The following is a 55615-nucleotide window of genomic DNA, read 5'->3' as shown; positions in this document are numbered from 1 at the left end:
GCGACCACCGCGAGGCCGACGAGGAGCATCGCCAGCGCGGCCAGCGACCGCGGCCACCCCCGCTTCACCAGGCCGGCCGCCCCGGGCTGCAACAGGGCGGCCAGCAGCAGCGCCACGATCACCGGGACGACGACCACGGCGATCGTCGCCATGGCGTAGAGCAGCGCGTACAGGCCGGCGAGGACGACGATCAGCCGCCACGACCAGGCAGCCGCCGTCCGGAGGCCGATGGGGACGACGGCGTCGGGGGAGCCGGCCGTGCGGTCGCGCAGCAGCCGGGTGGTGCGCTCGCCGGGCCGGTGCGGCCGGCCGCCGTTGGGCGGCCCGCTGACGCCGCCCGGGCCTATCGGGCCGTCCAGGTCCGGCGCCCCGGGCTCGGGACTGCCCAGCGGGGGACGGTCGGACCCGTCCGTGTCGGGCGCGGTGCCCGAGGGGCGCTCGGGGGCGTCGACCTCGTCGTCGTGCAGCAGGATCGCGCGGTCGTCGTCCCGCTCGGGCCAGGCGTGCGGATCGTGCTCGGCGGCCGCGCGGATGCGCTCCCGGGCCCGCGCCACCACGGAGTTCGCCCGTCGCAGCATGGCGCACCTCCGCCCGGGTTCTAGGGGCCGTCGATGATCACGGTATCCCTACGGGGAGGATGGTCCCGTGGTGCGACGAGCTGACCGGACCGAGGCGGTACCCGCATGATCGAGCGGTACACGCTCCCCGACATGGGTCGGGTCTGGAGCGACCAGCACAAATACGAGCTGTGGTGCCGGGTGGAGACCCTGGTGCTGGAGGCGCACGCGGCGGCCGGCCGGGTGCCCGCCGACGTGGTCGAGCCGGTGCGCAACGCCCCGCCGCCGACGCCCGAGCGGGTCGCGGAGATCGAGGAGACGACGCAGCACGACGTCATCGCCTTCCTCACCGCGTGGGCCGACAACACCTCGCCGCGCTCGGCCGCCGCCTACGTGCACCACGGCATGACGTCGTCCGACCTGCTGGACACCGCGCTGGCGGTGCAGCTGACCGACGCCACCGACGTCCTGCTGGCCAAGGCCGACCGGCTGGTCGCCGCGCTGCGCGACCACGCGCTGGCCCACCGGTCCACGATCAAGGTGGGCCGCACGCACGGCGTGCACGCCGAGCCGGACGTGTGGGGCCACCGGGTCGCCGACATCGCCTTCGCCATGGCCCGGTCCCGGGACCGGCTGCGGGCGGCGCGGGAGCGGGTGGGCGTCGTCGCGATCTCCGGCGCCGTCGGCACGTACTCGCTGATCGACCCGTCGGTCGAGGTGGCCGTCGCCGAGGCCCTGGGGCTGCGGCCGGCCGAGGCCTCCACGCAGGTGGTGCTCCGCGACTCGATCAGCGAGTGGGTCTCGGCGCTGGCGATCATCGCCACGGTCTGCGAGACGGTCGCCCTGGAGGTGCGGCACGGGCAGCGGACCGAGGTGCGGGAACTGTCCGAGGCGTTCGGCTCGGGCCAGAAGGGCTCGAGCGCGATGCCGCACAAGAAGAACCCGATCCGCTCCGAGCGCATCGCCGGGCTGGCGCGGGTCGTGCGGGCCGCGATCGTGCCGGTCATGGAGGGCATCCCGCTCTGGCACGAGCGGGACATCTCGCACTCCTCGACCGAGCGGGTGTTCCTGCCCGACGCGGCGATCACCACCGACTACCTCCTGCACCTGACCACCGGGCTGGTCGAGAACCTGGTGGTCGACGCCGACCGGATGCGGGCCAACCTGGAGTCCACCGGCGGGCTGATCTACACCTCGTCGGTGCTGCTGGAGCTGGTCGAGGGCGGGCTGTCCCGCGAGGACGCCTACGCGCTGGTGCAGTCCGCGGCGATGGAGACGTGGAACACCGGGACGCCGTTCCGGTCGACGCTGCGTGCCCGTGCCGAGGCGGACGGCGTGAAGCTGGACGAGGCGCGGCTGGACGAGATCTGCCGGCCGGAGCAGTACGTGCAGAACCTCGGCCCGCTGTTCGAGCGGGTCGCGGCGCTCACGTGACGATCGACCTGCCCCTCGTCGCGCGGGGAAAGGTGCGCGAGATCTACGACGCAGGCTCCGATCGCCTGCTGCTCGTCGCGTCGGACCGGATCTCCGCCTACGACTGGATCCTGCCGACGCCGATCCCCGACAAGGGGCGGGTGCTCACCCAGCTGTCGGTGTGGTGGTTCGAGCAGTTGGGGCAGGTGCTCGAGCGCTTCGGGGCGTCGCACCACCTGGTGTCGGCCACCGACGTCCCGCCGTCCGTCGCCGGTCGGGCGATGCTGGTGCGGCGGCTGGAGATGCTGCCGGTCGAGTGCGTGGCGCGCGGCTACCTGTCCGGCTCGGGGACGAAGGAGTACGAGCGCACGGGCTCGATCCGGGACGTCTCCCTGCCGCCGGGGCTGGTCGAGGGCTCGCGGCTGCCGGCGCCGGTGTTCACGCCGTCCACGAAGGCCGAGATCGGGGAGCACGACGAGGCGATCGACTTCTCGCGCGTCTCCGAGCTGGTGGGCGCCGGGCGGGCGGACGAGCTGAAGGCGCTGACGCTCGCCCTGTACTCCCGGGCCGCCGAGATCGCCGAGACGGCCGGCATCGTCCTGGCTGACACCAAGTTCGAGTTCGGGCTGGACGGCGGCGAGTTGGTGCTCGCCGACGAGGTGCTCACCCCCGACTCGTCGCGCTTCTGGCCGGCGTCCTCGTGGGCCCCCGGCGCGGCGCAGCCGTCGTACGACAAGCAGTACGTCCGCGACTGGCTCACGCACGAGTCGGGCTGGGACCGCGTCTCCCCGCCGCCGGAGCTCCCGGACGACGTCGTCGCCGCCACCCGCGAGCGCTACGTGACCGCCTACGAGCAGCTCACCGGCCGCGCGTTCACCTGACCGCCCCCCCCCGCGAGATCTGCACACTCGCGGCCATCAGCTGCCTGATGGCCGCGACGACGCAGAACTCACCCGGGGCTGTGGACGGCGGGAGCGGGACGCGGCCTCGCTCGGCGACAGTTCCGCGGTGCCTGCGCGACGAGTCCGCTCCCGTCTCACCGCTCCGACGACGGCGGCTGCCGCGCGCGAAGCAGGCCTGAGCTCCTGGCACCTGCGCCACCCCGACGTCCTGCGTCTCTCGCGGGACACCTATCTGCCGCGCTCCTTGGGCAACGATCCGGCGGCGCGCATGGCGGCGGTCCTGCTGAGCGCGCCCGAACGAGCCGTCGTCAGTCACGTCAGTGCTGCTGCCCTGTGGGAGCTGGCCGTTCCGCTGCAGCGCGACGACGAGCGGGTCCACGTGACCGTGCTGCCCGGTTCCGCCGTCCGGAACCGGAGCGACCGCTGCATCCACCGCACGCCGTACGTCGCTGACGACGTCACCCGGCGCCACGGCTTCCCGGTGACGACGCCGACACGCACGTGGCGTGATCTCGCTGCGGTGCTGCCACCGGCCGGACTGCTCGCCGTCACCGATCAGCTGCTGGCGCGCTGGTGCACCCGGGAAGACCTGGAACGGCAGTTGGCTCGCCGGCCCGGTGGTCGTGGGTCGGCCCGTGCGCGGGCGGTCCTGCCGGTCATGGACCCGTCCGCCGAGTCGCCGATGGAATCGGTGATGCGGTGGTTGCTGCACGAGGCCGGGCTGCCTGCGCCGGTGCTCCAGCACGTGATCCACGACGAGGCGGGCCGCTTCGCCGGTCGGGCGGACCTGGCGTGGCCGGACCGTCGTGTGCTGGTCGAGTTCGACGGCGACCTGCACCGTGACCGCGCGGTGTTCGTGAACGACCTGAGACGGCAGAACCGGCTGATCGCCGCCGGCTGGACCGTGCTGCGGTTCTCCTCGGCCGATCTGCTCGGCCGGCCCGACGCGGTGATCGCGGAGATCCGTGCCGCTCTCGCCGGATGAGTTCTGCGATCCTGCGGTCATCGAGGGCGTGAAGGCCGCGAGTGTGCAGATCTCGCGGGGGAAACGGGGGCGGAAAGGCCGCCAGGTACCCTCGTGCACGTGCCGCGGGTGGTCGTCGACGTCGTCCTCAAGCCGGAGATCTCCGACCCCCAGGGTCAGGCGGTGCTCGGCGCACTCGGCCGGCTCGGCCACGAGGGCGTGCGCAGCGTGCGCCAGGGCAAGCACTTCGTCCTCGACGTCGAGGGCACGCCCGACGAGGCGGAGCTGAAGCAGATCGCCGAGACCCTGCTGGCCAACCCCGTCATCGAGGACGTCGAACTGCACCTCCCGACCGACTGAACGGATCTGCTCGTGCGCATCGGGATCATCACCTTCCCGGGCTCCCTGGACGACGTCGACGCCGCGCGCGCGGTGCGCCTGGCCGGCGGTGAGCCGGTCGCGCTCTGGCACGCCGACCACGACCTCAAGGACGTCGACGCCGTCGTCCTCCCCGGCGGCTTCTCCTACGGCGACTACCTGCGGGCCGGCGCGATCGCCGCCCGGTCGCCGCTCATGGCCGACGTCGTCGCCGCGGCCAAGGGCGGCCTCCCGGTGCTCGGCATCTGCAACGGCTTCCAGGTGCTCTGCGAGTCCGGCCTGCTGCCCGGCGCGCTGACCCGCAACAGCCACCTGCACTTCCGCAACCGCGACCAGGTGCTGCGCGTCGAGCGCGCCGACACCGCGTGGACCGCCGATTACGAGCCGGGCCAGCGGATCGTCATCCCGGTCAAGAACGGCGAGGGCCGCTACGTGGCGGCCGACAAGGACCTCGACCGGCTCGAGGCGGAGAACCGGGTCGTCTTCCGCTACGTCGACGGCAACCCGAACGGCAGCTCCCGCGACATCGCCGGCGTGGCCAGCGAGAACGGCCGCGTCGTGGGGCTCATGCCGCACCCCGAGCACGCGGTCGAGGACCTCACCGGCCCGTCGGTCGACGGGCTCGGCTTCTTCACCTCGGTCCTCAAGGCGGTCGTGAACGCGTGAGCATCGACACCGTCGAGTACGCCGGGAAGACGCCGGACGACGAGCAGCCCTGGGCCGAGCTCGGTCTCAAGGACGACGAGTACCGGCGCATCCGCGACATCCTCGGCCGCCGGCCGACCACCGCCGAGCTGGCCATGTACAGCGTGATGTGGAGCGAGCACTGCTCCTACAAGTCGTCGAAGGTGCACCTGCGCCGCTTCGGTGACCTGCCGGCGAGCGAGTCGCTGCTGGTCGGCATCGGCGAGAACGCCGGCGTGGTCGACGTCGGCGACGGCTACGCGGTCACCTTCAAGGTCGAGTCGCACAACCACCCGAGCTACGTGGAGCCCTACCAGGGCGCGGCCACCGGGGTCGGCGGCATCGTCCGCGACATCCTCACCATGGGCGCCCGACCGATCGCGGTCATGGACTCGCTGCGCTTCGGCCGGGCCGACGCGCCCGACACCGCCCGCGTGCTGCCCGGTGTCGTGGCCGGCGTCGGCGGCTACGGCAACTGCCTCGGCCTGCCCAACATCGGCGGGGAGCTGCTCTTCGACGACTGCTACGCCGGCAACCCGCTGGTCAACGCGCTGTGCGTCGGCGTGATGAAGCACGAGGACGTCCGGCTGGCCAAGGCCGAGGGCATCGGCAACAAGGTGATCCTGTTCGGCGCGCGCACCGGCGGTGACGGCATCGGCGGCGTCAGCGTGCTCGCGTCGGAGACGTTCGACGCCGAGGGCCCGGCCAAGCGCCCGAGCGTGCAGGTCGGCGACCCGTTCACCGAGAAGCTGCTCATCGAGGCGTGCCTGGAGATCTTCGCGGCCGACCTGGTCACGGGGATCCAGGACCTCGGCGGCGCCGGGCTGTCCTGCGCGACGTCGGAGCTGGCCAGCGCCGGCACCGGCGGCATGCACATCGACCTCGACACGGTCCCGCTGCGCGACTCCACGCTCACGCCGGCCGAGATCCTGATGAGCGAGTCGCAGGAGCGCATGTGCGCGATCGTCGAGCCGGGCAAGGTCGAGCAGTTCCTCGCCGTCTGCCGCAAGTGGGACGTGCTGGCCACCGTCATCGGTGAGGTCACCGACGGCGACCGGCTCGTCGTCGACTGGCACGGCGAGCGGATCGTCGACGTCCCGCCGCGGACGGTGGCGCACGAGGGCCCGGTCTACGACCGGCCGATGGCCCGACCGGCCGACCTCGACGCCCTCCGGGCCGACGACCCGGCGAAGCTGTCCCGGCCGACGACGCCGGAGGAGCTGCAGGCGCACTGGCTGGCCGTCGTGGCCAGCCCGGACGGCGCGGACAAGACCTGGGTCACCGAGCAGTACGACCGCTACGTCCGCGGCAACACCGTGCTCGCCCAGCCCGAGGACGCCGGGGTCGTGCGCATCGACGAGGAGACCCACCGCGGCATCGCGCTGGCGCTCGACGGCAACGCCCGCTTCGCCCGGCTCGACCCCTACGCCGGCGCGCAGCTGAACCTGGCCGAGGCCTACCGCAACGTGGCCGTGAGCGGCGCCCGCCCGCTCGCCGTCACCAACTGCCTGAACTTCGGCTCCCCCGAGGAGCCGGAGGTGATGTGGCAGTTCGCCGAGGCCGTCCGCGGGCTCGCCGACGCCTGCCGCGAGCTCGGCCTGCCGGTCACCGGCGGCAACGTCAGCCTCTACAACCAGACCGGGGACGTCGCGATCAACCCGACGCCGGTGATCGGTGTGCTGGGCGTGCACGACGACGTCCGGACGCGCATCCCGAGCGGCTGGCGGACCGAGGGCGAGACCGTGCTGCTGCTCGGCGAGACGAGGCCCGAGTTCGGTGGGTCGGCCTGGGCGTCGGTCGTCCACGGCCACCTCGGCGGCCGCACGCCGGCGCTGGACCTCGAGGCGGAGCGGAAGCTGGCCGAGCTGCTCGGCGCGCTGGCCCGCGAGGGGCAGATCGGCTCGGCCCACGACCTCGCCGACGGCGGGCTGGCGCAGGCGCTGGCCGAGTCGGCGCTGCGCTACGGCGTGGGCGCCCGGCTGAGCCTGGGCAGCGACGCGTTCACCGCGCTGTTCAGCGAGTCCACCGGCCGCGTCGTCGTCACCACGACCGACCCGGGCGGCGTCAAGACGACGGCGGACTGGGCCGGCGTGCGCGTGACCGAGCTGGGGACCACCGGCGGGGACGCCCTCGTCGTCGACGGCGTCGCCGAGTTGCCGCTCGCCGAGCTCCGGGCGGCGTGGACGGCGACCCTCCCGGCGCTGTTCGGCACGCCCGAGGCCACAGTGGGCAGCGTCCCGGCGGGGACCGTCCCGACGAGCTGATGCCGGCGTCGGCACCGATCCCCGCCGAGGAGCTGGCCGCCGCCGTCGAGCCGGTCCGCGCCTGGCTGGCCGGGGACGGCGAGCAGCCGCCGCGCGCCGTCGTCGGTGCCGCGGTGAAGACCAGCGCCCGCTGGCTGGCCCAGCAGGTGCCCGGCCGCTCGGTGGAACTGCGGGTGCCGCCGCACGTCGCCGTCCAGCTGGTGCCCGGGCCCCGGCACACCCGCGGGACGCCGCCCAACGTGGTCGAGACCGACGCCGCCACCTGGCTGCGGCTGGCCACCGGGACGACGACCTGGGCCGACGCGGTCGCCGACGGCGCGATCAGCGCCAGCGGCAACCGCGCCGACCTCTCCGCGCACCTCCCGCTGCGCCCTTTGTCGCGATGAAGCACCCGCGCTTCATCGCGACAAAGCGCGCAGGCTCAGCCGGTGAAGAGCGCGGACGCTGCCTGGATGGTGCGGATGAGGCCGTAGAGCAGCGGGATGCCCACCAGAACCCACGCGAACACGACGAACGCGATCGGGGGATATGTGGCCGGACGGCTGTCGGCGGCCGGTGTCGTGGTCATCGGGCAGCGCTCCGTTCCTGGATGTGCTGGGCGTGGGTGAACTGCTCGACCGCTTCCTTGGGCTCGTGCCACTTGTCGGCCACCGGCCGGATCAGCAGGTTGGCGACGAACCCGACCGCGAGCAGGCCGATCATGATGAACAGCGCCGGCCGGTAGTCCGCGGCGACCAGCTCACCCGGGGTGCCCCGGGTGTCGAGGATGCCGTTGACGATCAGCGGTCCGGCCACACCGGCCGCCGACCACGCGGTGAGCAGCCGGCCGTGGATGGCCCCGACCTGGTAGGTGCCGAACAGGTCGCGCAGGTACGCCGGGACCGTGGAGAACCCGCCGCCGTAGAAGCTGATGATCAGCGCGGCGGTGAGCACGAAGATCCAGGTCGCCGACGACCCGACGGTGGCCAGGATCAGGTACAGGATCATGCCGACGCCGAGGTACACCATGTAGATGTTCTTGCGGCCGATGTAGTCCGACGTCGTCGACCACACGAACCGCCCGCCCATGTTGAACAGGGAGAGGACGCCGACGAAGCCCGCGGCCGCGCTGGCGGCCACCAGCGAGGTGTCCCCGCGGCGGAAGAAGTCCTGGATCATCGGCGCGGCCTGCTCGAGGATGCCGATGCCCGCGGTCACGTTGCAGAAGAGCACCGTCCACAGCAGCCAGAACTGCAGTGTCTTCGTGGAGTTGCGCGCCGACACGTTCTCCGTCGTCACCAGGGCCTTCTGCTTGACCCTCGAGGGGTCGAAGCCGGCCGGCCGCCAGTCGTCGGCCGGGACCCGCACGATCAGGGCCCCGAACAGCATGAAGACCAGGTAGACCAGGCCCAGGGTGAGGAACAGCAGCGAGACGGACGTGCCGTTGGGCACCGACGTCGGGTCCGCGGCGTCGTAGGTCGGGTCGTACAGGGCCATGAGCTGGCGGGACAGCGGCGAGGCGATCAGCGCGCCGCCGCCGAAGCCCATGATCGCCATGCCGGTGGCCAGGCCGGGGCGGTCCGGGAACCACTTGATCAGCGTGGAGACCGGCGAGATGTAACCGATGCCCAGGCCGATGCCGCCGATGACGCCGTAGCCGAGGTACAGCAGCCACAGCTGCTCGGTGGCGATGCCGAGGGAGCCGACCAGGAAGCCGACCGACCAGCACACGGCCGCGACGAACATGGCCGCCCGGGGGCCGTTGCGGTCGACCCAGGTGCCGAAGACCGCCGCGGACAGGCCCAGCATGACGATCGCGATCGAGAAGATGATGCCGATCGCGGTGAGGCTCGAGTCGAAGTGGTTGACCAGGGCGGTCTTGTACACGCTGGTCGCGTACGCCTGCCCGATGCACAGGTGGACGGCGAGGGCGGCGGGTGGGATCAGCCAGCGGTTGAAACCGGGCCTGGCGACGATCCGCTCACGGGCGAGGAAACCGGGTACTGCCATGGGGCGACCTCCGATGGGTCGGGACCGGGCACCGGCGCCCGGCCTGGGGTTTCCTTGAAAAACGAACAAACGGTACGTCCGGCTGCACACGATTGCCTGTCGAGCGAGACGCCCCCGTGACCTCACGCCGCCGGGTCGTTCCTAGGCTCTGGGCATGCCGCACGAGGTGAGGGGCGTCGTCGCCCGCGCGAAGGGTCAGCCGGTCAGCATCGAGACGATCGTGGTGCCCGACCCCGGGCCGGGGGAGGCGGTCGTCGACGTCCAGGCGTGCGGGGTGTGCCACACCGACCTGCACTACCGCGAGGGCGGGATCAACGACGACTTCCCGTTCCTGCTCGGCCACGAGGCCGCCGGCGTCGTCTCCGCCGTCGGCGAGGGCGTCACGAACGTGGCCGTCGGCGACTACGTGATCCTCAACTGGCGGGCCGTGTGCGGGCAGTGCCGCGCCTGCCTCAAGGGCGACCTGCACTACTGCTTCAACACCCACAACGCCGCCCAGAAGATGACCCTGCTCGACGGCACGGAGCTGTCCCCGGCGCTGGGCATCGGCGCGTTCGCCGAGAAGACCCTGGTGCACTCGGGCCAGTGCACGAAGGTCGACCCGAAGGCCCCGCCCACGGCCGCGGGCCTGCTCGGCTGCGGCGTGATGGCCGGCGTCGGCGCGGCCATGAACACCGGCGCGGTCCAGCGCGGGGAGAGCGTGGCGGTCTTCGGCTGCGGCGGCGTCGGTGACGCGGCGATCGCCGGCGCACGGCTCGCCGGGGCGACGACGATCGTCGCCGTCGACATCGACGACCGGAAGCTGGAGTGGGCCAGGAAGCTGGGCGCCACGCACACGGTGAACTCGAAGGACACCGACGCGGTCGAGGCGGTCAAGGCGGCGACCGGCGGGTTCGGCGTCGATGTCGCCATCGACGCGGTCGGCCACCCCAAGGTCTTCGAGCAGGCCTTCTACGCCCGCGACCTGGCCGGCCGGGTGGTGATGGTCGGCGTGCCCACCCCGGACATGACGATCGAGCTGCCGGCGATCGAGATCTTCGGCCGGGGCGGCGCGATCAAGTCCTCCTGGTACGGCGACTGCCTGCCCAGCCGCGATTTCCCGATGCTGATCGACCTGTACCTGCAGGGCCGCTTCCCGCTCGACGAGTTCGTCTCCGAGACGATCGCGCTCAAGGACGTCGAATCCGCCTTCGAGAAGATGCACCGCGGCGAGGTGCTGCGCTCGGTGGTCGTCTTCTGATGGCCCGGATCGAGAAGGCCGTCGTCAGCGGGGTCTTCAGCCTCGACGGGCAGGACTTCGACGTCGACAACAACGTGTGGCTGGTCGGGGACGACGACGAGGTCCTCGTGATCGACGCCCCGCACGACGCGGCGCCGATCGTCGAGGCGATCGGCGGCCGCCGGGTGACCGCGATCGTGCTGACCCACGGGCACAACGACCACATCACCGCGGCGCCGGCGCTGCGCGAGGCCACCGGCGCGCCGATCTGGTTCCATCCCGCCGACCGCATGCTGTGGGAGATGACCCACGAGGGCGTCGAGCCGGACGAGGCGCTCGGCGAGGGGACGGCGTTCCGCATCGCCGGGACGACGCTGAGCGCGCTGCACACCCCCGGTCACTCGCCGGGCAGCACCTGCCTGCACGCACCCGACCTCGGCACGGTCTTCACCGGCGACACGCTCTTCTGCGGCGGGCCGGGCGCGACCGGGCGCAGCTTCAGCGACGAGCCGACGATCCTGGCCTCGATCCGCTCGAAGCTGCTGACGCTGCCCGGCGACACCGTCGTCCACACCGGGCACGGCGACGACACGACGATCGCCGCCGAACTGCGCACCGTCGGCTGAGGGAGCCGCCGTCCGGGCTCAGGTCTCCGTCGCGCCCGATCCGTCGGGACGGCGCTGCTCGCTCTCGGGCCGCGGCGCCGTCCCCGTGCGCTCGAGGCGCTGGCGGATCGCGGCGACGTTGAGCGCGAGGTCCTCGAGCGCCTCGACGGCGCGCGTCGCGAGCGCGAACGTGAGGTTCTCGCGCTGCTCCTCGGGACTGGGCTGCCGGTAGCGCTCCCGCTCGGAGGACTCGAGCGGCCGGCGCGTCGCCGCCGCCCACGGCTCCGAGTCGCTGCGCTGCTCGGAGAACAGCTCGCGCAGCATCCGCTGCGCCAGCTCGAGGAAGTCACCCGGGTCGGGCCGGTTGGTCGCCATGCGAACTCCTCTCGGCTCGTGTCCAGCAACGAGCCGGGGGACGGCCCGCGTTCCCCAGTGTGCCGCGCGAACCCCCGCGGCACAGTGGGCACGGTCACCTCAGGGGGCGCAAGAACCGTCGGTGCCGCCGGTACCGTAGAGACGTGCCACGCGGTGACGGACGGCTGACGCACGACCTCGACCCCTCGTCCCCCGGACCTCAGGACGCCTGTGGCGTCTTCGGTGTCTGGGCGCCGGGGGAGGAGGTCGCCAAGCTGACCTACTTCGGCCTGTACGCCCTCCAGCACCGCGGTCAGGAGGCGGCGGGCATCGCGGTCTCCGACGGCTCCTCGGTCGTCGTCTACAAGGACCTCGGGCTGGTCAGCCAGGTCTTCGACGAGCCGACGCTCGGCAGCCTGCGCGGGCACCTGGCCGTCGGCCACACGCGGTACTCCACGACCGGCGCCTCCACCTGGGAGAACGCCCAGCCGACCTTCCGGACGACGGAGGCCGGCACCGGCCTCGCGCTGTGCCACAACGGCAACCTGGTCAACACCGCCGAGCTGGCGAGCAAGGCCGCCGACGCCGGCGTGCCTGGCGCGTTCACCGCGAGCACCGACTCCGACCTGGTGACCTCGCTGATCGCCGCGCACCCCGACCTCTCGGTCGAGGAGGCGGCGATGCAGGTGCTGCCCACCCTGCGCGGCGCCTTCAGCCTGACCTTCATGGACGAGGACACCCTCTACGCCGCCCGCGACCCGCAGGGCGTGCGGCCGCTGGTGCTCGGCCGGCTCGAGCGCGGCTGGGTGGTGGCCAGCGAGACCGCGGCGCTGGACATCGTCGGCGCCTCGTTCGTCCGCGAGGTCGAGCCCGGCGAGCTGCTCGCGATCGACGAGAACGGGCTGCGCAGCCAGCACTTCGCCGTCGCCGAGCCCAAGGGCTGCATCTTCGAGTACGTCTACCTGGCGCGGCCGGACACCACCATCGGCGGCCGGGGCGTGCACGCCGCCCGCGTCGAGATCGGCCGCCGGCTGGCCAAGGAGCACCCCGCCGACGCCGACCTGGTCATCCCGGTGCCGGAGTCCGGGACGCCGGCCGCGGTCGGCTACGCCGAGGCGAGCGGCATCCCCTACGGGCTGGGCCTGGTCAAGAACTCCTACGTCGGGCGCACCTTCATCCAGCCGAGCCAGACCATCCGGCAGCTGGGCATCCGGCTCAAGCTCAACCCGCTGCGCGACGTCATCCGCGGCAAGCGGCTGGTCGTCGTCGACGACTCGATCGTCCGCGGCAACACCCAGCGGGCGCTGATCCGGATGCTGCGCGAAGCCGGCGCGGTCGAGGTGCACGTGCGCATCTCCTCGCCGCCGGTGAAGTGGCCGTGCTTCTACGGCATCGACTTCGCCAGCCGCGCCGAGCTGATCGCCAACGGGCTGGACGTCGAGGGCGTGCGCGCCTCGATCAACGCCGACTCGCTCGGCTACGTCTCCGAGCAGGGCCTGATCGCGGCCACCGAGCAGCCGGTCAACCGGCTGTGCACCGCCTGCTTCACCGGCTCGTACCCGATCCCGCTGGGCGAGTCCGACGTGCTCGGCAAGCACGTGCTCGAGGGCATCGAGAAGCGGGCCGCCGTCACCGGCTGGACCGGCCGGCAGGCCGGCAGCCCGGTCGTCCCCGGTGGCGCCGAGGACGCGCTGACGCGCCCGTGAGCGAGCAGTTCACCTACGCCGCGTCCGGCGTCGACATCGACGCCGGCGAGCGCGCGGTGACGCTGATGCGCGCCGCGGTCGAGAAGACCAACCGGCCCGAGGTCGTCGGCGGGCTCGGGGGCTTCGCCGGCCTGTTCGCGCTGGACACGGAGAAGTACCGCCGTCCGCTGCTGGCGTCGTCCACCGACGGGGTGGGCACGAAGATCGCGCTGGCCCGGCAGCTGGACCGGCACGACACCGTCGGGATCGACCTGGTCGCGATGGTCGTCGACGACCTCGTCGCCTGCGGCGCCGAGCCGCTGTTCCTGCAGGACTACGTCGCCTGCGGGCGGGTGGTGCCCGAGAAGATCGCGGCGATCGTCACCGGCATCGCCGAGGGCTGCACGCAGGCCGGCGCCGCGCTGGTCGGCGGGGAGACCGCCGAGCACGGCGATCTGATGGAGGCCGACGAGTACGACCTGGCGGCGACGGCGGTGGGCGTCGTCGAGGCGGACGGCGTCCTCGGCCCCGAGCGGGTGCGCGAGGGGGACGCCGTCGTGGCCATGGCCTCGTCGGGCTTCCACTCCAACGGCTACTCGCTGGTGCGCCGGGTGGTCGCCACCGCGGGCCTGGACCTCTCCTCGACCCACGGCCTGGACCGCCCGCTGGGGGAGGTGCTGCTCGAGCCGACCCGGATCTACGCCCGCGACTGCCTGGCGCTGGTCGAGGAGCTCGGCGTCGAGGGCGTGCACGCGTACGCGCACATCACCGGCGGCGGGCTGGCCGGCAACACCGCCCGCGTCGTCCCGGAGGGGCTGGCCGCGGTGCTCGACCGCGGAACCTGGGCGCTGCCGGGGGCCGTGCGGCTGCTCGAGGAGCACGGCGTGCCGCGTGCGGAGTCCGAGCGGGCCTTCAACTGCGGCATCGGCATGGTCGCCGTCGTGTCAGCGGACGCGGCCGATCGCGCCGTCGCGCTGCTGACGGGCCGGGGCGTTCCCGCGTGGGTGGCGGGCAGCGTCGAGCGCCGTCCCGAGGGCACCCACCTGGTCGGCGCCTACCGCTGAGGCGCGCGCACGACGACACCGCACACCCCGGAGGGCGCGCGGTGTCGTGGTGAGGAAAGGACCCCCTGCCCCCACCGCTCGCACGCTCGCGGCGGGACCCTGCAGGGGGCCGACGGGCCGTCGCCGCGGTCAGCGGCTGGCGGCCCAGTCGTCGTCCGCGTCGTCCTCGGAGGCCCAGCGGTCGCTGTACTCGTCCTCGTCGTCGTCATCGGTCGACGCCCGGTGGGCCGGGTACGTCGACGGCTGACCAGCGAGCTCTCGCTGCAGAGCGGAGAGATCGGTGTTCGGTGAGCTGTACTTGAGCTCACGGGCCACGCGTGTCTGCTTGGCCTTCGCTCGGCCGCGCCCCATCGGCTCGACCCCCTCGTTACGGAGTACGGGAGCCCAGCCAGCGGCTGGAACGGCCCGCGTGGCGACCCCGACTGAGTGACTGTGTCTGGACCGAGCTTACGACACGTATCGAGCGTGAGCACGGGTCCTCCCCCTCCCGGGGCGGAAGAGGCGACGGAGGTCACGCGGACGGCGCAAGCACGGGGCTCCGCTCCCGGACGCGACGGCACGCGGGCAGGCGGGCGGCGGCCGCGGTGCACCAGAACGAGCTGCCGCCGGCGATGGCCCTGACCACCGAGGGCAGCTCCCCGGGATCCCCTCCCTTGACCACGTAGCCGGAGGCGCCGACCTCGCGGGCGCCGCACACGCTCGCGACCGTGACCGTCGCCGTGTGCATCACCACCCGGGTCGCCGGCCGCACGGCCAGCAGCGTCCGCGTCGCCTCCAGCCCGGTCATCCCGGGCATGGCCGCGTCCATGAGGACGACGTCCGGATCGGTGCGCAGGAGCGTGGGCAGGGCCTCGCTGCCGTCCGCGCACTCGCCGACCACGCGGATGTCCGGCGTCTGCGCGAACAGGTCGCCCAGGGCGTCGCGGACGAAGTCGTGGTCGTCCACGAGCAGGATCCTGATCACAGCGTGCCCTCCCCCAGTCACCCGCCGTCGCGCACGGGCGGCGGATGGTTACCGGAGCAAGCCTGCGCCATGACAGCCCGTGAGAGCAGCCCTAGCTGTGGGACCAAGGTCCCCCCAACTCGGGGGTTCTGGAACGGTGCAGTCGGCCGAGCGGGGTGCCCTCAGGCGCGGGGCAGGCGGATGGTCGCCAGACGGCCGACGGAGCGCATCCGCTCCTCGGCGAGGCGGTCCGCGGCGACGGCGGGGGAGACGCCCTGCTCGTCGGCGGCCCGGAACACGCGCAGCGCGACGTCGAAGATGCCGCTCGCCTTGGACTGGGCGCGGGCGAAGGAGAACCCATGCCGCTCGTCCTCGACCTGGATCACCCCGCCGGCGTTGACCAGGTAGTCGGGGCCGTAGAGGATGCCGCGCTCGACCAGCCGGTCGGCGATCTCCGGCGTCGCCAGCTGGTTGTTGGCTCCGCCGCAGACGATGCGGGCGGGCAGCACGTCGACGGTCTCGGCGTCCAGCGCCCAGCCGAGCGCGCAGGGGGCGTAGACGTCGTGCGCGGTGCGCACCAGCGTCGCGGTGTCGGGCACCGACTTGACCTGCGGGAAGCGCGCCTGCACCCGCTCCACGGCGGTCGGGTCGACGTCGGTGACCAGCACGTCGGCGCCGTCCTCGATCAGGTGGCCGGTCAGGTGCGCGCCGACCTTGCCGACACCGGCGACCGCGACGGTCCGGCCGGCCAGCGACGGCGCCCCCCACACGTGCTGGGCCGCCGCCCGCATGCCCTGGAAGACGCCGTAGGCGGTGAGCACCGAGGAGTCCCCGCAGCCGCCGTAGGCCTCCGAGCGGCCGTGCGCGTACCGCGTCTCGCGGGCGACGACGTCGAGGTCGGCGTTGTAGGTGCCGACGTCGCAGGCGGTGAGGTAGCGGCCGCCGAGCGACTCGACGAACCGGCCGTAGGCCCGCAGCAGCGCCTCGGTCTTGTCGGTGCGCGGGTCACCGAGGATGACGGCCTTGCCGCCGCCGAGGTCCAGCCCGGCCAGGCTGTTCTTGTAGGCCATGGCCTTCGACAGCGCGAGGACGTCGGCCACCGCCGCCTCCTCGCTGGGGTACGGGTAGAACCGCGTGCCCCCGAGGGCAGGGCCGAGCGCCGTCGAGTAGATCGCGATCACCGCGCGCAGCCCGGACTCCGGATCGGCGCAGAAGACGACCTGCTCATGGCCGGAGCCGAGAACGTCCACGACCCGAGCGTAGAGCGCGCGGAGAGCCGGGACCGGGCGACCGGGTGGGTGGCACGAATTGCCGTCGCGCGGTGTGGAGACTCACAGCCGGACGGCGAACAATGCCACCGATGGGGGTGCTCTACCGGTGGAGGCGATCTGCTTCCCGCTGACGTACACAGACCGGAGTTGTCATGTTCCACCGCCCGCTGTTCGCGCACGCATCGCCCCTCCGCCGCCTCGAGGCGGACTCCCGTCGCTTCCTCGTCCAGCAGCTGGCCGACTACGCCTCCGACGCCGATCGCAACGACCTGCAGCTGATCGCCGAGGCGGCCCAGCCGGGTGGCGGTGAGGTCTCGGCCATCCTCGGCCGGCAGGCCGCCGCGCGCCTCGTCCGCGCCTCCTGACCCCGGCTCAGTCGAAGGGGTTCTCGCCGGCCGCGATCTGCTCGGCGAACTCCTCGAGCGCGGCCCGGTCCGGCGTCCCGCCGCGGGCGCGGACGGCCCCCTCCAGCGCGGCGACGATCTCCGCCGGCGGGCGGCCCGCGTGGCTCCGCGCGATCTCGGCCAGGTCCGGCCGGACCTGTTCGCTCAGCTGCTGACCCAGCCGGGGGTTGTGCGGCCGCAGCAGCCGCAGCAGCTCCTCCTGCAGGCGGGAACCCGGTCTGCGTGCCATGAACCCTCCTCGTCCGGCCTGATCCCTCGCTACTCTCGCCGCCGGCCGAGGGGATGGCGAGCATGACCCGAGCAGCGCGGCGATGAACCGGCGGCCGATCGGCGTGGCCGTCGTCGGCTTCGGCTGGATGGGCCGGGTGCACACCCAGGCGTTCCTCCGGGTGCGCCACCACTTCCCGGAGCTGCCGCTGGTCCCGGAGCTGGTCGCGGTCGCCGACGAGGTGCCGGGCCGGGCCGAGGAGGCGGCCGGGCTGTTCGGCTTCGCCGTCCCGACCCGCGACTGGCGTGCGGTCGCCGACGACCCCCGGGTGGCCGCGGTCAGCGTCGCGGCGCCCAACTTCGTGCATCGCGAGATCGGCGTCGCGATGGCGGCGGCCGGCAAGCACCTCTGGATCGAGAAGCCGGTCGGTCTCACCGCGGACGACGCCCGGGCCGTCGCCGACGCCGTCACGGCCGCCGGCGTGCGCAGCGCGGTGGGGTTCAACTACCGGCACGCCCCGGCGGTCGCCCTCGCCCGGACGCTCGTCGCCGACGGCGCGATCGGCCGGGTCACCCACGCCCGCTTCCGGCTCTTCAGCGACTACGCCGCCCATCCGGACGGCGCCCTGACCTGGCGCTACGACCGCGCGCACGGTGGCAGCGGCGTGCTGGGCGACCTGGCCTCCCACGGCGTCGACCTGGTGCGCCACCTGCTCGGCGAGATCACCTCGGTGGTCGCGGACGCCGCCGTCTTCATCCCCGACCGGCCCCGTCCCACCGGGCCGACCGCCGGCCACGCCCGGGCCGCGGGCGGGCCGCGCGGGCCGGTGGAGAACGACGACTACGTCGCCGGCCTGCTCCGCCTGGCCTCCGGCGCCCGCGTCGTCCTGGAGGCCAGCCGGGTCGCGGTCGGCGAGCAGAACGGCTACGGGTTCGAGGTGCACGGGACCACCGGCGCGCTGTTCTGGGACTTCCGCCGCATGGGCGAACTCGGAGTCAGCCGGGGCGACCTGGTCCAGGATCAGCCGATCAGCACCGTGCAGGTGGGTCCCGGGGCGGGCGAGTTCGGCGCCTTCCAACCCGGCGCCGGCCTGGCGATGAGCTACGACGACCTCAAGGTGATCGAGGCGTACTCGTTCCTCCGCTCGATCGCCGAGGACGTGCCCTACGGCGCCGACGTCCACGACGCCCTCCGCTGCGCGCTGGTGCTGGACGCGATGACCACCTCCCGGGCCACGGGCTCGTGGGCGGGCGTCACCGTGCCGTGACCCGGAGACCCTTGACGCCTCCTGTGCCACGTGTCACATTCCATGTCAGTTTGTCCATACAAACTAGGCAGGGTCGCTCCGGTGGCCCTGCCCGCCCACCGGAACCACCGGGAGGACGACGATGGAGCGGCACGGAGATGCCCGCCCCGCAGAGGGGTGCCACCCGCTCGTCGCCGTCGCCCGGCGGGTGCGGGGATGACGCTTCGAGGCGCTGCCGTCGTCGTCGGTGACGACCGGCGGACGGCGCCGGTCCACCGCTACGGCCCGATCACGGCCGCGCGGGGGCGGACCGCTTCCCATCGCGGAGCCTCGGCTGGACCATTCCGGGAGCCGCTCGCGCGTCGCGGCTCGGGTCGTCGCCCGTCCACCCCCGAACCCTCACCTTCACCACCCCGCGGCCACCTCGCCGGTGGGTCGCACGAAGAGAGGAACGCTCGATGAGAAGAGTCGGGAAACCACTGCAGGTCATGGCCGCCGGGGGCGTGGTGATGCTGGCGGTCGCGGCGTGCAGCAGTCAGGGGGGTGCGCAGAACGAGTCGGCCACGACCCAGCAGGACTTCACCATCGCGATGGTCACCCACGAGGCCCCCGGTGACACCTTCTGGGACAAGATCCGCAACGGGGCCGAGGCGGCCGCCAAGCAGCTCGGCGTCACGCTGAACTACTCCAACGACCCGGACGCCGGCAAGCAGGCGACGCTGATCCAGAACGCGATCGACAGCAAGGTCGACGGTCTGGCCACCACGCTGCCCACCCCCGACGCCATCGGGCCGGCCGCGAAGGCAGCCGTGGACGCCGGGATCCCGGTCGTGGCCTTCAACGCGGGTAAGGACGACTACACGAAGTACGGCATCGGGATGTACTTCGGGTCGGACGAGACCCTGGCGGGGCAGACGGTCGGCCAGAAGATCGCCCAGGAGACGCCCGGCCACACCATCTGCGTCATCCAGGAGCAGGGACAGGTTCAGCTCGAGGCCCGGTGTGCCGGTGTGGCGCAGACCAACCCCGACACCGAGAACCTCTTCGTCAACGGCCGGGATCTGCCCTCGGTGCAGCAGACGATCGGCGCGAAGCTGCAGCAGGACCCGAGCATCACCAACGTCGTGACGCTGGGCGCCGACATCGCGCTGGCCGCCCAGAAGGCCAAGACCGACGCCGGCAGCCAGGCGAACATCGAGACCTTCGACCTCAACGCCGACGTCGCCAAGGCGATCCAGAGCGGTGACATCGCCTTCTCCGTCGACCAGCAGCCCTACGTGCAGGGCTACATGGCCGTCACGGCGCTGTGGCTGAACCTCACCAACGGCAACGACATCGGCGGTGGGGGCCCGGTGCTCACCGGTCCGTCCATCGTCGACTCCACGAACATCGACGTGATCGTCCCCTACACCGAGAACAACACCCGCTAGTCCGAGGGGGAGCCGGCCCGTCGGGCCGGCTCCCCCGCCCCCTGCCCCTGGGAGCCCTCCATGAGCTCGTCCGTGGTGACCCAACAACAACCGTCCGCGCCACCCGGCGTCCCTACCCAGACGCGGCCCCAGCGCTCGCTGTTCTCGCGCGTGCTCAGCCGTCCCGAGACCGGCGCGCTCGCCGCGGCGATCGTCATCTTCCTGTTCTTCTACGCGGTCGCGCCGTCATTCCGGAGCTGGGCCGCGGCGTCGACCTACCTCTACGCGAGCTCGACCATCGGCATCGTCGCCGTCGGCGTGGCCCTGCTGATGATCGGCGGCGAGTTCGACCTGTCCTCCGGTGTCACGGTGACCACCGCGGCGCTGTTCGCGGGGATGCTCTGCTTCCAGCTGAGCCTCAACGTGTGGGTCGGCGTGTTCACCAGCCTGCTCGTCGCCCTCCTGATCGGCTTCGTCAACGGGTGGCTGGTGGTCCGCACGGGGATACCCAGCTTCCTGGTCACGCTGAGCACCTTCTTCATCCTGTCGGGCCTCAACCTCGGCGTGACCAAGCTGGTCACCGGCCAGGTCGCGTCCCCCAACATCAGCCAGCTCGACGGGTTCGACTCGGCGCGCGCGGTGTTCGCCTCCGACATCGACCTCGGCTTCATGGTGCTGAAGATCAGCGTGCTGTGGTGGCTGCTGTTCGTCGCCGTCGGCACCTGGCTGCTGCTGCGCACCCGGGTCGGCAACTGGATCTTCGCCTCGGGCGGCAACATGGCCAGCGCCCGGGCGGTCGGCGTCCCGGTCCGCAAGGTGAAGATCGGCCTGTTCATGGGCGTCTCGTTCCTCGCCTGGTTCCTCGGGATGAACCTGCTGATGAACTTCAGCACCATCCAGGCCGGCATCGGGGTCGGCAACGAGTTCATCTACATCATCGCGGCCGTCGTCGGTGGCGCGCTGCTGACCGGCGGCTACGGCTCGGCGGTCGGCTCGGCCCTCGGTGCGCTGATCTTCGGGATGACCACCCAGGGCATCGTCTTCGCCGGCTGGGACCCGAACTGGTTCCGGACCTTCCTCGGCGTCATGCTGCTCGGCGCCGTCATGGTGAACCTCTACATCAAGAACTACGCGGCGCAGAGGAAGTGACATGACCGACACCATCCTGGAGCACGCCGACACCGACCTGCACAAGGGCGAGCCCCTGGTCGAGATGGAGGGCGTCGGCAAGACCTACGGCGCCATCACGGCCCTCGAGGGCGTCAACCTCACGGTCAACGCCGGCGAGGTGACCTGCGTCCTGGGCGACAACGGCGCCGGCAAGTCCACGCTCATCAAGATCATCTCGGGACTGCACCCGCACAGCGCAGGCACGCTCAAGGTGGACGGGCAGGAGCGGCGCTTCTCCTCGCCGCGCGAGTCGCTCGACGCCGGTATCGCCACGGTCTACCAGGACCTGGCGGTCGTGGGCCTGATGGAGGTGTGGCGCAACTTCTTCCTCGGCTCGGAGATCCGCAAGGGCCGCTATCCGATGGCGCCGCTGGACATCAGGGCCATGCGCGAGATCGCGGACGCCGAGCTGCAGAAGATGGGCATCTTCGTCAAGGACATCAACCAGCCGATCGGCACCCTCTCCGGCGGTCAGCGGCAGTGCGTGGCGATCGCGCGGGCGGTGTACTTCGGCGCCCGGGTGCTGATCCTCGACGAGCCGACCGCGGCCCTCGGCGTCAAGCAGTCCGGGGTGGTGCTGAAGTACACCGCCGCGGCCCGCGATGCCGGCCTCGGCGTCGTCTTCATCACCCACAACCCGCACCACGCCTACCTGGTGGGCGACCACTTCATCATCCTCAAGCTCGGCCGCCGCGTGCTGGACAAGAAGCGCTCGGAGGTCTCGCTGGAGGAGCTCACCACCGAGATGGCCGGGGGACAGGAGCTTGCCGAGCTGTCGCACGAGCTGAAGCGCTGAGACCGCCCGCCGGCCGGGTCGGGCGTGGCCCGGCCGGCGGAGAGGTGGAGGAGCAGGCATGTCCGCACAGCCCCTGTCCGTCGCCGTCGTCGGTGCCGGCATGGCCGGCCGCAGCCACGCCGCGGGCTACCGGGCGGTCGGCACCGTGTTCGGGGCGGGTCTGCCGCCGGTCCGGCTGGCCGCGATCGCCGACGCGAACGAGCCGCTGGCCCGCGACGCCGCCCGGCGCTACGGCTTCGACAAGGCCGTGACCAGCTGGGAGGAGATCGCCGAGGATCCCGGCATCGACGCGGTCAGCATCGTCGTCGGCAACGCCCTGCACCGCCCGATCGCCGAGGCGCTGATCGCGGCCGGCAAGCACGTGCTCTGCGAGAAGCCGCTGGCCGGATCCCTCGAAGACGCGCGGGCGATGGCGGCCGCCGAGCGGGCGGCCACGGTGGTGACGGCGGTCGGCTACACCTACCGCCGGTCCCCCGCGATCGCCGCGATCCGCGACCACGTGCGGCGCGGTGAACTGGGCGAGCTCTCCTTCGTCACCGGCCGCTACTGGTGCGACTACGCCTGCGACCCCCGCAGCCCGCTCAGCTGGCGGTACCGGGGCGGCCCGGGCAGCGGTGCGCTCGGCGACATCGGCGCGCACGTCGTCGACGCCGCCCAGCTGCTCTGCGGTCCGATCGTGTCGGTGTCCGGCGGGCAGCTGTCGACCCAGATCACCAAGCGGCCGTTGCCGCTCGCAGCCGTGGTCGGGCACGGCCCGGCGCCGGTGAGCGACGAGGTGGGCGAGGTCGAGAACGAGGACACGGCCGTCTTCTCGGCCCGCTTCCGGTCGGGGCTGAGCGGGTCGTTCTCGGTGTCGCGCACCGCGTTCGGCATGCCGAACGGGCTCGGCCTCGACGTGTTCGGGCTGGCCGGCCGGGCCTCGTTCGACTGGCACCGGCCCGCGGAGTACCTGTTCGACGATCTCCAGCCCGAGGCGCGCACGCGCGGGGGCCGGCAGGTCATCGTCGGGCCGCAGATGCCCTACTTCGCAGGCGGCTACCCGATGGAGGCGCCGGGCGTCGGCGGGGGCAACGCCGAGCTGTTCGTCTACCAGTGCCGCGCCTTCCTCGACCAGATCGTCGGCACACCGGACCCGCTCCCGCCGAACGCATCCTTCGCCGACGGCCTCCACACGATGGAGCTCCTCGCGGCCGTCGTCCGCTCCGCGCAGTCCGACGGCGCCGCCGTCCCCGCTCCCTGAGAAGGAGGCCTCATGGCGCTCAAGCTCGGCGCCTACACCGCGTGCCTGCACGACCGCCCGCTCGACGACGCGCTCGACGTGCTGCAGGCCGACGGCCTGACCTCGGTCGAGGTCAACACCGGCGGCTTCATCCCGTCCCCGCACTGTCCGGTCGATCTGCTGCTCGCCTCGGCGAAGGCCCGGGCGGAGTACCTCGAGGTCTTCGCCGCACGCGGCATGGAGCTCACGGGGCTGAACTGCAACGGCAACCCGCTCAACCCGCTGCCCGGCATCGGGCCCAAGCACGCCGAGGACCTGCGCCGGAGCATCGAGCTGGCCGGGCTGCTCGGCGTCCGGAACGTGGTCACCATGTCCGGCACGCCCGGCTCCGACCCCGGCGCGCGGTATCCGTCGTGGGTGGTCAACCCGTGGGACGCCGTCTACCTCGACGTCCTGGACTACCAGTGGGACGTCGCGGCCGCGTTCTGGACCGACATCGACGCCCGCGCCCGCGACGCGGGTGTCCGGGTCGCGATCGAGATGCACCCGCACAACCTCGTGTTCTCCCCGGTCACGCTGACGAAGCTGGTGGAGCTGACCGGCGCGACCAACGTGGGCGCCGAGATGGACCCCTCGCACCTGATGTGGCAGGGCATGGACGTGGCCGCCTGCATCCGCCACCTCGGCCCGCTGGTGTTCCACGCAGCGGCCAAGGACGCGATGATCATGCCCGGGGTCGACATCCGCGGCGTGCTGGACACCTCCTTCGAGCGGGTGCCCGCCGACGCACCGGACAAGGTGCCCACCGGCATCGGCTTCTGGTGCGCCGCCTGGCCGCGTGACCCGGCCTGGCGGTTCGTCGCCGTCGGCGTCGGCCACGACGTCGACTGGTGGACCGAGTTCCTGCGCGCCCTCGCCGAGGTCGACCCGGACATGGCGGTCAACATCGAGCACGAGGACGCGAGCTACTCCCGGCTCGACGGCCTCGCGCTGGCCGCGGAGAACCTGCGGGCCGCCGCAGAGAAGATCTAGTGCGGCGGCGGCGGCGCCGTCGTCGTCCGGACCACCAGCTGGGGCGGCAGGACCACCTCGCGGGCCGCCGTCCGCTCGCCGTCCAGCCGCTCGACCACGGCGGCCACCGCGCGCTCGACGAGCTCCCGGGAGTTCTGGTTCACCGTCGTCAGGCCGATGTGCGCCAGTCGCGCCGGCGGGCTGTCGTCGTAGCCGACGACCGAGACGTCCCCGGGGACGGCGAGACCGGCGCGGGCCAGAGCGTCGAGCGCGCCGACGGCGACGCGGTCGTTGAAGGTGACGACGGCGGTGGGCGGGACGGCGAGGGCGGCCAGCAGCTGCCCGGCGCGGAAGCCCGCCTCCTCGGTGTGGTCGCCCGGCACGACGCGGATCCGCGCGGCCAGGCCGTGCCGGCGCATCGCCCGCCGGTAGCCGCGGCGGCGGGCCTCGGCGATCGAACCGCCGCCGCCGTCGACGTAGGCGATGTCGGCGTGCCCCAGCCCGACCAGATGGTCGACCGCGGCGGCCACGCCCTCGTCGTCCCCCGCCCGGACGACGTCGACCTCCGCGGCGCGCAGCGGCCGGCCGACGGCGACGACGGGGAGCTGCCGGCCCAGCGCGGCCAGCTGCTCCGCGGGCGCCTCGGGGCCGAGCAGCACGAGGGCCTCGCAGCGCGAGTCGGTGAGCGTCTCCACCGCCCGCCGCTCGTCGCGCCCGCGGGTGACGGTGCTGAGCAGGACGTCGTAGCCGGCCCGCTCGGCCACCTCGTCGAGCTCCTCGACGAGCTCGCCGTGGTAGGGGTTGCGCACGTCCATGAGCACGCCGAGGAGCCGGCTGCGGCGGCGGGCGAGCGCGCTGGCGGTCCGGTCCGGCCGGTACCCGAGCCGGGCGGCGGCCTCCAGCACCCGTTCCCGCGTCAGCGCGCTGGGGCCGGGTGCGCCGCGCAGCACCAGCGACACCGAGGCCGGGGACAGCCCGACCGCGGCGGCGACGTCCTCCAGCCGCGGCCGGGCACGACCGGGCTCCGCCACCGCCGCCCCCATATGTCTTGACATGAAACGTGACCTGCACCATTCTACGGCAAGCGTTTAGAGCGCTTTAAGACCATCTGGGGGCCTCGATGACCGCAGCTCTGACGGCCGTGGACTACAACCCGTTCGCCCCGGACTTCTACACGTCCGATCCGTTCGCCGTGTACCGGTGGATGCGCGACGAGGCGCCGGTCTACTACAGCGAGCGCTGGGGCTGGTACGCCCTGACGCGGTTCGACGACGTCCGAGCCGCGGCGCTCGACGCGGACACGTTCCGCAGCTTCGAGGGCATGGACATCGACGACAGCCGCCTCGAGCAGGTGCCACCGGGGTCCATCGGCAGCATGGACAACCCGCGGCACGACCAGGTGCGCTCGGTGGTGCAGCCGTACTTCCTGCCGCGCCGGATCGCCGGGCTCGAGGACGGCATCCGCACGGTGGTGCGCGAGCTGGTCGCCTCCTGGCGGGACCGCGGCGCGGTGGACCTCGCCCAGGAACTGGCCTGGCCGATGCCCTTCGACGTGTTCTTCCACCTGATGGGCCTGCCGAGCCGGCACGACGAGGACCCCGTGGAGCGGGCCACGCGCGACCAGCTGGAGCACTGGACCCACGAGCTGAAGGACCGCGTGCCCGGCACGCCCCACCTGACCCCGGTCGCGCGGGCCGCGACCGCCGGCGTCCAGCAGTTCTTCATCGACCTGCTGGAGGAGCGCCGCCGGGGAGCGCGCGAGGACCTGGTCACGAAGTTCGTGCACGCCGACATCGACGGGGTGCCGTTCGTCGATGCGCAGGTCACGCCCAACTCCGAGGTCAGCGGCCTGATGATGATCCTGTTCCTGGGCGGCGTGGAGTCCACCGCCGGGTTGACCGGCACGCTGTTCAAGCTGCTCGCCGAGAACCCCGCTCAGCGGGCGCTGCTGCAGCGGGACCCGTCGCTGATCCCCGCTGCCGTCGAGGAGGCGATGCGCCTGATCACGCCCCTGCAGCTCACCGCGCGCACGACCTCGCGCGAGGTGACGCTGCACGGCGTCACCATCCCGGAGGGCGGCCGGGTCGTGCTCATCCCCGGGGCGGCCAACCGCGACGAGCGCCAGTTCCCCGACCCCGACACCTTCGACCTCACCCGGCCGCGCGGCCGCCACCTGGGCTTCGGCGAGGGCGTGCACGGCTGCCTGGGCGCGCCCCTGGCCCGGCTCGAGGCGCGGATCGCCCTCGAGGAGGCCCTGCCGGTCCTGGGCGACTACGAGCTGGCCGGCGAGCCCGGCTTCTACCCCAGCTCGCCGAACATGTACGTCTGGAAGACCCTGCCGGTGACGTTCGGGCGCGCCACTCCCGCGCACCCCCCGCACGTCGAGGCCGTGCACCACCGGACGACCACGGTCACGCTCGTCGCCGCCGAGTTCGAGGTCGAGGCCCGGGTGGCCGCCAAGCAGGAGGCGGCGGACGGCGTCGTCACCCTGACCCTGCGCGAGGCCGGCGACCACCCGCTCCCGACCTGGGAGCCCGGTGCGCACCTCGACCTCATCCTCGGGGAGGCGCCCACGCGGCAGTACTCGCTGTGCGGCGACCCGGCCGAGCACCACGAGTACCGCCTGGGGGTCCTCCGGGACCCCGACGGCCGCGGCAGCTCGCGGTTCGTGCACGACCGGCTGCAGGTGGGCGACACCGTCCGCGTGCGGGGCCCGCGCAACAACTTCCCGCTCGCCCCCGCACCGCGGTACCTGTTCATCGCCGGCGGCATCGGCATCACGCCGATCCTGCCGATGATCCGGGCCGCGGAGTCCGCCGGGGCGGACTGGCGGCTGGTCTACGGCGGACGGCGCCGGGCGTCCATGGCCTTCCTCGACGAGCTGGCCCCCCACGGCGACCGGGTGTCGATCCGCCCGCAGGACGAGACCGGGCTGCTCGACCTCGGCGCGCTGCTCGGCACGCCGGAGCGGGACACGCTCGTGTACTGCTGCGGCCCGGAACCGCTGCTCGCCGCGGTGGAGCAGCACTGCTCGGGCTGGCCGGCGCGGGCGTTGCACGTGGAACGTTTCGCCCCTCGGCCGCAGGCCGAGCCGGTGCGGGCCGAGGCCTTCGAGGTGGTCCTGCAGCAGAGCGAGCTCACCCTCACCGTCCCGCCCGGGCAGTCCATCCTCGCCGTGGTGGAGGAGGCCGGGGTCGGCGTCCTCTCCTCGTGCGCCGAGGGCACCTGCGGCACCTGCGAGACCGCCGTCCTCGACGGCGTCCCGGACCACCGCGACTCCGTGCTCGACGAAACCGAGAGGCAGGCGAACGACTGCATGATGATCTGCGTCTCCCGCTCCTGCTCCGAGCGTCTGGTGCTGGACCTGTGACCGCGACCGGGGCGCCGCTCGGCGTGGCGCTGATCGGATCGGGCCGGATGGGGGCCTTCCACGCCGAGACGCTGGCCCGCCGGCTGCCTGGGGCCCGGCTGGCCGCCGTCGCCGATCCCGCGCCGGGCGCGGCCGAGCGGCTGGCCGGGCAGCTCGGGGCGGACCGCGCGTACACCGACCCCGCGCGACTGTGGGACGACCCCGCGGTCGAGGCCGTCGTCATCGCCGCCCCCGCCCGCGCGCACGCCGATCTGGTGGTGGCGGCCGCCGGCGCCGGCCGGCACGTCTTCTGCGAGAAGCCGATGGCGGTCACCCTGCCCGACGCCGACCGCGCCATCGACGCCGCCCGCGCGGCCGGCGTGGTGCTGCAGGTCGGGTTCAACCGGCGGTTCGCGCCCGACTGGCGGGCCGCCCGGCGGCTGATCGACGACGGCGCGCTGGGCAGTCCCCGGCTGCTGCGCTCGCTGACCCGTGATCCCGGCGGCTTCGACCCCGCGCGGGTGCTGCCGGACACGATCTTCCTCGAGACCCTGATCCACGACTTCGACACCCTGCGGTACCTGGCGCCCGGGGCCGAGGCGGTGGAGGTGTTCGCGACCGCTGACGCGCTCGTGGAGCCGGAGTGGCGGGACCGCGGGCTGCTCGACACCGCCGTCGTCGTCGTCCGGTTTGACACCGGCGCGCGGGCGGTCGCCGAGGCCTGCTTCGAGGCGGCCTACGGCTACGACGTGCGCGGAGAGGTCCTGGGCTCCGGCGGCATGGCGCAGATGGGCGACGGCCGGCGGACCGGGCTGGTGTTCTCGGCCGCCGCCGGGCGCTCGGTCGAGACCGCCCGCAGCGACCAGGAGCTGTTCGCCGACGCCTACACCGGGGAGCTGGCCGCGTTCGTCGCCGCCGTCCGGACCGGCACGCCGCCCCCGGTCGGCGGCGAGGACGCCCGCGCCGCGCTGGCCATCGCGCTGGCCGCGGCCGAGTCGGTGCGGGCCGGCCGGCCGGTGCGGCTCGAGGAGATCGAGAAGTGACCTTCCGGCTGGCCGCGTCGGCGGAGATGCTCTTCCTCGACCTGCCGTTCGAGGAGCGGGTGCGCCGTATCGCCGGCCTCGGCTTCGAGGTCGAGATCTGGAACTGGACGACGAAGGACGTCGAGGCGCTGGTCACGACGGGCGCGACGTTCTCCTCGATGACCGGTTACGTCACCGGCTCGCTGGCCGACGAGGACGGCGCCGAGGAGCTGCTGCGCACCGCCGAGGAGTCGCTGAAGGTCGCCGAGCGGCTGGACTGTCCCCGGCTGAACCTGCACGGCACGGGCCTGGACGAGCGCGGCCTGCCGGTGCTGCCGAGCGAGACGGTGACCCCGGCGATGTGGCTCACCGCCGCCCGCACGCTCGCGCGCGTCGCCGAGCTGGGGGAGCGGGCCGGGCGGGTGTTCACCCTGGAGAACCTCAACACCGCCGTCGACCACCCCGGCACGCCCTTCGCCCGGGCGGCGGACACGATCGCCCTGGTCGAGGCGGTCGGCAGCCCGCACCTGCGGCTCAACCTGGACCTGTACCACGCCCAGATCGGCGAGGGGAACCTCGTCGCGCTCGTGGAGCGGGCGCTGCCGCTGGTCGGCGAGATCCAGGTGGCCGACGTCCCGGGCCGGTGCGAGCCGGGCACCGGCGAGATCCACTACCCGGCGGTGGCCACGGCGCTGGACCGGCTCGGCTACACCGGGGTCGTCGCGCTCGAGGGCTGGGCGTCCGGCGACCCGGTCGAGGCGCTGGCGGCGTTCCGGGCCGCGTTCGCCCCGGCAGCCTGACCGCCGGCGCGACGTGGTCGCTGGGCCGGGACCGGCACCGTGCCCCGGGCCGGCACCCGTGGGCCGGGGCCGGCACCGGGGGCCACCCCACCCCGGCGCCGGCCGGCTCGGCCGAGTGGAGGGGTGGGGCGCGTTCTCCGCGCCCCACCCACTCCACCCCTCAGGCGTTCTTCGGGAAGCCCAGGTTCAGGCCGCCGTGGCTGGGGTCGAGCCAGCGGCTGGTGATCACCTTGCCGCGGGTGAAGAAGTGCACGCCCTCGGTGCCGTGGGCGTGCGAGTCGCCGAACAGGCTGCTCTTCCACCCGCCGAAGGAGTAGTAGGCCATCGGCACGGGGATCGGCACGTTGATCCCGACCATCCCGACCTGCACCTCGTTCTGGAACCGCCGGGCTGCGCCGCCGTCGTTGGTGAAGATCGCGGTGCCGTTGCCGTACGGGTTGGTGTTGATCAGCTCGAGGGCGTGCTCGTAGCTGTCCACCCGCAGCACCGAGAGCACCGGACCGAAGATCTCGTCGGTGTACACGCTCATCTGCGGCTGCACGTGGTCGAGCAGCGTCGGGCCGAGCCAGAAGCCGTCCTCCCCGCCGTCCGGCTCGACGTCCCGGCCGTCGATGACGACCTTCGCCCCCGACTCCTCGCCGGCCTCCACGTACGAGGCCACCCGGTCGCGGTGCTCGCGGGTGACCAGCGGGCCCATGTCGCAGCCCTTGCGGCCGTCGCCGGTGCGCAGGGTCCGGGTGCGCTGCGCGATCCGGTCGACCAGGTCGTCGCCGACCCCGCCGACGGCGACCAGCGCGCTGATCGCCATGCACCGCTCGCCGGCCGAGCCGAAGCCGGAGTTGACCGCGGCGTCGGCGGCGAGGTCGAGGTCGGCGTCGGGCAGCACGACCATGTGGTTCTTCGCGCCGCCGAGCGCCTGCACCCGCTTGTCGTTGCGGGTCCCGGTCTCGTAGACGTAGCGGGCGATGTTCGTGGAGCCGACGAACGAGATGCCCGCGATGTCGGGGTGCTCGAGCAGCCGGTCGACGGCGACCTTGTCGCCCTGCACGACGTTGAAGACGCCGTCGGGCAGCCCGGCCTCCTTCCACAGCTCGGCCATCCACAGCGCGGCGGACGGGTCCTTCTCGCTCGGCTTGAGGACGACGGTGTTCCCGGTGGCGATCGCGATCGGGAAGAACCACATCGGGACCATCGCCGGGAAGTTGAACGGGCTGATGACCGCCACCGGGCCGAGGGGCTGGCGCACCGAGTGGACGTCGACGCCGGTGGAGGCGTTTTCGGTGAACCCGCCCTTGACCAGGTGCGGCACGCCGCAGGCGAACTCGACGACCTCCTGGCCGCGGGAGACCTCGCCGAGGGCGTCGTCGAGCACCTTGCCGTGCTCGGCGGTGATGATCGCGGCGAGCTCCGGCTTGCGGGCGTTGAGCAGCTCGCGGAAGCGGAAGAGCACCGCGCTGCGCTTGGTCAGGGAGGTGTCGCGCCAGCCGGGGAAGGCGGTGGCCGCCGCGGCGACGGCGGCGTCGACCTCCTCGACCGAGGCCAGCGCGACCTCGCCGGTGACCTCGCCGGTGGCGGGGTCGGTCACCGGTGCGGTGCGGCCGCCGGTGCCGTCGCGGCGGGCACCGTCGATCCAGTGGGGGATGTGCTGGGCCATGAGGTCGTCTCCTCAGGGAAGGGTGTCGGACGGGAAGTGCTTGCCGACCAGCGCGCGGATGGCGGCGAGCATGCGGGTGCCGGAGTCGCGGGCCTGGTCGTCCCAGCCGAAGACGCAGGTGGTCAGGACGCCGTCGAAGCCGATGTCGGCCAGCGCGGCGAAGGCCTCGTCGAAGTCGACGTCGCCCCGGCCGATCTCCATGTGCTGGTGGACGCGGGTGGTGTTGCCCGGCGGGTTGGTGATGTAGCGCAGCCCGTCGGACGCGCGGTGGTCCATCGAGTCGGCGACGTGCACGTGGGTGAGCAGGTCCCCGGCGTGCCGGATGATCCCGGCCGCGTCGTCGCCCTGGTGGAAGGTGTGCGGCAGGCAGTACAGGAAGGACACGTTCGGCGAGTCGATGCCGCGGATCAGGTCCACCGCCGGCGAGCCGAGCTCGATGAAGTCGTCCGGGTGCGGCTCGAGCGCGAGGTGGATCCCCTCCCGCTCGAAGACCGGGAGCAGCTCCTCCATCGACCGCCAGAACATCGCCTCGGCCAGCTCCGGCGCCTCGGGCCGGCCGTTGAACTCGCTGTTCATCGTGTCCACGCCGAGCTCGACGCAGATCTCGACGGCCCGCCGCCAGTACCGCACGGCGGCCTCCCGCTCCACCTCGCCGGGGCCGGACCAGCGCATCACCGGGAGCACCGAGGTCACGCCCACCCCGGCGTCGGCCAGCTTCGACCGGAACGCGCGCACGGTCGCGAGGTCCACGCGGGGGTGCTTGAAGAAGGGGACGAAGTCCTCGCGCGGGGACAGCTCGATCCACTCGTAGCCCATCGCGGCGACGACGTCGGGCAGCTCGAGCAGCGGGGTCGTCCGCAGCATCTGCGGGTCCAGGGCGATCCTCATCGCTCCTCCAGCCGCACCTCGGTGCGCCGGCCGGTCCGCAGCGCCTCGACCCCGGCGGCGCACACGGCCTGCGCGGCGTAGCCGTCCCACGCGCCCGGGCCGTCGACCGTGCCGCGGCGCGCGGCGTCCACCCAGCGCTGCAGCTCGATGTCGTAGGCCCGGCCGAAGCGCTGCCGGAAGTCCGGGGCCAGCGCACCGGCGCGGGCGGCACCGGCCGGCCCGACGCTCTGCCGGACCAGCCCGGCGTCGAGGCCGATCATCGCGCTGCCGTCCTCGCCGACCACCTCGGTGCGCACCTCGTAGGCCACCCCGGTGCTGACGAAGACCTCCACGTCGACCAGCCGCCCGCTGGTCATCTCGAACAGGACCATCAGCGGATCGGACTGGCCGGCCACCGCGTGCCGGGTCGCCCGCGGGCGCAGCACGGTGACCGCGGCGATCTCCTCGCCGAGCAGGAAGCGGGCGACGTCCACCTCGTGCACCACCGAGTCGTTGATCATCATCTCGCTGGTGAAGTGCGGCGGGACGGCGGCGTTGCGGTGCGCGCAGTGCACCAGCAGCGGCTCGCCGAGCGCGCCTGCGGCGATCAGCTCCCGCAGCTGCGCGTACTCGGGGTCGAAGCGCCGCATGAACCCGACCTGGACCAGCCGCCGGCCGGTCCGGGCCGCGAACGCGTCCTCGGCGCGGACCAGGGCGAGGGAACTGGCCGCGTCCATGGTCAGCGGCTTCTCGCACAGCACCGGGACGCCCCGCTCGATGCAGGCCAGCACCTGCTGCTCGTGGAACTGCCCGGGGGTGGCGATGAGGACGGCGTCGACGTCGTCGGCGGTGATCGCGGCGAGCGGGTCGCCGATCACCCGGCAGCCCGGCACGCCGGCGGCCACCTGCTCGGACTTCTCGGCGAAGGCGTCGCTGACCGCGACGACCCGGGCGCCGGAGATGCGCGAGTGCAGCCGGGCGACGTGGTCGGCGCCCATCACCCCGACGCCGAGCACGGCGACGCGCAGGTCGCGGGCCGGGACGTCGGCCAGCGCGGGCAGGACGCCCGCATCGGTCTCGGCGGTGGTCATGCCTGGGCCTCCCCGACCTTGGGCCGGCCGATCTCCAGGGACGGGATGCGGCAGCCGGCGATGTAGCGGTGGGTGCGCTGCGCGATCGGCAGCGGCACGTCGGGCTCGCAGGGGTAGAGGTCGTGCTCGACGATCGCGAAGACGTCCCGGCCCAGCTCCTCGACCGCGCGCAGCAGGGGCGGGTACTCGGGCACGCCGTTCGGCGGCTCGGTCATCGCGCCCATCCGGACCGCCTCGGGCCAGACGATGTCCTCGGCCAGGACCCGGTCGATCACGGCCGGGTCCACCTGCTTGAGGTGCAGGTAGCCGATCCGGTCCGGATAGCGGCGGATGAGGTCGAGGTTGTCGCCGCGGTAGTAGCTGACGTGCCCGGTGTCCAGGCACAGCGGGACGAACGCGGGGTCGGTGTCGGCGAGGAAGCGCTCGATGTCGGCCTGGTAGCCGACGTGCGTCTCGGCGTGCGGGTGGAAGGCGATGGAGATGCCGTACTCCTCCTGCACCGCGCGGCCGAGCCGGTCCACCCCGGTCGTCTTCGCCCGCCAGGCCTCCGGCGTCAGGTGCCGGGACTCGACGTCCGCACCGGTCTTCTGGTCCCGGAAGGTGTCCGGGATGACCACGACGTGGGTGCCGCCCAGCGCGGCGGTGAGCGCCGCGACGTCCCGCACCTGGTTCCACACCGCGTCCCAGGCGTCGGGCCGGTGCAGGTGCTCGAACACGGTGCCGGCGCTGACCCGCAGCCCGCGCGCGGCGAGCTCGTCGGCCAGCCGCGCCGGGTCGGTGGGCAGGTAACCGTAGGGCCCCAGCTCGATCCACTCGTAGCCGGCGGCGCTCACCTCGTCGAGGAAGCGCGGCCAGGGCACCTGCTGCGGGTCGTCGGCGAACCACACTCCCCAGGAGTCGGGCGCCGACCCCACGCGGATCCGGCCGTTCTGCTGCGTCATCTGCTCTTCTCCACGACAGGGGTAGGGGTCAGGGCTGGGCGGGGTGCAGGAAGGGGCGCTGCCGGGCCTTCTCCCGCTCGTAGACCGCGCGGGCGTCCCGGGTGCTCTGCAGCGTCGAGACCTCGCTGACTGGCACGTCCCACCACGACTCGCTCGAGGGGGCGTCGATCAGCGGATCGGTCTCGACGTGCACGACCGTCGTCCGATCGGCGGCCTTGGCCTTGCGCAGCGCCGCCTCGAGGCTCGGGCCGTCCTGAGCGGTGAGGACGTCGACCCCGAGACTGGCGGCGTTGGCGGCGAGGTCGACCGGCAGCCGGCCGCCGTCGAGCCGTCCGGACTCCGACCGGTAGCGGTAGCGGGTGCCGAAGCGCTGGGAGCCGAGCTGCTCGGACAGCGCGCCGATCGAGGCGAACCCGTGGTTCTGCACCAGGACGACGACGATCTTGACGCCCTCCTGGACGGAGGTGACCAGCTCGGTCGGCATCATCAGGTAGGAGCCGTCGCCGATCATGACGAAGACGTCCCGGTCCGGGGCGGCCATCCGGATCCCGATCCCGCCGGGGATCTCGTAGCCCATGCACGAGTAGCCGTACTCGACGTGGTAGCCCTTGCGGTCGCGGACCCGCCAGAGCTTGTGCAGGTCGCCGGGCATCGACCCGGCCGCGCAGACGACGACGTCGCGGGGGCCGGAGATCTCGTTGACCAGGCCGATGACCTCGTTCTGCGACAGCCGGCCGCCCTCGCCCGCGCTCGGGACCTCGGGGTGGTAGGCGGCCTCCACCGTCGCCTCCCACGCGGCGGCGAGCTCGGCGGTGCGGGCCCGGTAGGCGTCGTCCACCGACCAGCCGGCCAGGGCGCCGCGCAGGGCGTCCAGCGCGGACCGCGCGTCGGCCTGCAGGCCCACCCCGGCGTGCTTGACCGCGTCCATCGAGGCCACGTTGACGTTCACGAACCGCACGCCCGGGTCGGCGAAGGCGGTGCGGGAGGCGGTGGTGAAGTCCTGGTAGCGGGTGCCGACGCCGATGACGACGTCGGCCTCGCGGGCCAGCGCGTTCGCCGCCGTCGTCCCGGTGGAGCCGATCGCGCCCACCGACTGCGGGTGGTCGTAGGGCAGCGCGCCCTTGCCGGCCTGCGTCTGCGCCACGGGGACCCCGGTCGCGGCGGCGAACGCGTCGAGCGCCTCGCCGGCCTCGGAGTAGATGACCCCGCCGCCGGCGACGAGCAGCGGCCGGCGCGCCGACCGGATGACCTCGACGGCCCGGGCCAGCGCCGCGGGCTCGGGCAGCGGGCGGCCCACGTGCCAGGTGCGCTCGGCGAACAGCTCGGCCGGCCAGTCGAAGGCCTCCGCCTGCACGTCCTGGGGGAAGCAGAGGGTGACCGCCCCGGTCTCGGCCGGGTCGGTGAGCACCCGCATCGCGCCGAGCAGCGCGCCGGGCAGCTGCTCGGGCCGCCAGATCCGGTCGAAGTACCGCGACACCGGCCGGAAGGCGTCGTTCACGGTGACGTCGCCGCTGTCCGGCCGCTCCAGCTCCTGCAGCAGCGAGCCGGCGGCGCGGGTGGCGAAGCTGTCGGCGGGCAGCAGCAGCACCGGCAGCCGGTTGATCGTGGCCAGCGCCGCGCCGGTGACCATGTTCGTGGCGCCGGGGCCGATGCTGGTGCTGACCGCCCAGGTCTGCAGCCGGTCCTTGGTGCGGGCGTAGGCGGTCGCGGTGTGCACCATGGCCTGCTCGTTGCGGCCGAGCACGTAGGGCAGCAGCTCCGGCTCGTCGATCTCGGCCTGCAGCAGCGCCTGCCCGAGCCCGGCGACGTTGCCGTGCCCGAAGATGCCCAGGCACCCGGCGAACAGCCGCTGCCGGCGGCCGTCGCGCTCGGTGTACTGCCGGCCCAGGAACCGGATCACCGCCTGGGCCACGGTCAGGCGCACGGTCTCGCTCACGGTCGGGACGCTCCGTTCTCGGTGGCACGGGCGTGCAGGGGCAGCCGCGGGTCGACGTCCTCGGCCGCCCACGTGCCGCGGATCCAGGCGTGCGCCGGGTCGTCGACGATCCGCCAGGCGCGCTCGGGACCCGGGCCGGCCATGACGTTGAGGTAGTAGAGGTCGTGACCGGGGGCGGCGATCGAGGGGCCGTGCCACCCGTGCGGGACCAGCACGACGTCGCGGTCGCGCACCTCGGCGAGGACGTCGATCGGCCGCTCGGCGGTGCCGTAGACCCGGTGGTAGCCCAGGCCGGGCTCGCCCCGCGGCCCGGCGGCGACCTCGAAGTAGTAGATCTCCTCGAGCTCGGTCTCCACGTCCGAGGTCTCGTCGTGCTTGTGCGGCGGGTAGGAGGACCAGTTCCCGCCCGGCGTGAGCACCTCGCAGGCGATCACCGCGTCGGCCTCGAAGGAGTCGGCGGTGGCGAAGTTGTTCACCTGCCGGCTGCACGTGCCGGCCCCGCGCAGCTCGACCGGCACCCACTCCGCGGGCCCGTAGCGGACCGGCAGCCGCCGCCGCGCCCGGGCGCCGCACAGGGCGAACCGGCCCCCGCCCTCGGAGGAGAGCTCGGCGGCGGTGTCCCGCGGCAGGTAGGCGAAGTCGGTCGGGCCGGCGAAGACGTGCGGCCGGCCGTGCAGGGTGAGCGTCTCGCCGTCCGCCGCGACGACGAGGCCGCCGGACAGCGGGACGACGACGACCTCGTCCGGCCCGGTGTCCAGGGCATGCGCGCCCCCGGGCGGCAGCTCGAGCACCCGCAGGCCGGCGTGCCCCCATCCGGCGTTCTCGGGGGTGACCTCCAGCGCGTAGGGCCCCGCGGCCGCCGTCCCGGCGGGGCGGTGCAGCGACGTGGTCTCGGGGGCGGCGGTGCGAGCGACGGTGCTCATGCGTCTCCTCGGCTCGGAGATCCGGATGCGGGCGCGGGTTCAGTGCACGAGGGCCACGGCGGTGTCGACGGCGCCGGCGACGTCGTCGTCCGGGGGGTAGAGCAGGGTGCGGCCGATCACCAGGCCGCGCACCGACGGCAACGCCAGCGCGTCGCGCCAGGTCGCGTAGGTCTCCTCGGGCAGGCCGGGCGGGTCGCCGCCGAGCAGCAGGGTGGGCAGCGTCGTGGCGTCCATGACGCGCTCCATCTCGGCGACCACCGGGAGCTTGAGCCAGGTGTAGGCCGAGGTGGCGCCGAGGCCCTGCGCGATGTGCACGGACTTGATCACCGCGTCGGGGCTCAGGTCGTTGACCACCCGGCCGTCGACCCGGCGGGACAGGAACGGCTCGAGCATGGCCACCAGGCCGGCGCGGGCCAGCTCGCTCACCGCCCGGCCGGCGGTCTCCAGCATGGCCACGGTGCCGGGGTCGTCGAGGTCGATGCGGTTGAGCATCTTCGCGGCCTCGAACCCGGCCGCCACCACGCCGGGCACGTCGTAGCCGGTCATCCGGTCGTCGAGCTCGAAGGAGGAGCCGGCGAGCCCGCCGCGGTTCATCGAGGCGACGACCACCTTGTCCTCGAGCGCGCCGAGCAGCGCCAGGTCCTCGGCGACGTCCGCCGTCGCGAGCAGGCCGTCGACACCCGGCCGGGCCAGCGCCGCGCGGAGCCGGTCGAGCATGTCGGTGCGGCTGTTCATCGCGGCCGGGCGGCCCTGGGCCGACAGCGCGCCGCGGGCGGGGTGGTCGGCCGCGATGAGCATCAGCCGGCCGTCCGGCGGCAGGAACGCCGGACGGCGCCGGCGCTCCCGCAGCGCCCGGGCGACGGCGGCGGGCTCCCGGCTGCGCAGCTCGGTGACCTCCGCGTAGCTGCGGCAGCGCGGGGCGGAGGACGTGTCGAGGGCGGCGGTGTCAGGCACGGGTTCCCTCCAGCTGGGCACGCGGGCCGGGGACGGCGGCACCGGCGAGGAGCGCCGCGATCTCGGCCTGGGTGGGCATCGCGGTCGAGCACTCCAGCCGGGAGGCCACGATCGCCCCGGCGGCGTTGGCGTTGCGCAGCGTCTGCTCCAGGGGCAGCCCGGCCAGCAGGCCCGAGCACAGCGAGCCCCCGAACGCGTCGCCGGCGCCGAGGCCGTTGACCACGTCGACCGGCGTCGGCGGGACGACGACCCGCTCGCCGGCGGTCTTGCCGAGCACCCCCTTCGGCCCCTGCTTGACCACCGCGAGCTCGACGCCCGCAGCCAGCAGCGCGTCCGCCGCCCGGTCGGGATCGGTCTCGCCGGTCGCGACCTCGCACTCCTCCCGGTTGCCGACGGCGACGGTCACGTGCGGCAGCGCCGCCCGTACCTGCGCGGTGGCATCCTCACGCGAGGCCCAGAACATCGGCCGGTAGTCCAGGTCGAGCACCGTGAACCGGCGGCGCCCCCGGGCCGCCCAGGCGGCGTGGTGGGCCGACCGGCTGGGCTCCTCCGACAGCCCGGTCACGGTGGCCCAGAACAACCGCGCGTCGCGGACGGCGGCGAGGTCGAGGTCCGCCGGGCGGATCTGGAGGTCGGGCGCGGTCGGCCGGCGGTAGAAGTACAGCGGGAAGTCGTCCGGCGGGAAGATCTCGCAGAACGTCACCGGCGTCGCATGGGCCGGGTCGACGACGACGAGGCGGTCGTCGACGCCGAGGTCGCGCAGCGCCCGCCGGACGAAGCGGCCGAACGGGTCGTCGCCCACGCCGGTGACGAGCGCGACGCGGTGCCCCAGCCGCGCGGCGGCGACCGAGACGTTCGCGGCGCTGCCGCCGAGGTACTTGCCGAAGGTCTCGACGTCCTCCAGGCCGACGCCGACCTGCAGCGGGTAGACGTCCACCCCGCTGCGGCCCATCGCGAGGACGTCCAGGGGTTCGGTCACGGAAGCCACCGTCCTTCCGCCACGGCGACCCCCGGGGGGCCGCGTCGAATGCTCTCGACTGTGCTCGGGAGCGCGTCTGCCTGTCAAGACTTTGTCCTTACATATTCTCATCAGCTCAAACAGGCGACAGGGAGTCACGCGAGGGTCCGCGGTCTGCGATCATCGGGGGCGTTCCCTCGCCGCCGACCGGCAGGGCCCAGCCCCCTCCGGGAGGAGTCCGTGGCACCCGCGCTGACGTTCGAGATCGACCGCTCGAGCCCGACGCCCCTGTACTTCCAGCTCGCGCGGGAGATCGAGGGCGCCATCACCGGCGGGGCGCTGCCGGCCGGGTCGCGGCTGGAGAACGAGATCCTGCTCGCCCAGCGGTACGGGCTGTCCCGGCCCACGGTGCGGCGGGCCGTGCAGGAACTGGTCGACAAGGGCCTCCTGGTCCGCAAGCGCGGGGTCGGCACCCAGGTCATCCAGCCGCACGTGCGCCGCTCGGTGGAGCTCACCAGCCTCTACGAGGACCTGGCCCGGTCGGGCGAGGAGCCCACGACGACGGTGCTCTCGCTGGACCGGGTGCCCGCGCCGGCCGACATCGCGACCGAGCTGGACCTGAAGGAGGGCGCGGAGGTCGTCGTCGTCCACCGGCTGCGGTACTCGCGCGGCGAGCCGCTCGCCCTCATGACCAACTACCTGCCCGGCCGGTTCACGCCCACGGCGGAGGACCTCTCCGAGCGGGGGCTCTACCAGTACCTGCGCGGCCAGGGGGTGCACCTGCGGGTGGCGCACCAGCGGATCGGCGCCCGGCTGGCGAAGGCCGAGGAGGGGCGCCTGCTGGACGAGCCGCCCCGGGCCGCTCTGCTCACCATGCAGCGCACCGCGTTCGACGACCAGGGGGTGCCGATCGAGTTCGGCCGGCACGTCTACCGCGCCTCGCGCTACGACTTCGAGACGACGCTCGTCGGTCGCTGACCCACGTGCGAACGATGGCCCGACCCCCGCGCCTGCTGGCGCTCGCCGTGGCCGCGCCGCTGGTGCTGGCCGCCTGCTCCGCAAGCGGCGGGGGCGGCGAGGACGCCGGCGGCGGGTCGAGCGAGCTGTCCTTCGCCGTCATCACCCACGGCTCGGCCGGCGACGCGTTCTGGGACGTCGTCCGGAACGGGGCCGAGCAGGCGGGGGAGGACCTCGGCGTCACCGTCGACTACCAGAGCGACAGCGATCCGCAGCGCCAGGCGCAGTTGATCGACGCCGCGGTCAACCAGGCCGTCGACGGCATCGTCGTCTCCATGGCCAACCCGGACGCGCTGGAGGGACCCATCGAGGCGGCCGTCGACGCCGGCATCCCGGTCGTGACGATCAACTCGGGCGGCGACCGCTCCGCCGAGTTCGGCGCCATCGGGCACGTCGGGCAGGACGAGACGATCGCCGGCCAGGGCGCCGGCCGGCGCCTGAAGGCCGACGGCGCGACGCGGGTGCTCTGCGTCCTGCACGAGGCCGGCAACATCGGCCTGGAGAAGCGCTGCGACGGCGCCTCCCAGGGCCTGGGCAGCGAGGTGGTCCCGCTGCAGGTGGACATCGACGACCTGCAGGCCGCGCAGTCGACGATCACCTCGGAGCTGCAGGGCGATCCGCGCATCGACGCCGTCCTGACCCTGAACTCCGCCGTCGCGGCCGTCGCGGTGGCCGCGGTCGGCGACGCCGGCTCGGACGCGGAGGTCGCCACCTTCGACCTGAACCAGGACGTCATCGACGGCATCCAGGACGGCTCGATCTCCTTCGCCGTCGACCAGCAGCAGTACGAGCAGGGCTACCTGCCGATCGTGATGCTCAAGCTGTACGCGCAGAACCTCAACACCGTGGGCGGTGGGCAGCCGGTGCTGACCGGGCCCGGCATCGTCGACGCCGACAACGTCGACCAGATCGCCGACCTGGCGAGCGAGGGCACCCGCTGAGCACCCGCTGAGCACCCGCGCCTGACGCACTTTCCGTACCGCTGTACCGAAAGCCCGCACGGGCCGCCCTCAAGCACATTTCGTTATCTGCCGATGCAGGCCGTAACAGTTGGCCTCGAGCGTGGCGGGCGTGCCGCGTGTTGCACCTGTGACAGCCGGTGACCGGTGCGACTCTCCTCGGGCTCGAATGTCCCTCTTCCCCAGGGAGCACCTCATGCGGCACCGCCTCGGTGCACTCCGGACCGCGCTGGTCGGCGTCGTGACCGGTCTGGTCGTCGTCGCCTCGGCCGGAACCGCACTGGCCGTGCCGGCACCCCCGCCCAACCCCAGCGACGACCAGATCAGCGACGCCGCCGCCGCCCAGCAGGCCGCCGCGGCCGAGGTGGGCCGCATCGCCGGGCTCGTCGCCCAGGCCGAGGGCGAGCTGGAGCGCTACGCCCTGCAGGCCGAGGCCGCGGGCACCGCCTACGAGGCCGCCGCCGAGGCGCTGCAGATCGCGCAGGACGCCGCCGACCGCACCGCGGCCGAGCTGCAGACCGCCGAGGACGCCGTCCACGCCGCCGAGGACCGCATCGCCGACTTCTCCCGGGACAGCTACATCGACGGGCACGCGCTCACCAGTGCCGCCACCCTGCTGGACTCCGGCGGCCCGGGCGAGCTGGTCCAGCGCGCGGCCATGCTGGACTGGGTCGCCGACAACCAGCTCGACGTCCTCGGCCAGCTCGACGTCGCCCGGGTCCAGCAGGCCAACGCCGACTCGGCCGCGCGCTCGGCCCGGGACCAGATGGCCGCCGCCGAGGAGCAGGCCGAGGCGGCCAAGGCCGAGGCGGACTCCCAGCTCGCGGCCCAGCAGGCCGCCTTCGACCAGGTGAACGCGCAGAAGGCCGCCTACGAGCAGCAGCTGCAGGACGCGCAGATCCACCTGCTGGAGCTGCAGGGCGCCCGCAACGCCTATGACCAGTGGGTCGCGCAGAAGCAGGCCGAGGAGCGCGCGGCGGCGGAGGCGGCCGCCCGCGCCCAGGCCCAGGCCGAGGCCGCGGCCGGCGCCGCCAGCGCCTCCCCGAACAGCTCCGGCTACGTGCTCCCGGCGGCCGGGCGGACCTCCAGCTGCTTCGGCGCCCGCTGGGGCGTGCGGCACCTGGGCCAGGACATCGCGGCGCCCATCGGGACACCGATCTACGCGGCCACCTCCGGTGTGGTGAAGCGGGCCGGGCCGGCGACGGGGTTCGGGCTGGCCGTCTACATCCTCGGGGACGACGGCGCGGTCACCGTGTACGGCCACGTCAACCGCTACTTCGTCAACGCCGGCGAGCGGGTCTCGGCCGGCGAGCAGATCGCCGAGGTCGGCAACCGCGGTCAGTCCACCGGCCCGCACCTGCACTTCGAGGTGCACCCGAACGGCGCCATGTACAGCGGCGCGGTGAACCCGGCGCCCTGGCTGCGCGCCCGCGGCGTGGCCATCAGCGGCTGCTGATCCCGGTTCCGCACCGCGGCCCGCTCCCTCGCGACGAGGGAGCGGGCCGCGGTCGTCCGGGGGCCGGTCAGCTGGTGGGCGCGGCGGAGGTCGGCAGCGACGTGCAGTTGGAGACGACGTAGCTGGACACGTTCGACTGCGCCTCGCTCACCTGCGCGGTCACCTGCTGCTCGGCCTGCTCGAACTGGGCCTGCCCCTCGGGAGTGGAGAGGTCGAGGGTGGCGGCGGTCGTCTGCAGCTGCCGGAGCGCGTCGCCGAGGGCGGCCCAGTCCTGCTCGATCGCGGCGGGCGGGTCGACCTGGTCGACGGCATCGACCACCTGCTGCAGCACCGCCCCGGCCTGGGCGGGGTCGCTGGACGCCGTCTGCAGCTGGCCGAAGACCTCGGTGACCTGCTGGCAGAACGCGGCCGCCTCGGGGTCGGCGGCGCCCGACGAGGTCGCGCTCGACGTGGTGGTGGTCTCCGACGCGCTCGACGAGGACGCGGAGTCGTTGCTGTCGCCGCCACTGCACGCGGTGAGCAGTACGACGGCGGCGACTCCGGCCAGCCCGGTCCGGCACAGGGTCAGGGTTCGGCGCATGCGGGCAGGCTAGCGGCCGGGCGGACGCCGCACGGCCCGCGCGGCTACCGTGCGGCGCGTGGATGCCCCGTCCGACCCGCGCGTCACCTGGGACCTGCCGGCCTTCGGCGCGATGCCCCGCACCGCCGAGCTGGAGCCGCTGGTCACCCGCGTGCTGGCGCCCAACCCGTCCGGCATGACCCTCGACGGCACCAACACCTACGTCGTCGGCGCGCTGGGCAGCGGGCAGGCGGTGCTCGTCGACCCCGGTCCGGACGACGCCGCGCACCTCGCCGCGGTCGAGGCGGCGCTGGCCGCCCGCGACGCCCGCTGCGTCGCGGTGCTGGTGACCCACCACCACGGCGACCACGCCGAGGCGGCCCAGCCGTGGGGCACCCGCCTCGGCGCCCAGGTGGCCGCGGCCCGCCCCGACGTCGCCGGGCCCCGTGGGCGGGTGCTGGAGGCGGGGGAGCGGCTGGCGCTGGCGGGCACCACGGTCGGCGTCGTCGCCACGCCGGGGCACACCGCCGACCACCTGGCCTTCCGGCTGGAGTCCGGCGCCGTGCTGGTCGGCGACCACGTGCTCGGCCGCGGCACGTCGGTGGTCACCCATCCCGAGGGGGACGTCGTCGCGTACCTGGAGTCGCTGCGCCGGGTGCACGACCTCGGCCCCAGCGCCCTCTACTGCGGCCACGGCCCCGAGCTGACCGAGGACCCGACGGCCGTCCTCGACTTCTACCTGACCCACCGCGCCTACCGGGAGGCGCAGATCCTCGAGGCGCTGGCCGCCGGCCCCTGCACCGTCGACCGGCTGGTCGAGACGATCTACGCCGCCTATCCCCGCGAGGTGTGGCCGGCCGCGGCCCAGTCGACCCGCGCCACGCTGGCCAAGCTGCGCGCCGACGGCCGGGTGGAGGACACCGGCGGCGAGGCGGTACGGCTGGCATGACGGTGGTGCGCGCGGCCGGGAGCGCCCGCGACCAGCGGCGGGCGGCCGCCGCGCTGGCCGCCGCCGGGGTGCGGGCGGGGGACCGGCTCCTGGTCGGCGCCGCGGCCTCGCCGGCCCTGCTCGCCGTCGTCCTCGGGGCGCTGCGCAGCGGCGTCGTCCCCGTCGTCCTGGACCCGGCGCTGCCGGCCGCCGAACGGGCCGCGCTCGCCGAGGACGCCGACCCCGCGCTCGACGTGGGCGCCGCGCCGGAGCGGCTGCTCACCGGCGAGGCCGAGGCCGACCTCGCCGACGTGCCGCTGGCCCGGCCGATGCACTACACCTCCGGCACCACCGGGCGGCGCAAGGGCGTGTGGTCCGGCGTCCTGGCCGAGGACGACGCCCGCGCACTGGCCGGCGAGGAGAGCGGGCTCTGGGGCTTCGCGCCCGGCGATCGGCACCTGGTGCTCTCGCCGCTGCACCACTCCGCGCCGCTGCGCTTCGCGATCCACACGCTGCTGGCCGGCGGCGACGTCGTCCTGCCGGGGCCGTTCGACGCCGCCCGCGCCGCCGCAGCGATCGCCGCGCAGAGGCCGACCACCGCGTTCTGCGTGCCGACGCACCTGCGGCGGCTGCTCGACCAGGACGTCGACTGGTCCTCGTTCCGGCTGCTCGCGCACGCCGGCGCGCCGTGCCCCGAGCCGCTCAAGCGGGCGGTGCTCGACGCCCTCCCACCCGACACCGTGGTCGAGTTCTACGGCTCCACCGAGGCGCAGTTCACCGTGTGCCCGCCCGGCGACTGGCTCGCCCACCCGGGCACGGTCGGGCGGGCCCGCCCGGGCAGGGAGATCACCACCGACGAGCGCGGGCAGCTGTGGTGCCGGGTGCCCCGGTGGGCCCGCTTCGAGTACTGGCGGGCGCCCGACAAGACCGCCGCGGCCTGGCGGGACGACCGGGTCACGGTCGGGGACCTGGGCCGGGTGGACGACGACGGCTTCGTGTGGCTCGACGGCCGCCGGGAGGACCTGGTCATCTCCGGCGGCGTGAACGTCTACCCCGCGGAGGTCGAGGCGGTGCTCGACGGGCACCCGGACGTGGTGGAGAGCGCGGTCTTCGGGCTGCCCGACGAGGACTGGGGCCAGCGGGTGGCGGCGGCCTACGTCGGGACGGCGGCGCCGGACGGGCTGCGGGCCTGGGCGCGGGAGCGGCTCGGGCCGGCCAAGCGGCCCAAGGAGCTGCACCGGGTCGCGGAGCTGCCGCGGACCTCCACCGGCAAGGTGCGGCGGCTGGACCTGCCGGGCGTGCTGGGGCTCGATGGCTGAGCACGACGTGCTGGTCGTGGGCGCCGGCTCGGCCGGGTGCGCGCTGGCCGCGCGGCTGGCCGACGCCGGCCGGCGGGTGCTGCTCCTCGAGGCCGGCGCCGACCACGCCCGCCCGGAGGACTTCCCGCCCGAGCTGCGCAGCGCCGCCTCGCTGGCCGCCGTGGCGCCCGGGCACCCGGCCACGGAGGAGCTGCGCGCCGTCCTCACCGACGAGGTGACCGCCCACGTGCGGCGCGGCCGGGTGGTGGGCGGGTCGAGCGCGGTCAACGGCGGCTACTTCGTCCGGGCGCCGCGCGCGGACTTCGACGGCTGGGCCGCGGCCGGCAACGACCTGTGGTCCTACGCCGCGGTGCTGCCGGCGCTGCGCCGGCTGGAGGCCGACGCCGACTTCGGCGACCGGCCCGAGCACGGCGCGGACGGGCCGGTGCCGGTGCGGCGCCCCGCGGCCGGGCACCCGCTGGCCGACGCGTTCGCGCAGGCCGCCGCGGAGCTGGGCTTCCCCGCCGAGCCGGACAAGAACGCCGACGGCGGGCGGCCCGGCTACGGCCCGATCCCGTGCAACGTCGCCGACGGCGTCCGGGTGAACGCGGCCATGGCCTACCTCTCCCCGCGCCGCGGCTGCGCCGACCTCACCGTGCGCGGCGGGGTGCGGGTGCGCCGCGTCCTGGTGGACCGCGGGCGCGCGGTGGGCGTGGACACCGACGCCGGCGTCTTCCGCGCCGCCGAGGTGGTGCTCAGCGCCGGCGCGGTCGGCTCGCCGCACCTGCTCCTGCGCTCGGGCATCGGCCCGGCCGGCGCGCTGCGGGCCGCGGGCATCGCCGTCGTCGCCGACTCGCCCGGCGTCGGCGCCGACTTCACCGACCACCCCGACGTCTACGTCCGGTACGCGCCGGCCCGGCCACTCCCCGACGTCCCGGGGCTGCCGCCGCTGCACAGCGCGCTGAACACCGGGGACCTGGAGATCCAGCCGTGGCTGCGGCCGTTCTCCGCCGTCGGGCTCCCGGCGGGCGGCGACGACCTCGTGCTGCGCGTGGCGCTGCAGCGGGAGGAGAGCCGCGGTCGGCTGGGCCTGGCCGGTGACGACCCGGCGGCGCCGCCCCGGCTCGAGTACCGCTACCTGACCGAGGCGGCCGACCGGGCGGGGCTGCGCGACGGCGTCCGGCTGGCGGCCGAGCTGCTGGCGTGCACGGGAATGGGCGCCGTCCGCACCGGACTGCCGGACGACGTCCTCGCCGACGACCGCGGTCTCGACCGGTGGATCGCCCGGCACGTGGGCACCGCCGTGCACCTGTCCGGGACGGCGCGCATGGGCCCGGACGGCGACCCGGGGGCCGTGGTCGACCAGCGGCTGCGGGTGCGCGGCGTCGGCGGGCTGCGCGTGGCCGACACGTCCGTGCTGCCCTGGGTCCCCTCGCGGGGGCCGGCCGCGACCGCGGTGCTGGTGGGGGAGCGGGCCGCCGAGCTGCTGCAAGGGAGCTGACTCAGCCGCCGGCGCGGTTGGGGTCGGGTGGGGGCGGCCCGAGCGGGGGCAGCGGGATCCCCGGCGGCGGGAAGGGCGCCTTCGGCTCGGCGGAGAGGATCGGCGCCATCGCGTCGTGCCAGACCTGCGCGCCCCGGCCGCCGCCGAAGGTGCCGACGTCCTGGTTCCGCTTCGGGTTGAGCACCATGACGCTGGCCGCGTAGCGGGGCGTGAACCCGACGAAGGCGATCGAGAAGCGGTCCTGGCTGGTGCCGGTCTTGCCGGCGATGTCGTGGCCGGGGATGGCGGCCCGGGTGCCCGTGCCGATCGGGAGCGCGGTGTCGCCGATGAGGATGTTGCTCAGCGTCGTCGCGACCGCCGGCGGGATGGCCTCGGGCGTGCAGTGCCACCCGGTGTCGTACGGCTTGTCGTCGGCGTTGCGCAGCGGCTTGCCGTCGGCGTCGAGGACCTCGGTGACCGGGACGGGGTCGCACTGGGTGCCGTTGGCGCCGAGGGTCGAGTAGGCGCTGGCCAGGGCCATCGGGCTGGTCGCCTCGGCGCCGAGGGTGAACGAGCCCCGGTTCTCGGCGATGACCTGGTCGGCGACCGGGTCGAGGGAGAACAGGCCCATCTTCTGGGCGGTGCGCACCGGGCCCTCGACGCTGCCGAGCCGGTCCTCCAGCGCGACGAAGTAGGTGTTGGACGACCGGATGAGCGCCTCGGTCATGGTCAGCGTCGGCGGGTAGTTGCTGCCGACGTTCTCGACCGTGTAGGGCGCCGCCCCGTCCTTGTAGACGTGCGAGACGTACGGGTTGCTGGTCGTCTGCACGAACGACGGTGGGATGCCCTGCTCGAGCGCGGCCGCGGCGACGAAGACCTTGTACGTGGAGCCCGCGCCCTGGCTGGCGGCGAGGTTGAGGTCCACCGACTCCTGGGCGGGGTCGTTGGCGTCGTAGCCGAAGACGCGGTTGACGCTCATCGCGAGGACCGCGCCGGTGCCCGGCTCGAGGGCGGTGAACATGTCGGCCAGCGGGTCGCCCATGGGCAGCGTCGCCAGGACGGCGGCGTCGCCGGAGCGCTGCAGATCCGGGCGCAGCGTGGTCTTGATGGTCAGGCCGCCGTTCTCCAGCTCAGCCTGCGGGATGCCCAGGGTCTGGGTCAGGTGGCGCTGCACGAAGTCGCAGAAGAACCCGCCGATCGTCGCGGCCACGCAGCCGTTGGGCGGCGGCGGGCTCGGGGCGACGGTCACCGGCTCGGCGGAGAGCTTGGGCAGCTCCTCGTCCGGCAGGTGGCCCTGCTTGTTCATCCGCTCCAGCACCTGGTTGCGGCGGGTCCGCGCGGCGTCCGGGTCGACCAGCGGGTCGTCGACGGTCGGCGTCTGCACCAGCCCGGCGAGCAGGGCGGCCTGGACGACGGAGAGGTCGGCGGCGTCGACGCTGAAGTAGCGCCGCGCGGCGGCCTGGACGCCGTAGGCGCCCTCGCCGAAGTACACGAGGTTGAGGTAGCGGGTGAGGATCTCGTCCTTGGAGTACCTCTCCTCGAGCGACAGGGCCAGCCGCGCCTCCCGCAGCTTGCGCCCGATGCTCTGCTCGGTGGCGGCCTGCCGCTCCTCCGCCGTCGAGGCGGTCTGCAGCAGGGTCTGCTTGACCAGCTGCTGGGTGATCGTCGACCCGCCCTCCTGCACCGAGCCGGCCAGCACGTTCGACACCAGCGCCCGCACGGTGCCCTCGACGTCCAGGCCGTTGTGCTCGTAGAAGCGGGCGTCCTCGATGTCGACCAGGGCCTGCTTCATCACCGGGGCGATCCGGTCCGACGGCACGGGGGTCCGGTTGTTCGTGTAGAACTTCGTGATCACCGAGCCGTCCGCGGCCAGCAGCACGCTGTTGCCCGCCGGCGCGTGGTCGCCCAGGGCCGACGGCAGCGGGCTGAGCAGGTCGGCGGAGGACCGCGCCGCGAGCCCCGGACCGACGACCCAGGGCGTCAGGGCGGCGGCGATGAGGATGCCGGCCAGGGGGACGGCGACGAGGAGCAGCGCCAGGGCTCGCAACCGGGGATGACGCCTTCTGGCCACCGCTGACCCCGCTTCCCCCCGGCCCCCCTCGGGCGGAGAGAGGACCGGCGCAGGTCCCGGATCCGGACGGTTCCGGACCCGCGATCGATGCCTTGATGATGACGGAGCGGCGCCCCCGCAGATAGACGGTCGTGACCGCTTCGTGACGCGTGACAGGGTGCAGGCGCGACCGCCGTGCAGCGGAGCCCGGCGGCCCCCGAGCAAGTGGAGGAACCGTGCCGCAGGTCGAGACCGTCCGTGGCCCCGTCGACACCGCCGAGCTGGGACGGACGCTCATGCACGAGCACGTGTTCGTGCTGACCGCGGACGTCCAGCAGAACTACCCCGGCGAGTGGGGCGACGAGGACGAGCGGGTGGCCGACGCGGTGCGCCGGCTGAACGAGCTCGCCGGCCGCGGCGTGCGGACGATCGTCGACCCGACGGTGATCGGGCTCGGCCGCTACATCCCGCGGATCCAGCGCATCGCCGAGCAGGTGGACCTCAACATCGTGGTCGCCACCGGCTGCTACACCTACGGCGACGTCCCGTTCTTCTTCCACTACCGCGGCGCCGGCTCGAGGACCGACCGGCCCGACCCGATGGTGGACATGTTCGTCGGCGACATCGAGGACGGCATCGCCGGCACCGGCGTGAAGGCGGCCTTCCTCAAGTGCGCCATCGACACCCAGGGGATGACCCCCGGGGTGGAGCGGGTGATGCGCGCGGTCGCCAAGGCCCACCGGCGCACCGGCGCACCGATCACCGTGCACACCCACCCCGGCGACCGGACCGGCCTCGAGGTGCAGAAGGTGATGGCCGACGAGGGGGTCGACCCGCGACGCGTCGTCCTGGGACACAGCGGCGACACCACGGACGTCGACCACCTGTGCGAGCTGGCCGACGCCGGGTTCCTGCTGGGCATGGACCGGTTCGGGATCAACCTCGACACGACGTTCGAGGCCCGCGCGGACACCCTGATCGAGATGTGCCGCCGGGGCTACGCCGAGCGGATGGTCCTGTCCCAGGACGCGAGCTGCTACCTCGACTGGCTGGCGCCCGGCGTCATGGATCTGCTGCCGCAGTGGCACTACACGCACATCCTCGACGACGTGCTGCCCTACGTGCGCGAGCGCGGGGTCACCGACGAGCAGATCGAGACGATGCTGGTCACCAACCCGCGGCGGTACTTCGAGGACGTGAGCGCTTACTGAAAGGACCCCGCTACACCCGCCACTCGCACGCTCGCGGCGGGACCCTGCAGCGGGGCCGTTCCATCACCTCACCCGGCCCGGACTGTCCCGGCGGCGCGCTATCGCAGCCGCCGGGACGCCGGCGCCTGGGGGGTCACCGGATCGCGCGGATCTCGGTGCTGGTGTTCGACAGCGGCGCCCACGCGTCGGGGTGCGGACGACCGGCGTCCACGACCCACGACGGGGTGCGCGCGGCCGAAGTGGTGGCACGCTTCGCGGTGGGGCGGGCGGAGAGGCCCACGATGACGGCGAGCAGCACGATCAGCCCGACGAGCACCCCACCGATGACCAGAAGCGTCGAGAGCATGTACTCAACGTAAGCGCCGGACTGTTCCGTGTCACCGGCTGGAGGCGGGCAGATCTCCCCGAACCTCGGCCGCCGAATGCGCAGACTTCGCCCGTCGACACTCCCGGACCGGTTCGTCCTCTCGGCAGCTTCCGCCGAGCTGGCACCCGGCGCCCTTCCCGCGTGACCCGGGGCACCGCCCGGGTATGGCGGCCACGTGGCGGAGCGGACGCGCGGAGGGCCGTCGCCGGCGCGCGCGGCGGGGCGGCTGGCCGGGGTGCCGCTGGGCGCGCTGGCCCGGTGGCGGCAGGACAGACCGATGCATCCGCGCGGCGCGGTGTTCGACGGGCAGCTCGAGCGCGGGACCGGCGGGGAGCCGGTGGGCGTGCCGTGGCTGGACGAGCCGGGGCGGGACGCGGCCGTCGTCCGCCTCTCCCGCGGGATCGGGCTGCCCGAGCCGTGGCCGGACCTGCTCGGCCTGGCCGTGCGCGTCCCCGGCGGGGCGGACGGCGAACCGGTCGACCTGCTGCTGAGCAGCACCGCGACCGCGCCGCTGCTGCGGATGGTCCCCGTGCCGCGGCTGCGGCCGGCCACCGCCTACACCTCGATCATGGGCTACCGCTCCGACGCGGGGACGCTGCTCCTGGCCGCCCTGCCGGATCGGGGCCGCGAACCCCTGCGGTTCACGCTGCGCGCGGCGCGGAGGCAGGGGCCGTGGCGCCCGTTCGGCCGGCTGACCCTGACCGGGCCCCGGGAGCCGCTCGACGCGGACGTGCGCTTCGACGCCGTCCGGCACCCGCCGCACGGCCTCGTGCCGGACGGTCCGATGGCCCGCTTCCGCGCCCCGGCCTACGCCGCGGCCCGGGCGGGCCGCGACCAGCCGCCGCCGTAGTCTCCCCCCGTGACGGGGACGGCGGTGCGGACGCCGGGCCGCGCCCTGCTCGTGCACCTGCGCCGGGCCCGCGACCACATCGACCGCTGCTACGCCGAGGCGCTGGACCTCGACGCGCTGGCCGCGGTCGCCGGGGTCTCCAAGTACCACTTCGCCCGCTGCTTCGAGGCCACCTACGGGGAGACGCCGATCCGCTACCTCACGCGGCGGCGGATCGAGCGCGCGCAGGACCTGCTGCGCCACGCCAACCTCACGGTGACCGAGATCTGCGTCGTCGTCGGGTTCGCCAGCCTCGGTTCGTTCTCCTCGCGGTTCCGGCAGCTGGTCGGCGAGAGCCCGACCGCCTACCGCGACCGCTGGGCCGCCCGCGGGGGGCCGCACGTCCCCGGCTGTTTCCTGTTCATGCGCGGGGTGCTCGACCCCGCCGAGACCGGTCCGGCCGATCGAGCAATCTGGGAGAAGCCCGCCCCCGGTCCGCGGCCCTAGCGTTGGTCGCATGATCACGAACGTCTCGCTCATCACCCTCTACTGCCTCGACCAGGACGAGGCGCGCGACTTCTACGTCGACGTCCTCGGCTTCACCATGCGCACGGACATCACGATGGGGGAGGGCTTTCGCTGGGTGACCGTCGGGCACCCCAGCCAGCCGGAGCTGGAGATCACGCTCATGACGCCCGGGCCGCCGCTGGACGAGGAGGCCGCCGCGTTCGTCCGACGCCAGCTGGAGAAGGGCGGCCAGGGCGGGCTCGGCCTGCGGGTCGACGACTGCCGCAAGACCTACGAGGAGCTCTCCGCGAAGGGCGTGGAGTTCCTCCAGGAGCCCAGCGACCGGCCCTACGGCGTGGAGGCCGTGATGCGCGACGTCTCCGGCAACTGGCTGGTCCTGGTGGAGCCGCGGGCGTTCACCCCGGAGGACTTCAGGTGAGGAAGGGGTCCTCATCCCGGTGACACCGTCCGGCGGCGGGTGGAGCATGGCCCCACCCGATCCGCCGCACGGGGGTTCGACGAGCGGGAGCTCTCGTGGACGCTGTCACTTCCCGACCGGCCCGTTCCCAACGCATCCGCCGGATGTCCCCGGGCATGCAGGTCCTGCTCGTCGCCTTCTGCGTGCTGACCGCGCTGGCCGTGGCCGCGCTGTACGTGATGGCCGGCCGGACCGCCGACTGCTTCGCGTGGACGATCCAGCCGCCGCTGACCGCCGCGTTCCTCGGCGCCGGCTACGCGGCCGGCTTCGTCCTGGTGGTGCTGTCGCTGCGCGACCCGGTGTGGGTGGACAGCCGCGTCGCGGTGCTGACCATCCTCACCTTCGTCGTCCTGACGCTGATCGCGACGCTGATCCACCTCGACCGGTTCCACTTCATGGCGGAGTTCGCCGCGAGCGGCTTCCTCGCCAAGGCCGCGGCCTGGTTCTGGCTGAGCGTCTACCTCGTCGTCCCGGTGACGATGCTCGTGCTGCTCGTGCTGCAGGAGCGCGCGCCCGGGATCGACCCGCCGGCGCGCCGGCCGGTCCCGCTGGTCCTGCGGGTCGCGCTGGGGCTCGAGTCCCTCGCGCTCACGGTCACCGGGATCGCCCTCTACGGCGCGCCGACGACGGCGGGGCGGCTGTGGCCGTGGACGCTCACGCCGCTGACCGCGCGCGTGGTGGCGGCCTGGCTGATCGCGTTCGGCCTGGCCACGGCGCTCGCCTCGGTGGCCGGGGACCTGCGCCGGCTGCGGACGGCGGCGATCGCCTACACCGTGTTCGGCGCCCTGGTGATCGTGTCGCTGATCCGGTTCGCCGACACGCTGGACTGGAACGACCCGCCGACGATCGCGTTCGCGCTGATGTCGGTGGCCGTCGTCGCCACCGGCGCGGCCGGCTGGGTCCTCGCGCCGAAGCCGCGGCGGGTCCGGCGGCACACGGGGGCCCACGCAGCGGTCTGAGACGTCGCTCACTCGATCGGGTCTGTCCGGTTTCGTTAGCGCGGCGGGCGGGGTAGCCGATCCTGGCGTCGGCTCGACATCCGCGGGCCGGTCCGTCGATCTGCACCTCCTCCTGCGGAGCAGTGCACGACCGCAGGAGGAGCGCCCCCGTGTCCGTCGTCGGGCCGTCCGAACCGGTGCCGCGGGTCGCCGCCGTCCCGTTCGCCGACCCCTACGTGGACGCCGTCCTGCCGCCCGGCGTGGTCCGCGTCGGTCCGGCCGCCGAGCCCAGCCCCTGGCTGGACGCCGCGTACCTGACCGCGCACGCGCGCGACATCGACGTCCTGCACGTGCACGGCGGTTACGGGCACCTGCCGGTGGCGGCGCTGGAGGGCTGGACCGAGACCGTCCGCCGGCTCGGGATCCCGCTGGTGGTGACCGTGCACCAGCTGCGCGTGCCCGCGGAGCCGCTGCCGATCCGCCACGACGCCCACCTGGCCGCCCTGCTGGCCACCGCCGAGGTCGTCCTGACCCTCACGCCCGGCGCCGCCGACGAGATCGCCGACCGGTACGGCCGGACGGCGATCGTCGTCGCCCACCCCTCGCTCGCCGTCCTGCGCCCCGACCTCGGCGCCGAGCGCGGGCTGGTCGGCCTGCTGCTGCGCTGCCCGTCCCCGGCGGTGCCCGACCCGGCCGGCCTCGTGCGGGCGGCGCTGTCCGGGGCGGTGTCCGGCGGCGGGCGGCTGCGGGTGCTGCTCGGCGTCCCCGGCGATCCCGACGACGCGGTGCCCGGCGTCTCCCGGCTGGCCGCCGAGGGCGCGCTGGAGCTGGTCGCACCCGACGACGCGGGATGGGTCGCCGAGCTGCAGCAGCTGCACGTCGCGGTGCTCGCCGAGCGCTGCGGCACCCACTCGCGGGACCTGGAGGTCTGCCGCGACGTCGGCACCCGAGTGGTGGCGCCGAGCTGCGGCTGGTTCGCCGACCAGTGGTCCGACGTCGTGACGTACGGCAACGACGAGGAGCGCGGCTTCGACCCGGTCTCGCTCTCCGTCGCCGTCGGGGCGGCGCTGGCCCGCCCGATGCCCCGGCCGGCCGACCGCGCGTGGCGGGAGGGGCAGCGCGCCGCCGTGCAGCGCGTGCACGCGCAGGTCTACGCGCAGGTGGCGGCGGACCGCGTCCGGGTCTGACCTACCGCAGCCGGAGGGCGCGGGTGGGGCAGCCGGCCGCCGCCGACCGGGCGCGGCGCAGCAGCTCGCGCGGCACCTCGCCGGCGGCGAGCAGCGGGAACCCCCACTCGTCCAGCGCGATGCCCTCCGGCAGCAGCTCGGCGCACAGGCCGTGCCCGGTGCAGGCGACCGGATCGACGAGCAGCCGGGTCACCGGGCGCCTCCGGGAACGGGCAGGAACGGGACGTCGGTCGTCGCGCTGCAGCGCCCCTGCCGGTGCAGCGCCAGCTCCGCCGCGAAGACCCCGAGCGCGCTGGCGACCAGCCGCACGGTGCCGTCGGGGTGCCGGCACGCGCCGCGTCCCTCCATCAGGCCGCACCAGCGCCACACGTCGGTGAGCAGCTCGCCGGGCGCCGGGCCGGGCCGGGCCAGGACGTCGAGGCCGGCGGCGATGCGGGGCAGCCCGTTGAGGCACGGCCCGCACTGGCCGGCCGACTCCTTGGCCAGCCAGCCGACGACGCGGGCGGTCTCCCGCAGCCCGCAGCGGTCGCCGGGCAGCGCGGCCAGCACGCCCGCGCCGAGCGTCGCGCCGACCGGCTCGAGGCCGGCACGGTCGAGCGGCAGGTCCTCCGCCACGGCGGCCGGCAGCCACGTGCCGTGGTAGCCCCCGACCAGGACGGCGCGCACGTCCGCGTCGATCGGGAGGACGGCGCCGAGCGGCGTGCCCAGCGCGACGTCGACGACGTCGGCGCGGCCGGTCGCCGGGCGCCGCGTGACGAGCAGACGGTGCGCCGCGCCGCTCTCCCCGCGGGCGAGCAGCGCCAGGCGGGCCAGCGTCTCCACGTTCTGCACCAGCGTGGGCCGGCCGCCGACGCCCCGCTCGCGGATCGGTACGACCTTCGCGCGGGGCAGCGGCGCGCCACCCTCGACGGCGGCGACCAGCGCGGACTCCTCCCCGGCCAGGAACCGGTCGTCGGCCGGGTGCAGCCGCACCGCGGGGAGGTCCGGCCGCTCGGCCAGGCGATCGGCCAGCCCCGGCAGCAGCTCCGGCGGCGCGGCGAGGACGACCTTCTTGGCGTCGAGCCGCCGCGTGACCAGCTGCAGCCCGTCGAGCACCAGGTGCGGAGCGCGGGCGAGCAGGACGGCGTCCTTGGCCGCGGCCGGCTCGCCCTCGGCGCCGTTGGCGATCACCACCGGCCGGCGCCGGGCGGCGGTGACCGAGCGGAGCTTGACCGCCGTCGAGAAGCCGGCGCCGCCGCGGCCGGTGAGCCCCGCGGCCGCGGCGAGCTCGATCGCGTCGGCAGGCGGCAGCGGGCCGAAGGCGGCCAGGTGGTCCGCCACGCCGGGTCCGGCCGCATCGAGCAGCCCCGGGGGAAGCAGGGACGTGGTCATGGGGGTCACCTGTTCCGGAAGACGGGAACGGCGGGGCCGCCGGCCAGGGCGGCGGAGGCGCGGGCGAGGGCCGCGGGCGCGCGGTCGGCGGGAACGGTGCGCCGTCCGGTCCAGGCCACGACCGTCGTGCCGGCCACGACGGCGGCGCAGGCCAGGGCGAGGGCCAGCGCCCAGCCGGAGCCGAGGTCGGTGCCGGTCATCAGGCCGTGCACGAAGGCCAGCGGCCACAGCAGGTAGGCGCTCCGGTGGATCGGCTGCCAGACCCGGTGCGGCAGCCGGCCCCGCAGCAGGCTGCTGACGACGATGACCAGGCCCAGCTCCACCGCGAGGGCGCCGAGGCCGATCCCCGCCGGCCGCCAGGTGGAGGTGAACGGCACCAGCGCGGCGACCGCCGGGATGTCGACGTAGGAGTCGGCCACCGACATGAGCACGTGCACGAGCAGCAGCAGCGCCGAGATCAGCGAGACGTTGCGGTGCAGGGCGACCGCGCCGAACCGCGGCAGGCCCGGCAGCCGGCGCTGCCGCCGCACGACCACGCCGAGCACGATCGTGGCCGTCATGAGGACCAGGGAGACCAGGCCGGTCGCCCGGATCAGGTACCAGAACGCCTCTGCACTCATGCCGCGGCCTCCGCGGGCCAGCCGCCGGCGGTGAACACCTCGCCGTCGACGGTGACCAGTCTGACCGGTACGCCGATCGTCCGCAGCCACGGCCAGACGGCGTTCCCGCG

57 protein-coding genes (2 of these 57 running past the window's edge) are annotated in these 55615 nt (G+C 74.0%); 33 read left to right on the top strand and 24 right to left on the bottom strand.

From position 1 onward, the window contains the following. Positions 1-578, bottom strand: the beginning of a protein-coding gene (locus tag AB3388_RS25780) for an AI-2E family transporter (RefSeq protein WP_495408174.1). The gene continues 850 nt to the left of window position 1, outside the view; 578 of the gene's 1428 nt are visible here — the first part of the coding sequence; its start codon is at positions 576-578; its stop codon lies off the left edge, out of view. Between the two features lie 105 nt (positions 579-683). On the opposite strand from AB3388_RS25780, the gene purB reads away from it, so the two are divergent. The 7 genes from purB to AB3388_RS25745 all read left to right on the top strand — a co-directional run bounded on the left by purB (position 684) and on the right by AB3388_RS25745 (position 7548). After that, positions 684-1991, top strand: a complete 1308-nt coding sequence (gene purB, locus AB3388_RS25775; protein WP_495408172.1) for an adenylosuccinate lyase — start codon at positions 684-686, stop codon at positions 1989-1991. Continuing rightward, complete coding sequence (locus tag AB3388_RS25770; RefSeq protein WP_495408171.1) at positions 1988-2851, top strand: phosphoribosylaminoimidazolesuccinocarboxamide synthase; 864 nt, start codon at positions 1988-1990, stop codon at positions 2849-2851. The genes purB and AB3388_RS25770 overlap by 4 nt, the downstream gene beginning before the upstream one ends. Positions 2852-2978: 127 nt before the next feature. Beyond that, positions 2979-3857 carry a DUF559 domain-containing protein gene (locus AB3388_RS25765; RefSeq protein WP_495408170.1) on the top strand — a complete coding sequence of 293 codons (879 nt, stop codon included), beginning with the start codon at positions 2979-2981 and terminating at the stop codon, positions 3855-3857. 99 nt (positions 3858-3956) lie between these two features. Further along, positions 3957-4196 carry a phosphoribosylformylglycinamidine synthase subunit PurS gene (gene purS / locus AB3388_RS25760; protein WP_495408169.1) on the top strand — a complete coding sequence of 80 codons (240 nt, stop codon included), beginning with the start codon at positions 3957-3959 and terminating at the stop codon, positions 4194-4196. Positions 4197-4208: 12 nt separating this feature from the next. Further along, positions 4209-4880: a phosphoribosylformylglycinamidine synthase subunit PurQ gene (gene purQ, locus AB3388_RS25755; protein WP_495408168.1), complete on the top strand. Its 672-nt coding sequence runs from the start codon at positions 4209-4211 to the stop codon at positions 4878-4880. Next, on the top strand, positions 4877-7162 hold the full coding sequence (purL, locus tag AB3388_RS25750) for a phosphoribosylformylglycinamidine synthase subunit PurL (RefSeq protein WP_495408167.1): 2286 nt from the start codon (positions 4877-4879) through the stop codon (positions 7160-7162). The genes purQ and purL overlap by 4 nt, the downstream gene beginning before the upstream one ends. Continuing rightward, positions 7162-7548: a sterol carrier family protein gene (locus tag AB3388_RS25745; RefSeq protein ID WP_495408166.1), complete on the top strand. Its 387-nt coding sequence runs from the start codon at positions 7162-7164 to the stop codon at positions 7546-7548. The genes purL and AB3388_RS25745 overlap by 1 nt, the downstream gene beginning before the upstream one ends. A gap of 35 nt (positions 7549-7583) precedes the next feature. On the opposite strand, the gene AB3388_RS25740 is transcribed toward AB3388_RS25745, so the two are convergent. Then, complete coding sequence (locus AB3388_RS25740; RefSeq protein ID WP_495408165.1) at positions 7584-7730, bottom strand: MFS transporter small subunit; 147 nt, start codon at positions 7728-7730, stop codon at positions 7584-7586. Then, positions 7727-9151: an OFA family MFS transporter gene (locus tag AB3388_RS25735; RefSeq protein WP_495408164.1), complete on the bottom strand. Its 1425-nt coding sequence runs from the start codon at positions 9149-9151 to the stop codon at positions 7727-7729. The genes AB3388_RS25740 and AB3388_RS25735 overlap by 4 nt, the downstream gene beginning before the upstream one ends. Before the next feature lie 154 nt (positions 9152-9305). On the opposite strand from AB3388_RS25735, the gene AB3388_RS25730 reads away from it, so the two are divergent. Together AB3388_RS25730 and AB3388_RS25725 are read left to right on the top strand one after the other, a co-directional pair. Next, on the top strand, positions 9306-10391 hold the full coding sequence (locus AB3388_RS25730; RefSeq protein ID WP_495408163.1) for an S-(hydroxymethyl)mycothiol dehydrogenase: 1086 nt from the start codon (positions 9306-9308) through the stop codon (positions 10389-10391). Then, positions 10391-10996: an MBL fold metallo-hydrolase gene (locus AB3388_RS25725; RefSeq protein WP_495408162.1), complete on the top strand. Its 606-nt coding sequence runs from the start codon at positions 10391-10393 to the stop codon at positions 10994-10996. Before AB3388_RS25730 ends, AB3388_RS25725 begins: the two co-directional genes overlap by 1 nt. Before the next feature lie 18 nt (positions 10997-11014). Here the strand turns inward: AB3388_RS25725 and AB3388_RS25720 are convergent, their stop codons facing one another. After that, positions 11015-11350 carry a hypothetical protein gene (locus AB3388_RS25720; RefSeq protein ID WP_495408161.1) on the bottom strand — a complete coding sequence of 112 codons (336 nt, stop codon included), beginning with the start codon at positions 11348-11350 and terminating at the stop codon, positions 11015-11017. Positions 11351-11493: 143 nt separating this feature from the next. On the opposite strand from AB3388_RS25720, the gene purF reads away from it, so the two are divergent. Further along, positions 11494-13035, top strand: a complete 1542-nt coding sequence (gene purF / locus AB3388_RS25715) for an amidophosphoribosyltransferase (RefSeq protein ID WP_495408160.1) — start codon at positions 11494-11496, stop codon at positions 13033-13035. Further along, the gene (purM, locus tag AB3388_RS25710) at positions 13032-14078 is read left to right on the top strand and encodes a phosphoribosylformylglycinamidine cyclo-ligase (protein ID WP_495408159.1); all 1047 of its coding nucleotides are present in this window, start codon (positions 13032-13034) and stop codon (positions 14076-14078) included. The genes purF and purM overlap by 4 nt, the downstream gene beginning before the upstream one ends. Positions 14079-14207: 129 nt before the next feature. Here the strand turns inward: purM and AB3388_RS25705 are convergent, their stop codons facing one another. The 3 genes from AB3388_RS25705 to AB3388_RS25695 all read right to left on the bottom strand — a co-directional run bounded on the left by AB3388_RS25705 (position 14208) and on the right by AB3388_RS25695 (position 16271). After that, positions 14208-14429, bottom strand: a complete 222-nt coding sequence (locus tag AB3388_RS25705) for a DUF3073 domain-containing protein (protein ID WP_495408158.1) — start codon at positions 14427-14429, stop codon at positions 14208-14210. 160 nt (positions 14430-14589) lie between these two features. Continuing rightward, positions 14590-15042, bottom strand: a complete 453-nt coding sequence (locus AB3388_RS25700; RefSeq protein ID WP_495408157.1) for a response regulator — start codon at positions 15040-15042, stop codon at positions 14590-14592. 161 nt (positions 15043-15203) lie between these two features. Next, positions 15204-16271 (bottom strand): Glu/Leu/Phe/Val family dehydrogenase, encoded by a 1068-nt coding sequence (locus AB3388_RS25695; RefSeq protein ID WP_495408156.1) that lies wholly within the window; start codon positions 16269-16271, stop codon positions 15204-15206. 173 nt (positions 16272-16444) lie between these two features. On the opposite strand from AB3388_RS25695, the gene AB3388_RS25690 reads away from it, so the two are divergent. Then, positions 16445-16657: a hypothetical protein gene (locus AB3388_RS25690; RefSeq protein WP_495408155.1), complete on the top strand. Its 213-nt coding sequence runs from the start codon at positions 16445-16447 to the stop codon at positions 16655-16657. Positions 16658-16664: 7 nt separating this feature from the next. Here AB3388_RS25690 and AB3388_RS25685 read toward each other — a convergent pair whose 3' ends face one another. Continuing rightward, the gene (locus tag AB3388_RS25685; RefSeq protein ID WP_495408154.1) at positions 16665-16925 is read right to left on the bottom strand and encodes a hypothetical protein; all 261 of its coding nucleotides are present in this window, start codon (positions 16923-16925) and stop codon (positions 16665-16667) included. Positions 16926-17007: 82 nt separating this feature from the next. Between AB3388_RS25685 and AB3388_RS25680 the strand changes: the two genes are divergently transcribed. The 6 genes from AB3388_RS25680 (at position 17008) to AB3388_RS25655 (ending at position 23776) form a co-directional block, all read left to right on the top strand. Continuing rightward, on the top strand, positions 17008-18171 hold the full coding sequence (locus AB3388_RS25680; RefSeq protein WP_495408153.1) for a Gfo/Idh/MocA family protein: 1164 nt from the start codon (positions 17008-17010) through the stop codon (positions 18169-18171). A gap of 467 nt (positions 18172-18638) precedes the next feature. Continuing rightward, positions 18639-19580, top strand: coding sequence for a substrate-binding domain-containing protein (locus tag AB3388_RS25675; protein WP_495408152.1), 942 nt, complete (start codon positions 18639-18641; stop codon positions 19578-19580). Between the two features lie 60 nt (positions 19581-19640). Further along, entirely contained in the window at positions 19641-20708 is a 1068-nt protein-coding gene (locus tag AB3388_RS25670) for an ABC transporter permease (protein WP_495408151.1), read from the top strand. A 1-nt stretch (position 20709) separates the two neighbouring features. Next, positions 20710-21525 carry an ATP-binding cassette domain-containing protein gene (locus tag AB3388_RS25665; protein WP_495408150.1) on the top strand — a complete coding sequence of 272 codons (816 nt, stop codon included), beginning with the start codon at positions 20710-20712 and terminating at the stop codon, positions 21523-21525. A 58-nt stretch (positions 21526-21583) separates the two neighbouring features. After that, positions 21584-22765: a Gfo/Idh/MocA family protein gene (locus AB3388_RS25660; protein WP_495408149.1), complete on the top strand. Its 1182-nt coding sequence runs from the start codon at positions 21584-21586 to the stop codon at positions 22763-22765. A gap of 12 nt (positions 22766-22777) precedes the next feature. Next, a complete protein-coding gene (locus AB3388_RS25655) occupies positions 22778-23776 on the top strand; it encodes a sugar phosphate isomerase/epimerase family protein (RefSeq protein ID WP_495408148.1) in 999 nt (332 codons plus the stop codon). On the opposite strand, the gene AB3388_RS25650 is transcribed toward AB3388_RS25655, so the two are convergent. Further along, a complete protein-coding gene (locus AB3388_RS25650) occupies positions 23773-24786 on the bottom strand; it encodes a LacI family DNA-binding transcriptional regulator (RefSeq protein WP_495408147.1) in 1014 nt (337 codons plus the stop codon). The two genes, AB3388_RS25655 and AB3388_RS25650, sit on opposite strands and share 4 nt — an antisense overlap. Before the next feature lie 89 nt (positions 24787-24875). Here AB3388_RS25650 and AB3388_RS25645 point away from each other — a divergent pair, with 89 nt between their 5' ends. From AB3388_RS25645 to AB3388_RS25635, 3 genes are read left to right on the top strand one after another with little or no spacing between them, the layout of a single operon-like run. Further along, positions 24876-27125 (top strand): cytochrome P450, encoded by a 2250-nt coding sequence (locus AB3388_RS25645; RefSeq protein WP_495408146.1) that lies wholly within the window; start codon positions 24876-24878, stop codon positions 27123-27125. Next, positions 27122-28147, top strand: coding sequence for a Gfo/Idh/MocA family oxidoreductase (locus AB3388_RS25640; RefSeq protein ID WP_495408145.1), 1026 nt, complete (start codon positions 27122-27124; stop codon positions 28145-28147). The genes AB3388_RS25645 and AB3388_RS25640 overlap by 4 nt, the downstream gene beginning before the upstream one ends. Then, on the top strand, positions 28144-28926 hold the full coding sequence (locus AB3388_RS25635) for a TIM barrel protein (RefSeq protein ID WP_495408144.1): 783 nt from the start codon (positions 28144-28146) through the stop codon (positions 28924-28926). The genes AB3388_RS25640 and AB3388_RS25635 overlap by 4 nt, the downstream gene beginning before the upstream one ends. Positions 28927-29086: 160 nt before the next feature. Here AB3388_RS25635 and AB3388_RS25630 read toward each other — a convergent pair whose 3' ends face one another. From AB3388_RS25630 to iolC, 8 genes are read right to left on the bottom strand one after another with little or no spacing between them, the layout of a single operon-like run. Further along, entirely contained in the window at positions 29087-30580 is a 1494-nt protein-coding gene (locus AB3388_RS25630) for a CoA-acylating methylmalonate-semialdehyde dehydrogenase (protein WP_495408143.1), read from the bottom strand. A 12-nt stretch (positions 30581-30592) separates the two neighbouring features. After that, on the bottom strand, positions 30593-31468 hold the full coding sequence (locus AB3388_RS25625) for a sugar phosphate isomerase/epimerase family protein (protein WP_495408142.1): 876 nt from the start codon (positions 31466-31468) through the stop codon (positions 30593-30595). Then, positions 31465-32538, bottom strand: coding sequence for a Gfo/Idh/MocA family protein (locus AB3388_RS25620; protein WP_495408141.1), 1074 nt, complete (start codon positions 32536-32538; stop codon positions 31465-31467). Before AB3388_RS25620 ends, AB3388_RS25625 begins: the two co-directional genes overlap by 4 nt. Beyond that, a complete protein-coding gene (locus tag AB3388_RS25615; protein WP_495408140.1) occupies positions 32535-33479 on the bottom strand; it encodes a sugar phosphate isomerase/epimerase family protein in 945 nt (314 codons plus the stop codon). The genes AB3388_RS25620 and AB3388_RS25615 overlap by 4 nt, the downstream gene beginning before the upstream one ends. A 28-nt stretch (positions 33480-33507) precedes the next feature. After that, positions 33508-35415, bottom strand: a complete 1908-nt coding sequence (gene iolD / locus AB3388_RS25610) for a 3D-(3,5/4)-trihydroxycyclohexane-1,2-dione acylhydrolase (decyclizing) (protein WP_495408139.1) — start codon at positions 35413-35415, stop codon at positions 33508-33510. Next, the gene (gene iolB, locus AB3388_RS25605; RefSeq protein WP_495408138.1) at positions 35412-36338 is read right to left on the bottom strand and encodes a 5-deoxy-glucuronate isomerase; all 927 of its coding nucleotides are present in this window, start codon (positions 36336-36338) and stop codon (positions 35412-35414) included. Before iolB ends, iolD begins: the two co-directional genes overlap by 4 nt. 39 nt (positions 36339-36377) lie before the next feature. After that, positions 36378-37292 carry a class I fructose-bisphosphate aldolase gene (locus AB3388_RS25600; protein ID WP_495408137.1) on the bottom strand — a complete coding sequence of 305 codons (915 nt, stop codon included), beginning with the start codon at positions 37290-37292 and terminating at the stop codon, positions 36378-36380. After that, positions 37285-38271 carry a 5-dehydro-2-deoxygluconokinase gene (iolC, locus tag AB3388_RS25595; protein WP_495408136.1) on the bottom strand — a complete coding sequence of 329 codons (987 nt, stop codon included), beginning with the start codon at positions 38269-38271 and terminating at the stop codon, positions 37285-37287. The genes AB3388_RS25600 and iolC overlap by 8 nt, the downstream gene beginning before the upstream one ends. A gap of 219 nt (positions 38272-38490) precedes the next feature. On the opposite strand from iolC, the gene AB3388_RS25590 reads away from it, so the two are divergent. From AB3388_RS25590 to AB3388_RS25580, 3 genes are all read left to right on the top strand, one after another. Then, positions 38491-39228 carry a GntR family transcriptional regulator gene (locus tag AB3388_RS25590; RefSeq protein WP_495408135.1) on the top strand — a complete coding sequence of 246 codons (738 nt, stop codon included), beginning with the start codon at positions 38491-38493 and terminating at the stop codon, positions 39226-39228. Between the two features lie 14 nt (positions 39229-39242). Then, positions 39243-40208, top strand: coding sequence for a sugar ABC transporter substrate-binding protein (locus tag AB3388_RS25585; protein ID WP_495408134.1), 966 nt, complete (start codon positions 39243-39245; stop codon positions 40206-40208). A 214-nt stretch (positions 40209-40422) separates the two neighbouring features. Beyond that, positions 40423-41682 (top strand): M23 family metallopeptidase, encoded by a 1260-nt coding sequence (locus AB3388_RS25580; protein WP_495408133.1) that lies wholly within the window; start codon positions 40423-40425, stop codon positions 41680-41682. A gap of 67 nt (positions 41683-41749) precedes the next feature. Here AB3388_RS25580 and AB3388_RS25575 read toward each other — a convergent pair whose 3' ends face one another. Continuing rightward, positions 41750-42262, bottom strand: coding sequence for a hypothetical protein (locus tag AB3388_RS25575; protein WP_495408132.1), 513 nt, complete (start codon positions 42260-42262; stop codon positions 41750-41752). A gap of 58 nt (positions 42263-42320) precedes the next feature. On the opposite strand from AB3388_RS25575, the gene AB3388_RS25570 reads away from it, so the two are divergent. Genes AB3388_RS25570 through mftG form a run of 3 tightly spaced genes read left to right on the top strand, consistent with a single transcriptional unit; the run spans position 42321 to position 45968 of the window. Beyond that, the gene (locus AB3388_RS25570; protein WP_495408131.1) at positions 42321-43190 is read left to right on the top strand and encodes an MBL fold metallo-hydrolase; all 870 of its coding nucleotides are present in this window, start codon (positions 42321-42323) and stop codon (positions 43188-43190) included. Further along, positions 43187-44488 (top strand): class I adenylate-forming enzyme family protein, encoded by a 1302-nt coding sequence (locus AB3388_RS25565; protein WP_495408130.1) that lies wholly within the window; start codon positions 43187-43189, stop codon positions 44486-44488. The genes AB3388_RS25570 and AB3388_RS25565 overlap by 4 nt, the downstream gene beginning before the upstream one ends. Then, positions 44481-45968: a mycofactocin dehydrogenase MftG gene (gene mftG / locus AB3388_RS25560; RefSeq protein WP_495408129.1), complete on the top strand. Its 1488-nt coding sequence runs from the start codon at positions 44481-44483 to the stop codon at positions 45966-45968. Before AB3388_RS25565 ends, mftG begins: the two co-directional genes overlap by 8 nt. A 1-nt stretch (position 45969) precedes the next feature. Here mftG and AB3388_RS25555 read toward each other — a convergent pair whose 3' ends face one another. After that, positions 45970-47994 carry a transglycosylase domain-containing protein gene (locus tag AB3388_RS25555; RefSeq protein WP_495408128.1) on the bottom strand — a complete coding sequence of 675 codons (2025 nt, stop codon included), beginning with the start codon at positions 47992-47994 and terminating at the stop codon, positions 45970-45972. A 239-nt stretch (positions 47995-48233) separates the two neighbouring features. On the opposite strand from AB3388_RS25555, the gene AB3388_RS25550 reads away from it, so the two are divergent. Then, positions 48234-49208, top strand: a complete 975-nt coding sequence (locus AB3388_RS25550; RefSeq protein ID WP_495408127.1) for a phosphotriesterase family protein — start codon at positions 48234-48236, stop codon at positions 49206-49208. Between the two features lie 133 nt (positions 49209-49341). Here the strand turns inward: AB3388_RS25550 and AB3388_RS25545 are convergent, their stop codons facing one another. Beyond that, entirely contained in the window at positions 49342-49554 is a 213-nt protein-coding gene (locus AB3388_RS25545; protein ID WP_495408126.1) for a hypothetical protein, read from the bottom strand. Positions 49555-49750: 196 nt separating this feature from the next. On the opposite strand from AB3388_RS25545, the gene AB3388_RS25540 reads away from it, so the two are divergent. From AB3388_RS25540 to AB3388_RS25520, 5 genes are all read left to right on the top strand, one after another. Next, positions 49751-50425, top strand: coding sequence for a phosphodiesterase (locus AB3388_RS25540; RefSeq protein WP_495408125.1), 675 nt, complete (start codon positions 49751-49753; stop codon positions 50423-50425). 9 nt (positions 50426-50434) lie between these two features. Next, a complete protein-coding gene (locus AB3388_RS25535) occupies positions 50435-50911 on the top strand; it encodes a helix-turn-helix transcriptional regulator (protein ID WP_495408124.1) in 477 nt (158 codons plus the stop codon). A 10-nt stretch (positions 50912-50921) separates the two neighbouring features. Then, complete coding sequence (locus AB3388_RS25530; protein ID WP_495408123.1) at positions 50922-51350, top strand: VOC family protein; 429 nt, start codon at positions 50922-50924, stop codon at positions 51348-51350. A gap of 155 nt (positions 51351-51505) precedes the next feature. After that, on the top strand, positions 51506-52348 hold the full coding sequence (locus tag AB3388_RS25525) for a hypothetical protein (RefSeq protein WP_495408122.1): 843 nt from the start codon (positions 51506-51508) through the stop codon (positions 52346-52348). A 149-nt stretch (positions 52349-52497) separates the two neighbouring features. Beyond that, positions 52498-53514: a glycosyltransferase gene (locus tag AB3388_RS25520; RefSeq protein WP_495408121.1), complete on the top strand. Its 1017-nt coding sequence runs from the start codon at positions 52498-52500 to the stop codon at positions 53512-53514. Position 53515: 1 nt separating this feature from the next. Here the strand turns inward: AB3388_RS25520 and AB3388_RS25515 are convergent, their stop codons facing one another. The 4 genes in view from AB3388_RS25515 to AB3388_RS25500 are tightly spaced (at most 5 nt apart) and all read right to left on the bottom strand, a layout consistent with a single transcriptional unit that may run on beyond the window. Continuing rightward, positions 53516-53707, bottom strand: a complete 192-nt coding sequence (locus tag AB3388_RS25515) for a ferredoxin (RefSeq protein ID WP_495408120.1) — start codon at positions 53705-53707, stop codon at positions 53516-53518. Beyond that, positions 53704-54885: an NADH-ubiquinone oxidoreductase-F iron-sulfur binding region domain-containing protein gene (locus AB3388_RS25510; RefSeq protein ID WP_495408119.1), complete on the bottom strand. Its 1182-nt coding sequence runs from the start codon at positions 54883-54885 to the stop codon at positions 53704-53706. Before AB3388_RS25510 ends, AB3388_RS25515 begins: the two co-directional genes overlap by 4 nt. Positions 54886-54890: 5 nt before the next feature. Continuing rightward, positions 54891-55505 carry a ferric reductase-like transmembrane domain-containing protein gene (locus tag AB3388_RS25505; RefSeq protein ID WP_495408118.1) on the bottom strand — a complete coding sequence of 205 codons (615 nt, stop codon included), beginning with the start codon at positions 55503-55505 and terminating at the stop codon, positions 54891-54893. Next, positions 55502-55615, bottom strand: the 3' end of a protein-coding gene (locus AB3388_RS25500; protein WP_495408117.1) for an FAD:protein FMN transferase. Its footprint extends 801 nt past the window's final position; the window shows 114 of its 915 coding nt (coding positions 802-915); its start codon lies beyond the right edge, outside the window; its stop codon occupies positions 55502-55504. Before AB3388_RS25500 ends, AB3388_RS25505 begins: the two co-directional genes overlap by 4 nt.

The organism is Geodermatophilus sp. SMS 5-13 (assembly GCF_059428245.1).
The sequence above is the reverse complement of the archived record's forward strand: the minus strand, read 5'-3'. Positions and strand labels throughout refer to the sequence as shown.

What these genes read in the sequence shown, in the direction of transcription:
- purB (WP_495408172.1), top strand. Translation starts at nt 684, where the DNA reads ATGATCGAGCGGTACACGCTCCCCGACATGGGTCGGGTCTGGAGCGAC.
- AB3388_RS25745 (WP_495408166.1), top strand. Translation starts at nt 7,162, where the DNA reads ATGCCGGCGTCGGCACCGATCCCCGCCGAGGAGCTGGCCGCCGCCGTC.
- AB3388_RS25740 (WP_495408165.1), bottom strand. Translation starts at nt 7,730, where the DNA reads ATGACCACGACACCGGCCGCCGACAGCCGTCCGGCCACATATCCCCCG.
- AB3388_RS25735 (WP_495408164.1), bottom strand. Translation starts at nt 9,151, where the DNA reads ATGGCAGTACCCGGTTTCCTCGCCCGTGAGCGGATCGTCGCCAGGCCC.
- AB3388_RS25730 (WP_495408163.1), top strand. Translation starts at nt 9,306, where the DNA reads ATGCCGCACGAGGTGAGGGGCGTCGTCGCCCGCGCGAAGGGTCAGCCG.
- AB3388_RS25725 (WP_495408162.1), top strand. Translation starts at nt 10,391, where the DNA reads ATGGCCCGGATCGAGAAGGCCGTCGTCAGCGGGGTCTTCAGCCTCGAC.
- AB3388_RS25720 (WP_495408161.1), bottom strand. Translation starts at nt 11,350, where the DNA reads ATGGCGACCAACCGGCCCGACCCGGGTGACTTCCTCGAGCTGGCGCAG.
- AB3388_RS25705 (WP_495408158.1), bottom strand. Translation starts at nt 14,429, where the DNA reads ATGGGGCGCGGCCGAGCGAAGGCCAAGCAGACACGCGTGGCCCGTGAG.
- AB3388_RS25690 (WP_495408155.1), top strand. Translation starts at nt 16,445, where the DNA reads ATGTTCCACCGCCCGCTGTTCGCGCACGCATCGCCCCTCCGCCGCCTC.
- AB3388_RS25685 (WP_495408154.1), bottom strand. Translation starts at nt 16,925, where the DNA reads ATGGCACGCAGACCGGGTTCCCGCCTGCAGGAGGAGCTGCTGCGGCTG.
- AB3388_RS25680 (WP_495408153.1), top strand. Translation starts at nt 17,008, where the DNA reads ATGAACCGGCGGCCGATCGGCGTGGCCGTCGTCGGCTTCGGCTGGATG.
- AB3388_RS25675 (WP_495408152.1), top strand. Translation starts at nt 18,639, where the DNA reads ATGGCCGCCGGGGGCGTGGTGATGCTGGCGGTCGCGGCGTGCAGCAGT.
- AB3388_RS25670 (WP_495408151.1), top strand. Translation starts at nt 19,641, where the DNA reads ATGAGCTCGTCCGTGGTGACCCAACAACAACCGTCCGCGCCACCCGGC.
- AB3388_RS25665 (WP_495408150.1), top strand. Translation starts at nt 20,710, where the DNA reads ATGACCGACACCATCCTGGAGCACGCCGACACCGACCTGCACAAGGGC.
- AB3388_RS25660 (WP_495408149.1), top strand. Translation starts at nt 21,584, where the DNA reads ATGTCCGCACAGCCCCTGTCCGTCGCCGTCGTCGGTGCCGGCATGGCC.
- AB3388_RS25655 (WP_495408148.1), top strand. Translation starts at nt 22,778, where the DNA reads ATGGCGCTCAAGCTCGGCGCCTACACCGCGTGCCTGCACGACCGCCCG.
- AB3388_RS25645 (WP_495408146.1), top strand. Translation starts at nt 24,876, where the DNA reads ATGACCGCAGCTCTGACGGCCGTGGACTACAACCCGTTCGCCCCGGAC.
- AB3388_RS25630 (WP_495408143.1), bottom strand. Translation starts at nt 30,580, where the DNA reads ATGGCCCAGCACATCCCCCACTGGATCGACGGTGCCCGCCGCGACGGC.
- AB3388_RS25625 (WP_495408142.1), bottom strand. Translation starts at nt 31,468, where the DNA reads ATGAGGATCGCCCTGGACCCGCAGATGCTGCGGACGACCCCGCTGCTC.
- AB3388_RS25620 (WP_495408141.1), bottom strand. Translation starts at nt 32,538, where the DNA reads ATGACCACCGCCGAGACCGATGCGGGCGTCCTGCCCGCGCTGGCCGAC.
- AB3388_RS25615 (WP_495408140.1), bottom strand. Translation starts at nt 33,479, where the DNA reads ATGACGCAGCAGAACGGCCGGATCCGCGTGGGGTCGGCGCCCGACTCC.
- iolB (WP_495408138.1), bottom strand. Translation starts at nt 36,338, where the DNA reads ATGAGCACCGTCGCTCGCACCGCCGCCCCCGAGACCACGTCGCTGCAC.
- AB3388_RS25585 (WP_495408134.1), top strand. Translation starts at nt 39,243, where the DNA reads ATGGCCCGACCCCCGCGCCTGCTGGCGCTCGCCGTGGCCGCGCCGCTG.
- AB3388_RS25580 (WP_495408133.1), top strand. Translation starts at nt 40,423, where the DNA reads ATGCGGCACCGCCTCGGTGCACTCCGGACCGCGCTGGTCGGCGTCGTG.
- AB3388_RS25575 (WP_495408132.1), bottom strand. Translation starts at nt 42,262, where the DNA reads ATGCGCCGAACCCTGACCCTGTGCCGGACCGGGCTGGCCGGAGTCGCC.
- AB3388_RS25565 (WP_495408130.1), top strand. Translation starts at nt 43,187, where the DNA reads ATGACGGTGGTGCGCGCGGCCGGGAGCGCCCGCGACCAGCGGCGGGCG.
- mftG (WP_495408129.1), top strand. Translation starts at nt 44,481, where the DNA reads ATGGCTGAGCACGACGTGCTGGTCGTGGGCGCCGGCTCGGCCGGGTGC.
- AB3388_RS25545 (WP_495408126.1), bottom strand. Translation starts at nt 49,554, where the DNA reads ATGCTCTCGACGCTTCTGGTCATCGGTGGGGTGCTCGTCGGGCTGATC.
- AB3388_RS25530 (WP_495408123.1), top strand. Translation starts at nt 50,922, where the DNA reads ATGATCACGAACGTCTCGCTCATCACCCTCTACTGCCTCGACCAGGAC.
- AB3388_RS25525 (WP_495408122.1), top strand. Translation starts at nt 51,506, where the DNA reads ATGCAGGTCCTGCTCGTCGCCTTCTGCGTGCTGACCGCGCTGGCCGTG.
- AB3388_RS25510 (WP_495408119.1), bottom strand. Translation starts at nt 54,885, where the DNA reads ATGACCACGTCCCTGCTTCCCCCGGGGCTGCTCGATGCGGCCGGACCC.
- AB3388_RS25505 (WP_495408118.1), bottom strand. Translation starts at nt 55,505, where the DNA reads ATGAGTGCAGAGGCGTTCTGGTACCTGATCCGGGCGACCGGCCTGGTC.